Annotated in this window: 48 protein-coding genes and 3 pseudogenes; 28 read left to right on the top strand and 23 right to left on the bottom strand. The window is 73.5% G+C overall.

Annotated elements, in window-relative coordinates:
- Positions 1-9: 9 nt before the first annotated feature.
- A pseudogene (locus tag ACFHW0_RS26155) lies at positions 10-955 on the top strand (IS701 family transposase); the annotation flags it as partial.
- A gap of 217 nt (positions 956-1,172) precedes the next feature.
- On the opposite strand, the gene ACFHW0_RS26150 reads toward ACFHW0_RS26155, so the two are convergent.
- Positions 1,173-2,681: a cellulase family glycosylhydrolase gene (locus ACFHW0_RS26150; RefSeq protein WP_416611731.1), complete on the bottom strand. Its 1,509-nt coding sequence runs from the start codon at positions 2,679-2,681 to the stop codon at positions 1,173-1,175.
- A 181-nt stretch (positions 2,682-2,862) separates the two neighbouring features.
- Between ACFHW0_RS26150 and ACFHW0_RS26145 the strand changes: the two genes are divergently transcribed.
- On the top strand, positions 2,863-4,101 hold the full coding sequence (locus ACFHW0_RS26145) for an ROK family transcriptional regulator (RefSeq protein WP_416611729.1): 1,239 nt from the start codon (positions 2,863-2,865) through the stop codon (positions 4,099-4,101).
- Positions 4,102-4,328: 227 nt separating this feature from the next.
- On the opposite strand, the gene ACFHW0_RS26140 is transcribed toward ACFHW0_RS26145, so the two are convergent.
- Positions 4,329-4,907 (bottom strand): TetR/AcrR family transcriptional regulator, encoded by a 579-nt coding sequence (locus tag ACFHW0_RS26140; RefSeq protein ID WP_416611727.1) that lies wholly within the window; start codon positions 4,905-4,907, stop codon positions 4,329-4,331.
- Positions 4,908-5,007: 100 nt separating this feature from the next.
- Between ACFHW0_RS26140 and ACFHW0_RS26135 the strand changes: the two genes are divergently transcribed.
- On the top strand, positions 5,008-5,646 hold the full coding sequence (locus ACFHW0_RS26135) for a maleylpyruvate isomerase family mycothiol-dependent enzyme (RefSeq protein WP_416611767.1): 639 nt from the start codon (positions 5,008-5,010) through the stop codon (positions 5,644-5,646).
- Positions 5,647-5,705: 59 nt separating this feature from the next.
- Here the strand turns inward: ACFHW0_RS26135 and ACFHW0_RS26130 are convergent, their stop codons facing one another.
- Entirely contained in the window at positions 5,706-5,849 is a 144-nt protein-coding gene (locus tag ACFHW0_RS26130) for a DUF305 domain-containing protein (RefSeq protein WP_416611725.1), read from the bottom strand.
- Between ACFHW0_RS26130 and ACFHW0_RS26125 the strand changes: the two genes are divergently transcribed.
- From ACFHW0_RS26125 to ACFHW0_RS26110, 4 genes are all read left to right on the top strand, one after another.
- Positions 5,824-6,039, top strand: a complete 216-nt coding sequence (locus tag ACFHW0_RS26125; RefSeq protein WP_416611723.1) for a heterodisulfide reductase-related iron-sulfur binding cluster — start codon at positions 5,824-5,826, stop codon at positions 6,037-6,039. The two genes, ACFHW0_RS26130 and ACFHW0_RS26125, sit on opposite strands and share 26 nt — an antisense overlap.
- A gap of 82 nt (positions 6,040-6,121) precedes the next feature.
- Positions 6,122-6,724 (top strand): heterodisulfide reductase-related iron-sulfur binding cluster, encoded by a 603-nt coding sequence (locus ACFHW0_RS26120; RefSeq protein WP_416611721.1) that lies wholly within the window; start codon positions 6,122-6,124, stop codon positions 6,722-6,724.
- On the top strand, positions 6,721-7,299 hold the full coding sequence (locus tag ACFHW0_RS26115) for a LutC/YkgG family protein (RefSeq protein ID WP_416611719.1): 579 nt from the start codon (positions 6,721-6,723) through the stop codon (positions 7,297-7,299). Before ACFHW0_RS26120 ends, ACFHW0_RS26115 begins: the two co-directional genes overlap by 4 nt.
- Positions 7,300-7,719: 420 nt before the next feature.
- A complete protein-coding gene (locus ACFHW0_RS26110) occupies positions 7,720-8,805 on the top strand; it encodes a serine hydrolase domain-containing protein (protein WP_416611765.1) in 1,086 nt (361 codons plus the stop codon).
- Between the two features lie 91 nt (positions 8,806-8,896).
- Here the strand turns inward: ACFHW0_RS26110 and ACFHW0_RS26105 are convergent, their stop codons facing one another.
- On the bottom strand, positions 8,897-9,046 hold the full coding sequence (locus tag ACFHW0_RS26105; RefSeq protein ID WP_416611718.1) for a hypothetical protein: 150 nt from the start codon (positions 9,044-9,046) through the stop codon (positions 8,897-8,899).
- A gap of 3 nt (positions 9,047-9,049) precedes the next feature.
- Between ACFHW0_RS26105 and ACFHW0_RS26100 the strand changes: the two genes are divergently transcribed.
- The 4 genes from ACFHW0_RS26100 to ACFHW0_RS26085 all read left to right on the top strand — a co-directional run bounded on the left by ACFHW0_RS26100 (position 9,050) and on the right by ACFHW0_RS26085 (position 13,627).
- Positions 9,050-9,337 (top strand): hypothetical protein, encoded by a 288-nt coding sequence (locus tag ACFHW0_RS26100; protein WP_416611716.1) that lies wholly within the window; start codon positions 9,050-9,052, stop codon positions 9,335-9,337.
- Between the two features lie 718 nt (positions 9,338-10,055).
- Positions 10,056-10,355, top strand: coding sequence for a hypothetical protein (locus tag ACFHW0_RS26095; RefSeq protein ID WP_416611714.1), 300 nt, complete (start codon positions 10,056-10,058; stop codon positions 10,353-10,355).
- Positions 10,356-10,557: 202 nt separating this feature from the next.
- A complete protein-coding gene (locus tag ACFHW0_RS26090; RefSeq protein WP_416611712.1) occupies positions 10,558-11,430 on the top strand; it encodes a hypothetical protein in 873 nt (290 codons plus the stop codon).
- A gap of 379 nt (positions 11,431-11,809) precedes the next feature.
- On the top strand, positions 11,810-13,627 hold the full coding sequence (locus tag ACFHW0_RS26085; protein WP_416611710.1) for a BTAD domain-containing putative transcriptional regulator: 1,818 nt from the start codon (positions 11,810-11,812) through the stop codon (positions 13,625-13,627).
- Here ACFHW0_RS26085 and ACFHW0_RS26080 read toward each other — a convergent pair.
- On the bottom strand, positions 13,605-14,669 hold the full coding sequence (locus tag ACFHW0_RS26080; protein WP_416611708.1) for an endonuclease/exonuclease/phosphatase family protein: 1,065 nt from the start codon (positions 14,667-14,669) through the stop codon (positions 13,605-13,607). The genes ACFHW0_RS26085 and ACFHW0_RS26080 overlap by 23 nt on opposite strands.
- 174 nt (positions 14,670-14,843) lie before the next feature.
- Between ACFHW0_RS26080 and ACFHW0_RS26075 the strand changes: the two genes are divergently transcribed.
- The 7 genes from ACFHW0_RS26075 (at position 14,844) to ACFHW0_RS26045 (ending at position 23,162) form a co-directional block, all read left to right on the top strand.
- Positions 14,844-16,682, top strand: a complete 1,839-nt coding sequence (locus ACFHW0_RS26075; RefSeq protein WP_416611706.1) for a glycosyltransferase — start codon at positions 14,844-14,846, stop codon at positions 16,680-16,682.
- A gap of 76 nt (positions 16,683-16,758) precedes the next feature.
- Complete coding sequence (locus tag ACFHW0_RS26070; protein ID WP_416611763.1) at positions 16,759-18,069, top strand: aspartate aminotransferase family protein; 1,311 nt, start codon at positions 16,759-16,761, stop codon at positions 18,067-18,069.
- Positions 18,063-19,133 carry an NAD-dependent epimerase/dehydratase family protein gene (locus tag ACFHW0_RS26065; protein WP_416611704.1) on the top strand — a complete coding sequence of 357 codons (1,071 nt, stop codon included), beginning with the start codon at positions 18,063-18,065 and terminating at the stop codon, positions 19,131-19,133. The genes ACFHW0_RS26070 and ACFHW0_RS26065 overlap by 7 nt, the downstream gene beginning before the upstream one ends.
- A gap of 61 nt (positions 19,134-19,194) precedes the next feature.
- Positions 19,195-19,971, top strand: a complete 777-nt coding sequence (locus tag ACFHW0_RS26060; RefSeq protein ID WP_416611702.1) for a UbiA prenyltransferase family protein — start codon at positions 19,195-19,197, stop codon at positions 19,969-19,971.
- On the top strand, positions 19,964-20,983 hold the full coding sequence (locus tag ACFHW0_RS26055) for a glycosyltransferase family 2 protein (protein WP_416611700.1): 1,020 nt from the start codon (positions 19,964-19,966) through the stop codon (positions 20,981-20,983). Before ACFHW0_RS26060 ends, ACFHW0_RS26055 begins: the two co-directional genes overlap by 8 nt.
- Positions 20,980-22,176 carry an endonuclease/exonuclease/phosphatase family protein gene (locus ACFHW0_RS26050; protein ID WP_416611698.1) on the top strand — a complete coding sequence of 399 codons (1,197 nt, stop codon included), beginning with the start codon at positions 20,980-20,982 and terminating at the stop codon, positions 22,174-22,176. The genes ACFHW0_RS26055 and ACFHW0_RS26050 overlap by 4 nt, the downstream gene beginning before the upstream one ends.
- A gap of 353 nt (positions 22,177-22,529) precedes the next feature.
- Positions 22,530-23,162: a hypothetical protein gene (locus ACFHW0_RS26045; protein ID WP_416611696.1), complete on the top strand. Its 633-nt coding sequence runs from the start codon at positions 22,530-22,532 to the stop codon at positions 23,160-23,162.
- A gap of 74 nt (positions 23,163-23,236) precedes the next feature.
- Here ACFHW0_RS26045 and ACFHW0_RS26040 read toward each other — a convergent pair whose 3' ends face one another.
- From ACFHW0_RS26040 to ACFHW0_RS26000, 9 genes and pseudogenes are all read right to left on the bottom strand, one after another.
- Positions 23,237-26,782: an AAA domain-containing protein gene (locus ACFHW0_RS26040; protein ID WP_416611762.1), complete on the bottom strand. Its 3,546-nt coding sequence runs from the start codon at positions 26,780-26,782 to the stop codon at positions 23,237-23,239.
- Positions 26,783-27,003: 221 nt separating this feature from the next.
- Complete coding sequence (locus ACFHW0_RS26035; RefSeq protein ID WP_416611694.1) at positions 27,004-27,468, bottom strand: DUF1801 domain-containing protein; 465 nt, start codon at positions 27,466-27,468, stop codon at positions 27,004-27,006.
- 291 nt (positions 27,469-27,759) lie between these two features.
- Positions 27,760-29,010, bottom strand: a complete 1,251-nt coding sequence (locus ACFHW0_RS26030) for a S8 family serine peptidase (protein ID WP_416611692.1) — start codon at positions 29,008-29,010, stop codon at positions 27,760-27,762.
- A gap of 239 nt (positions 29,011-29,249) precedes the next feature.
- Positions 29,250-29,753, bottom strand: a complete 504-nt coding sequence (locus tag ACFHW0_RS26025) for a sugar O-acetyltransferase (protein ID WP_416611690.1) — start codon at positions 29,751-29,753, stop codon at positions 29,250-29,252.
- A gap of 46 nt (positions 29,754-29,799) precedes the next feature.
- The gene (locus ACFHW0_RS26020; protein ID WP_416611688.1) at positions 29,800-30,102 is read right to left on the bottom strand and encodes a hypothetical protein; all 303 of its coding nucleotides are present in this window, start codon (positions 30,100-30,102) and stop codon (positions 29,800-29,802) included.
- Between the two features lie 354 nt (positions 30,103-30,456).
- A pseudogene (locus ACFHW0_RS26015) lies at positions 30,457-30,905 on the bottom strand (GNAT family N-acetyltransferase); the annotation flags it as partial.
- A 193-nt stretch (positions 30,906-31,098) separates the two neighbouring features.
- Positions 31,099-32,598 carry a hypothetical protein gene (locus ACFHW0_RS26010; RefSeq protein WP_416611686.1) on the bottom strand — a complete coding sequence of 500 codons (1,500 nt, stop codon included), beginning with the start codon at positions 32,596-32,598 and terminating at the stop codon, positions 31,099-31,101.
- A 252-nt stretch (positions 32,599-32,850) separates the two neighbouring features.
- Positions 32,851-33,492 carry a response regulator transcription factor gene (locus ACFHW0_RS26005; protein WP_416611684.1) on the bottom strand — a complete coding sequence of 214 codons (642 nt, stop codon included), beginning with the start codon at positions 33,490-33,492 and terminating at the stop codon, positions 32,851-32,853.
- 14 nt (positions 33,493-33,506) lie between these two features.
- Positions 33,507-34,451, bottom strand: a complete 945-nt coding sequence (locus tag ACFHW0_RS26000) for a helix-turn-helix transcriptional regulator (RefSeq protein WP_416611682.1) — start codon at positions 34,449-34,451, stop codon at positions 33,507-33,509.
- Positions 34,452-34,527: 76 nt separating this feature from the next.
- Here ACFHW0_RS26000 and ACFHW0_RS25995 point away from each other — a divergent pair, with 76 nt between their 5' ends.
- From ACFHW0_RS25995 to ACFHW0_RS25970, 6 genes are read left to right on the top strand one after another with little or no spacing between them, the layout of a single operon-like run.
- Positions 34,528-35,229 (top strand): response regulator transcription factor, encoded by a 702-nt coding sequence (locus tag ACFHW0_RS25995; RefSeq protein ID WP_416611680.1) that lies wholly within the window; start codon positions 34,528-34,530, stop codon positions 35,227-35,229.
- Positions 35,226-36,473, top strand: a complete 1,248-nt coding sequence (locus ACFHW0_RS25990) for a sensor histidine kinase (protein ID WP_416611678.1) — start codon at positions 35,226-35,228, stop codon at positions 36,471-36,473. Before ACFHW0_RS25995 ends, ACFHW0_RS25990 begins: the two co-directional genes overlap by 4 nt.
- Before the next feature lie 38 nt (positions 36,474-36,511).
- Entirely contained in the window at positions 36,512-38,434 is a 1,923-nt protein-coding gene (locus tag ACFHW0_RS25985) for a fibronectin type III domain-containing protein (RefSeq protein WP_416611676.1), read from the top strand.
- Complete coding sequence (locus ACFHW0_RS25980; protein ID WP_416611674.1) at positions 38,431-39,387, top strand: AAA family ATPase; 957 nt, start codon at positions 38,431-38,433, stop codon at positions 39,385-39,387. Before ACFHW0_RS25985 ends, ACFHW0_RS25980 begins: the two co-directional genes overlap by 4 nt.
- A 2-nt stretch (positions 39,388-39,389) precedes the next feature.
- Positions 39,390-40,517 (top strand): DUF58 domain-containing protein, encoded by a 1,128-nt coding sequence (locus ACFHW0_RS25975; protein ID WP_416611672.1) that lies wholly within the window; start codon positions 39,390-39,392, stop codon positions 40,515-40,517.
- Positions 40,514-42,712, top strand: a complete 2,199-nt coding sequence (locus ACFHW0_RS25970; protein ID WP_416611670.1) for a transglutaminase-like domain-containing protein — start codon at positions 40,514-40,516, stop codon at positions 42,710-42,712. The genes ACFHW0_RS25975 and ACFHW0_RS25970 overlap by 4 nt, the downstream gene beginning before the upstream one ends.
- Here ACFHW0_RS25970 and ACFHW0_RS25965 read toward each other — a convergent pair.
- The 7 genes from ACFHW0_RS25965 to ACFHW0_RS25935 all read right to left on the bottom strand — a co-directional run bounded on the left by ACFHW0_RS25965 (position 42,669) and on the right by ACFHW0_RS25935 (position 49,310).
- Positions 42,669-43,964 (bottom strand): protein kinase domain-containing protein, encoded by a 1,296-nt coding sequence (locus ACFHW0_RS25965; RefSeq protein ID WP_416611668.1) that lies wholly within the window; start codon positions 43,962-43,964, stop codon positions 42,669-42,671. The two genes, ACFHW0_RS25970 and ACFHW0_RS25965, sit on opposite strands and share 44 nt — an antisense overlap.
- A gap of 169 nt (positions 43,965-44,133) precedes the next feature.
- Positions 44,134-45,651, bottom strand: a complete 1,518-nt coding sequence (locus ACFHW0_RS25960) for a serine/threonine protein kinase (RefSeq protein WP_416611666.1) — start codon at positions 45,649-45,651, stop codon at positions 44,134-44,136.
- 20 nt (positions 45,652-45,671) lie between these two features.
- Positions 45,672-46,904 (bottom strand): type VII secretion protein EccE, encoded by a 1,233-nt coding sequence (locus ACFHW0_RS25955; protein ID WP_416611664.1) that lies wholly within the window; start codon positions 46,902-46,904, stop codon positions 45,672-45,674.
- Between the two features lie 175 nt (positions 46,905-47,079).
- Positions 47,080-47,550 carry a hypothetical protein gene (locus ACFHW0_RS25950; RefSeq protein WP_416611662.1) on the bottom strand — a complete coding sequence of 157 codons (471 nt, stop codon included), beginning with the start codon at positions 47,548-47,550 and terminating at the stop codon, positions 47,080-47,082.
- Positions 47,547-48,620, bottom strand: a complete 1,074-nt coding sequence (locus ACFHW0_RS25945) for a hypothetical protein (RefSeq protein WP_416611661.1) — start codon at positions 48,618-48,620, stop codon at positions 47,547-47,549. The genes ACFHW0_RS25950 and ACFHW0_RS25945 overlap by 4 nt, the downstream gene beginning before the upstream one ends.
- A 1-nt stretch (position 48,621) precedes the next feature.
- Positions 48,622-48,942, bottom strand: a complete 321-nt coding sequence (locus ACFHW0_RS25940; RefSeq protein ID WP_416611659.1) for a hypothetical protein — start codon at positions 48,940-48,942, stop codon at positions 48,622-48,624.
- Positions 48,939-49,310 (bottom strand): YbaB/EbfC family nucleoid-associated protein, encoded by a 372-nt coding sequence (locus ACFHW0_RS25935; protein ID WP_416611657.1) that lies wholly within the window; start codon positions 49,308-49,310, stop codon positions 48,939-48,941. Before ACFHW0_RS25935 ends, ACFHW0_RS25940 begins: the two co-directional genes overlap by 4 nt.
- Positions 49,311-49,524: 214 nt before the next feature.
- Between ACFHW0_RS25935 and mycP the strand changes: the two genes are divergently transcribed.
- The gene (mycP, locus tag ACFHW0_RS25930) at positions 49,525-50,805 is read left to right on the top strand and encodes a type VII secretion-associated serine protease mycosin (RefSeq protein WP_416611655.1); all 1,281 of its coding nucleotides are present in this window, start codon (positions 49,525-49,527) and stop codon (positions 50,803-50,805) included.
- Positions 50,806-50,929: 124 nt separating this feature from the next.
- Here mycP and ACFHW0_RS25925 read toward each other — a convergent pair whose 3' ends face one another.
- The gene (locus tag ACFHW0_RS25925) at positions 50,930-51,217 is read right to left on the bottom strand and encodes a hypothetical protein (protein WP_416611654.1); all 288 of its coding nucleotides are present in this window, start codon (positions 51,215-51,217) and stop codon (positions 50,930-50,932) included.
- A 65-nt stretch (positions 51,218-51,282) separates the two neighbouring features.
- Complete coding sequence (locus ACFHW0_RS25920; RefSeq protein WP_416611652.1) at positions 51,283-51,627, bottom strand: WXG100 family type VII secretion target; 345 nt, start codon at positions 51,625-51,627, stop codon at positions 51,283-51,285.
- A 192-nt stretch (positions 51,628-51,819) separates the two neighbouring features.
- On the opposite strand from ACFHW0_RS25920, the gene eccCa reads away from it, so the two are divergent.
- The 3 genes and pseudogenes from eccCa to ACFHW0_RS25905 form a co-directional block, all read left to right on the top strand.
- Complete coding sequence (gene eccCa, locus ACFHW0_RS25915; protein ID WP_416611650.1) at positions 51,820-55,791, top strand: type VII secretion protein EccCa; 3,972 nt, start codon at positions 51,820-51,822, stop codon at positions 55,789-55,791.
- Between the two features lie 91 nt (positions 55,792-55,882).
- Positions 55,883-56,191 (top strand): hypothetical protein, encoded by a 309-nt coding sequence (locus ACFHW0_RS25910; RefSeq protein WP_416611648.1) that lies wholly within the window; start codon positions 55,883-55,885, stop codon positions 56,189-56,191.
- 3 nt (positions 56,192-56,194) lie between these two features.
- Positions 56,195-56,959: pseudogene (locus ACFHW0_RS25905) on the top strand (hypothetical protein); the annotation flags it as partial.

The raw sequence follows: 56,959 nt of genomic DNA, 5'->3' as shown, positions 1-56,959 counted from the left end.
GGGGAACTCATGCCGGAGTCCTGGGACGACACGTGTGTGCCCGGTCCGGACGGCAAGCCCGTGAACGCGCACGCCCGTAGGCTGCGCCGCGAGCCGGTCACCCGCGATCAGGCCGGGGCGAAGAAACCCCATGTGCGACAGCAAGTACCGCCTGCCGAGCAGATCGCGCTGATCCGCCGGCGGCGGGCGGCATCCAAGGTCCCCGACACCGAGCGGTACCGGCCGAAGTGGCTGATGGCCCTGGAGATGCTCGACGAGTTGGCCGAGTGGGGACTACGCCCACCACTGCTGACCGCCGACGCCGGCTACGGCCAGGTCGCCGAGTTCCGTCAGGGCCTGACCGAACGCGGCATCGGCTACATCGTGGCAACCACGTCGTCCACCACCGCGCAACCCGGACGCCCAACCCGTCGAGGTGCCCTACGCCGGAGTTGGCCCGCATCCCACACCGCGCTACCCCCACCCGGCCCGCAGCCCGAAAGACCTCGCTCTCGCCCACGGCGCCGACGCCACGACTTTGGTGCGCTGGCGTGCCCGGCTACCCGCACCCGAGCGCACCCCGGACCGGCCCGCCGGTGAGCTGTCCGGACACTTCTTCGCCCTGCGGGTGCGTCCCGCCGGCCGAGTGATCCAACGCGGACCCCACCGCGGCGACGACGGAGTCCTTCCCGAACGCTGGCTGCTCGTGCAATGGCCCCCCGACCAGGACGAACCCAGCGACTACTGACTGTCCGACCAGCCCGCCGACACACCCCTGACCGAGCTGGTCCGCCTGGCCAAGAGCCGCTGGCGCGTCGAGCACGACTACCGCGAACTCAAAACCGCCCTCGGCCTCGACCACTTCGAAGGCCGCTCCTGGATCGGCTGGCACCGCCACGTCACCCTCGCCTCGGCCGCCCAACTGTTCCTCACCCAACTGAGGCTGGCACGCCCAAAAGCAGTGGGGCGAACCTGAGCCTGTACGCCGTCCTCCGCGAACTGCAGTACCTACTCGTGACCTGGCTCGGGTTCTGCCCCCTCTGCCGCCAACTCGTCCCAACCTAACGAAGCACTACTAAGGCAACGCCGGACCGAGCGCCGTCGGGGCGGCACGCGGTCCATCGCGTTCGTAAGCGTCGAGGTGAGGCGGTGACCCCAGCCCTCAGATAGGCCGGGGTCACCGCGGAATCCAGTCAGACGTACGGGCTCTGAGCCAACAGGTGGGCTTTGTAGCCTTCGCCGATGCCGGGTTCCGGGGTGCCGGCCCAGTCCCGGATGAGCACGGCGCCGCTGGTGCAGCCCCATGGGTTCCAGGTCCAGGCCAGGTAGCCCATGTTGTGGGCGTCGGCCCAGTCCACCAGCCGTTGCATGTAGTCGAAGTCGCAGTTGTCCTGGCCGAACTCACCGATGACGACCGGCACCTGCTGAGCGAGGGGGGCGATCTGGGTGTCCCAGCAGGTCTCGCTCGCGCAGGCGTTGAAGCTGTAGGCGTGCCAGGAGGCGGCGATGTTGTTCAGCGGGTCGTTCGGCATGTAAGCCAGCCATTCCCGCATGTCGTTCGTCCACTCCAGACCGCCGACCATGAGCAGGTTGGTGGCGCCGGTGGCACGGACGGCGTCAACGAGGTCCTGCATGCCGGCTGCCTCGTAGGGAAGGCCGGCGCAGGTGCCGCCGTCGCGCAGGCACTGCCAGCCCAGGGTCTTGTCCCATTCGGCGGGCATGTCCGGATACGGCTCGTTGAACAGGTCGAAGACGACGGCGTCGTTGCCTTTGAAGGTGTTGGCGACGCCGGTCCAGAACTGCGGGGCATACCGCGCGTCGGGCATCGGTTTCTGGCAGACCGCGGCTTCGTCCTTGCAGTGCCAGTCCGGGCTGTTGGTGTAGGCGCCCCAGGTCCAGTGCAGGTCGAGGATGACGTTGATGCCGTTGGCGACGAGCAGGTTCACGTAATCCTTGACACCCTGCTGGTAGGTGGCGCCGCTGGGGGTGCCGTTGACGCCCAGCCAGCACTCCTCGTTGAGCGGAATGCGCACGGCGTGAATGTTCCAGGTTTTCATCGCATCCACGGATGCCTGATCGACCGGCCCGCCATCCCACATGCCCTTGCCCTGTACGCAGGCGAACTCGCCGCTGGAACGGCTCACACCAAGCAGCCGGTACGCTCTGCCGTCCGCGGTGACGATCTTGTTGCCGGACACCTTGAGATTGGGTGCCGGACCGCCGGGTGGGGGCGTTGTGGAGGTGGGCGATGGGCTGGCGCTCGTCGGGCTTGCGGTCGGTGTGGTCACCGAGCCGGTGCAGGTGGTGCCGTTGAGTGCGAACGACGCCGGTACCGGGTTGGCGTCGCTCCACGAGCCGACGAACCCGATCGAGGTGGACGCGCCGGTGCTTAGTGACCCGTTCCAGCTAATGCTGGCCGCGGAGACGCGGGCTCCGGACTGTGTCCAGGTCGCGCTCCAGCCCTGCGTGACGCGCTGGTTGGCGATCGGAAAGTCGAACGTGAGAGTCCAGCTCGACATCGGGTCGCCGAGGTTGGTGATGGCGACGTTGGCGGTGAACCCGCTGGACCACTGGCTCTGCACCGTGTACGCGACCGAGCAACCGGATGCGGCCGCCGAGGCGGGAAGGGTTGCCGTTGCGATGCCACCCAGTACCAGCGCGCCGGCGGCACCGGCGGCCAGTAGTGCATGACGGTGTTTCATTGGATCTCCTCGTGGGTCGTGAGGGATCGATGGGAGCGCTGTCGACATCGTTTATTAGTTCACTTACGAAAGTCAATACCTGCAATGGCGAGGCTATGCGCGGCGTGAGAGGCGACCGGAGCGTCCCGGTACGGGAAAAGTAAAGTAGCCTGGAAAAGGTGACGGACTGGAGGAGGAGGCCGTGGCGACCAGCCCGATCTGGGCCAGCCGGCCGAAGACACGCGGTCTTGTCCTGGATTTGATCCGGTCGGCGCGCACGATCACCCGGATCGAGCTCGCCGAGGCGACGGGCCTGACCGGAGCCACGATCTCCGAGGTCGTGCGCGAGCTGATGGGTGACGGCTTGGTCGTCGAGGCTGGCCGAGGTGCGCCGACCGGCGGCAAGCCACGCACGCTGGTCCAGCTCAACCCGCTGGCCCGCTACGGCGTCGGAGTCCAACTCGAGCGCAACACCTGCGTCATCGTCGTGGTCGACCTGGCCGGCCGGCAGGTGGCCCGCACCTCGTTCCAGGGCGTGGCGTTGATGCCACCGGAACGGGCGCTGCCGCTGGTGGCCGCCCAGGTGGACGCGCTGCTGGCCACGGCTGCCGTCGATCGCGAGAAGGTGCTGGGACTCGGCCTGGTCAGTTACGGCCCGCAGGACCGGCGCGTGGGTGTGCTGCTGACGCCGCAGCCCACCGACGAATGGCTCGACTACCCGGTCGCGCGGCGGCTTTCGGAGAGCCTCGGCATGCCCGTCCTGCTCGACAACGACGCCGCGGCGGCGGCCATCGGCGAGTACTGGATGGGCGCGGTGGACCCGCGCAGCACATACGGCTGCATCTACATGGCCACCGGTATTGGCGGTGGGGTCGTGGTCGCTGGTGAGGTCTATCGGGGCAGCTCTTCCAACAGCGTGGAGATCGGCCACATCTCGATCGACGTCAACGGCGACGAGTGCCCGTGTGGCAACGTCGGTTGCCTGGAAAACTACGCCGGCCCGTCGGCTCTGGTCCGGCAGGCTCTGGCGACGCCGGGGCTCGCCCAGCGGCTGGCGCTCGACCCGGCCGAAGCAGATTTCCTCACCGAATTCGCGCGCGTCGCGGCCGCGGCGAACGCCGGCGATCCCGCCGCCCGGGGGCTGGTCGAGCGTTCGGCCCGCTATCTCGGTTCTGCCGCCGTCACCATGGCGAGCCTGTTCGACGTGGACGCGATCGTGCTGGCCGGGCCGAGCTTCGCTGTTGCCGGCTCGATCTACCAGGCGGTGATCCAGCAGGAGGTGGACCGCCGCACGTTCGCCCGGCGGGCCCATCCGGTGCGGGTCGTACCGTCGGTCAACGGGTCCGACGCGGCGGCGATTGGCGGCGCGGTCCTCGTCCTGCAAAATCAGCTGACCCTCGGTCATCCTCGCCAGGACGCACGACCGGTGCCCGCCTCGTGACCTTCACCGGTGCCCGTTCGGCGGGCCGCTGCCCGCCTTGGTTACCTCCTCCGGGGTCGATGTCGGTCGCTCCAGGCGGGCGATGATTCGGGCGATCGCGGACTTGCCTGATCCTGACCCGACGACCAGCGCCACCGTGCGAACATCACCCACCGTCACGTCCGGCAGCAACGACATTGCCCGGACTCACACCGACCCCAACCTCGCGCCCGACACAACCTGGTCCTTCAAGGTCTGTAGCCAGCGGTCCGGCTCTCCAGTTCGCGTTCCATGCCGAGCAGCAACAGGTTGAGCCCGTCGTGGAACAGCCTGTCGCGTAGGAGAGTGTCAGCCACGGAGTCCTCCGAGGCGAGGGCAGACATGGTCCACCGTGCGGCGGCTTCGATCATTCGTTGCGCTGGTTCGCGCGGGACTCCGAGCCGGATGAGAGCTGCCAGCTCCGGTGGCTCGAAGTTGCTGTTCCTGAGCCCTGTGTCCTTCATGCGGGCGTGGTCGACCACGGTACGGGCCAAGCCCGGGTGGAGGCGGTAGAGGTCGCGCAGGAGTACGACATCCCTCCGCAGTGCGGCTACCCATTCGGCCAGCGTCGTGACTTGGTCGTACGCCCCCTCGGGCCGGTTGAGTGATCTGAAGGCCTCGGCGGAGATTAGGTCCAGAAGGGCGGCCTTGCCGTGCACGTGGTGGTAGAGGGTCGGCGCCTGGATGCCGAGTGCGCCGGCAAGGTTACGCATCGAAAGCTTGGCGACGCCGTCGGTGCGAACGATCTCCATTGCGGCGGCGACGACGTCGCTTCGGGTGAGGCCCACCGGCCGCCGGGAAGAACCGTGGGGTGCGGAGGTGGGTGGGCTGTCGCGGGAGGAAGTTCGCACGCCTTCACTCTACCAGTGTTAGAGTGAAGGCGTGGACATGGCACGGGAAGAAATCCAGGACCTGACCATGGTCGAACGCGACCGGCTGGTCGCCGACCTGGGCTCCCTCGCCGACGAGGCGTGGCAGATTGCGAGCCTGTGTGCGGGCTGGACGGTGCGCGACCTGACCGCGCACCTGCTGATGCCCTACGAGATCTCAGCCCTCTCGCTGCTCGGTCGGCTGGCACGCGCGCGGTTCCGCTTCGACCAGGTCGCCGACGAGTGGGCGCGCCGTGACTCGCGGACACCCGACCAACTGCTCACCGCACTGAACTCCATCGACGGCAAGCGCTTCGGCACACCGGGTATCTCCCAGGTCACCGGCTTGAGCCATCTCGTCGCTCACAAGGCGGACCTCTACCGGCCTCTCGGCCTCGACCACGTCGTCGGGCCCACCGTCGGCGTGATCGTTCTCAACGAGCTGGTCGGCCGTGGCCGCGGTAGCCTCGCCGACGGCATCCTCGACGGACGCCGGTTCACCGCTTCGGACCTCGACTGGAGCTATGGCACGGGCGAGCAGGTGGCCGGCCCCGCTTCCGCCCTCATTACCACCTTGCTGGGACGCGATGCAGCCCTCGGAGAGCTGTCCGGGCCCGGCGTCCCAGGCGTCGTCGGCCAGTTGAGGCGCGCGGCTTAGTACTTCGACGTACGGCGGTTGGCCGTAGTGGATTCGGCGCGCACCGGCCGGTTCCGTGGTCAGTACCGGTCGAGAATGTCCTTCACCTGCGCGATCTCTTCCTGCTGCGACTGGACAACCTGGTCGCAGAGTCGCACGATCCCCGGATCGGTGATCTGGGACTCGTGGCACACCAGGATGGCACGGGAATGGTGCGGGATCATGGAGGTGGTCTTTCCCGAGGGGCAGACCTGCTGCGGCCAGATGCACGTCAACACCGGCTACCCCGGACGACGCGCTGCGCCTGGTCCGCCGGCACGTCCGCACGTTCGCACGTTCGCACCGTACGACGTGGTGGTGGCGCCGTCCGGCTCGTGTGTGTGGGTTCGGTGCGGCACCAGCACGCCGTGGTGACCCGCCGGGCGGGTGACGAGAGATCGCCGGCCGCACGTACGAGCTGTCCGAGTTCCTCGTCGACCTGCTGGGGGTCACCGACGTGGGCGCGTACTACCCGCACCGGGTGACCTACCACCCGACCTGCCACTCGTTGCGGATGCTGCGGGTGGCGGACCGGCCGCTGCGGCTGCTGCGCGCGGTGCGCGGGCTGGACCTGGTGGAGCTGCCCCAGGCGGAGCAGTGCTGCGGCTTCGGTGGCACGTTCGCGCTGAAGAACGCGGACACCTCCACGGCGATGCTCGCCGACAAGATGCGTCACGTGCTGGCCACCGGCGCGGAGGTGTGCGCCGCCGGCGACGCGTCCTGCCTGATGCACATCGGCGGCGGCCTGTCGCGGCTGCGCGCCGGCGTGCGCACCGTGCACCTGGCCGAGATCCTGGCCGGCACCGACGCCGACCCGCTCCTGGTTCATCTGCGCGCCCAGGCGCCCCACCCGCGCACCGAGGCGGCGACAATGGCCGCCGCCGCGTACACCATGGACCACCCCGCCCTGTACGCCGCCGCCCAGCGCGCCGCGAAGCTGAGCCGGCTCGCCGGCCGGCCCGGGCGAGGGCTGCCGCCGCCGCTGTCCGGCTGGACCGCCAGCCGCGACCTGCCGGGACCACCGTCGGAGACGTTCCGGCAGTGGTGGGCGTCCCGATGAGCCGCGAGCTGATCCTCGGCCGACTGCGGACCGCCCTCGGCGAGCCCCGGCCGGCACCGGCCGACCTGCCCCGCGACTACCGGGGCGCCGGCGCGGTCGCCGCCGACCCGGACGTGTTCGTGCAGCGGCTCACCGACTACCGGGCCACGGTGCACCGGTGCGGCGACGCCGACGTCGCCCGGGTCGTCGACGGACTGCTCGGCGGCCGGCAGGTCGTGGTGCCGGTCGGCCTGCCCCGACGTTGGCTACCGGCCAGCGTGCGTGCGGTGCCGGACGACGACCTCGCGGCGGTCCGGATCGCCGCCCTGGACGGAGTCGTCACGGCGGTGGCCGTGGCCGAGACCGGCACCGTCGTGCTCGACGCCGGGCCGGACCAGGGCCGGCGGATCATCACGCTGCTGCCCGACCTGCGCGTGTGCGTGGTGCGCGCCGATCAGGTCGTCGCCACCGTGCCGGACGCGCTCACCCGCCTCGACCCGCGCCGGCCGCTGACCTGGATCAGCGGGCCGTCGGCCACCAGCGACATCGAACTCGACCGGGTCGAGAGCGTGCACGGCCCCGCGACCTTCACGTGATCCTCACGGCCTGACGATCGACGCGTCGCCGCCTCGGCACCTGCGTGCCCCGGAGCCGGGTGCCTGCGTCGCATGCGCCGGCGCCGTACCGGCCGTCGGCGTCGGTGCGTACCGTCGCTGGCCGGACGGATCCTCCCGCCTGGGGCGGAGTCCGGGTCATCCCCGGTGGGGAGGCCGACATGGGTCCGCAGACCGACGTTCGCGGTTGGTAGCCGGTGGCACCATGAGCGACAGTCACGTCACACGGGAGGCGACATGCACCTGTCACGCCGCAGTTTCCTGCTGGCCACCACCGGGACGGCACTCGCTTCGCCCCTGCTGGCCGGTGCCGGCCCGGCAGTCGCGGCCGGCCGCCCGCCCGCCGGGTCGCTGCCGGACGCGGCGCTCGCCGCCGACCTGCGGGCGATCACCGAGGCCGGCATGCCCGGGGTGTTCGCCGAGGCGCGCGACGGACGGGACCGGTGGCGGGGCGCCAGCGGAGTGGCCGACGTGGCGACCGGTCGGCCGGTGCTGCCCGGGTTCCAGCACCGGGTCGGCAGCATCACCAAGACCTTCGTGGCCGCGACGCTGCTGCAACTGGTCGGCGAGCGCAGGATCGCGCTGGACGCCCCGATCGGCCGCTACCTTCCGGAGTTCGCGGTCGCCGGGGTGACCGTCCGGACGCTGCTCGACCACACCAGCGGGATCAGCGACTACGACCACGTCATCTTCGCCACCGCAGAGGACATCGAGCGGCACCGGTCCACCACGTTCACGCCGCGGCAACTCGTCCGGGCCGGCCTCTCCCAGCCGCCGACCGGGGCGCCGGGCGCGGCCTACTCCTACTCGAACACCAACTACATCCTGGCCGGGCTGATCATCGAGCGGGTCACCCGCCGGTCCGCCACCGACGAGGTGCACCGGCGGATCCTGCGGCCGCTCGGGCTGCGGCACACGTACTTCCCCGGCGTGCGCCCCCGGATCGCCGGCCCGCACAGCAGGGGCTACGTCCCGTGGTACGAGGGTGAGCTGCGCGATTTCAGCGTCAGCAACATGTCCTGGGCCTGGACGGCCGGGGCGCTCGTGTCGACCATGGCCGACCTGAACACCTTTTTCCGGGCGCTGCTCGGTGGCCGGGTGCTCCGCCCGGCCCAACTGGCCGCGATGAAGACCACCGTGCCGTTCGACCCGGCACAGCCGCAGGCCGGCGGCTACGGGCTCGGCCTCTACCGGATGACCTGGCCCACCGGCGACGTCTGGGGGCACGACGGCCTGGTCTTCGGGCACAGCGCCATCTCGCTGCACACCGCGGACGGTCGGCGGCAGGTGAGCCTCGCCCAGAACGTGACGCACTACGCGCTGCCCGGTACGCCGGACCCGATCGGCGAGGCGGTCGGCGGGTTCCTGAACACGGCACTGGTCGGTGAGAGCGCCGTCGCGGCGCGGACCGCCACCGCCGCCCGGGTGCCGGCGGTCGTCCCGGCACCGGGCGCACCGACCCTGCTCAGGCCACTGCCGCGGCGCTGACGCTGTCGACGGCGCAGCCGCGACCGGACACCGTGCTCCGGTCGCGGCTGCCGCACGGACGCGATCCGCCACCGCCGGGGACCGTGGCCCGTCAGCAGGTCATGTCGATCTCCAGGACCGCGACCTCGTGCCGGTCGGCCAGCAGCACGGTGGTCTGTGGATCCTCCTCGAAGTCCCCGTCGTCGGGTGGCCAGGTCCTCGGCAGCAGGCCGGCGCATCCGATGTGTGCGTCGGCACCCATCCGGTGCAGGACGAGATCGATCAGGTCGTCGTCCAGGAACGTCGCGAGGTGGTCGGCGGGAAGCTCCGGGAACTCGTCGATGCCGTCCCAACCGCCGTCGAACAGCTCGCTGAGGTGCAGGCGTACCAGGTTGCGGAGACCGGCACGCAGGTGGGCGGCCGTTACCGGCCGGAACGCCTCCTCGTCGTGTTCGTCCGCGTCCTCGCGGTTCTCGACCCACCAGCGGGCCGCGGCGGCCCATCGGATCGCCGTCGCCGGGGTCGAGCCGGCCGATGCGGAACCGGAAGGTGACCGGGCTGTTGTTGACCCAGAGCATGTCGCTCAGCAACGTCATGAGGCAGGCCAGCCGGATCCGTAGGGCGGCGTCGGCGCCGTCGGAGTCGGCGACCGGCGGCTGGCGGATCTCCGGAGCCGGTCGCAGCGAGATCCGCAGGGTGCTGCCGTCGAAGTCGCGGTGCAGCAGGTGCAGCGGCTCCGGTCGGCCCGGCTCGGCGGGCCGCTCGCTGTCGGTGGTCAGCGGGAGCAGGTCGGCGTACGGGCCCGCCAGCTCGTCGGCGAGGAACCGCACCAGCACCTCCGCGCGCCGGTCGGGTGTCCCCGTCACGGCCCAGATCAGGCTGACGAGTTCGCTCGCCACCTCCTCGTCGGTGCGCAGTGTCGCGGTCCGCCTGGGGCCGGCGGCGGCACGGCCGGAACTGTCGGTCCGGGCTCCTACGATCACGGCCATGTCGGCTGCCTTCACCGCGCTGTGGACCCAGGACGTCTGCCGGGAGTTGCGCAGGCACCGGATGGGCGAGCGGCCTCCGGTGGCGTTCAGCGGGGTGCGCCAGTCCCTGTCCAGGTGGACCAGCGTCGGGGTCGGCGACTCCGTTCCCGCGCTGCACGTCAACCGTTGCGTGCTGCACATGGTGAGCCGGCTCGGCGTCGTCGACAAGCAGCGGCGCGACTGCTGCGGCGGCGCCCCGACGAACTGGCGGGACCCGGCCCATCCGGGCCACGAGCCTGGGCGATGCTCGGCGCGAACGGGTGCGGAGCGGCCCCGGTGCATGTCGAGGCCACCCCGATCCGCTTCGACGTCACCGTTCCCGGTGCCCTGCTCGGGGCGCTGACCTGGCGCAACCGGCGCGGTGAAGAGCGCACCCTGAAGTACGTCGTCGACGGCCGGCTCGAACGTTCCGTCAGCCTCCAGGGCGTCTACCGCCTGACCGACGAGTCGGCCGCCGCACTGGGCACATGCTCGACTGACTCGACCTCGTCGACCGCAGGCCCGCCGGCGCACCGACGCTGTTTCCGCGGGTCCGATTGGTGACTGCCCGGTCACGCCTCGCGGCAGCCTTGCGTAGCGTCACGGGATGCAGCCGTTCGAGCCATTCTCCGCGCAGATCTCGAGTCCTCCACCGGTATCCGTCAAAACCTCCACCGCGCCGCCCACGCCGGTCCGCCACGGCGAGCCGATCGGCCCGGCGGGGGACACCGCCGCCTCCGCACCGGCCCCGCAACCGGATGAGGCGTTGACCGCGCGGCTGGCGTACTGGTCCGCCGCCGATCAGGTGGTCGCCGACGTGGTGGGCGCCCTCGACACCGCGTGTGGCACGCCGCTGACCGTGGCGCTGCTCGACAGCCCCGTCGGCAGCGACCACCTGGCGGCCACCAACACCATCGTCCTGTCCCGGAAGTACGCCGCGCCGGGGCTCGCCGCCGTCGCCGACAGGCTGATCCTGTACCGGTTGGCCACGGCATTCGAACACCTCGGCGTGAACACGAGAGACGCGGAGGCACTTGATTCGTACAACGGGTGGCAGCAACGGCTGTGGCGGTTGGCGAACCCGCCGCAAGACCCGCCGCCCGCCGACGTGTACCGGTTCTACCACGGCACCAACCGGTGCAACTACTACGGCGGCGGCATCCAGACCACGGGCCTGATGCCGAGCCGGGCGGGCGGCGCCCTCGGCTGCAAGCGCTGGGAGAAACACGACATCGCCAGCGAGAGCAAGGACCAGGGCTGGAACACCGTCACCCTCGACTTCGAGGTCGCGCTGTCCTACGCCCGGCAGCACACCGAGTGGGCCATGGGGATGAAACGCAACGAGCCGGCCCTGCGCGACGTCGCCGACGAGGGCGGACTCGTCCTCACCTTCGACATGTCCAAGGATGCCGTGGACGGCAACGGCCGGTGGCGCCGGGACAACAGCGGCGACCCGAACAACTTCCAGACCGAGGAGGCGATACCGGCGGGACGGATCCGAGTGGCAGAGGCGCTCGGCATTCCCGGGCCCCTGACGGCTGTCGCGCCACCGCCGACCGTCACCAGCGCTCCGAAGCCCAAGGCCGACCCGCCGCCGAGCACCGGCAGGCGCCGCGTCTACCCCCCGACCGGCCTCTGAGGGGCCGCGGACTCCTGATCCAGTGGTCCCTGCCCCGGCTCTGCTCGCCCCCGGATCGAAGCGGTGACCGCGACCGCTCCCACCCTGGCCCCCGGTCAGCCGTCATCGCGGCGGCGCCGGGGGCGCTGCCCGACCCGGCGCCGGTCCCGGCCGTCCGGGAGCGGGCCGGCCGGTACGCCGGGCACGCGCCGGCCGCACCCCTCGGCGTGGCCGAACTCACCGTCGGCAGGCGCTCGAACACGTGTTCTAATATGGGCTCGTCCATCAGGCGGGATGTCCGCAGCCGTTTCATCGATGGGAATCGCTGTCTCGGGGTTTTTTGAGTAAAGTCTCTTTCCAGTCGGAAGCGGAAGGACACTTCCCGGTTTCCGGGCGCGACATGACCGGGGGGAGTCAGGTGTTCATCAACGTGCTGGGGCCCATGGAACTGACCGTGGGGGACGTCGCGGTCCCGATCGGCGGCGCCCGGCAGCGCACCGTGCTCGCCACCCTCGTCATGCACGTCAACCGGGTCGTCTCGACGGACCTGCTGGTGGACACGGTCTGGGGCGACGCGCCGCCGCCCACCGCCCGTAACCAGGTGCAGACCGCGATCTCCATGGTCCGCAGGACACTCGCCCGCCACGACCGGCGGACGATCCTGCGCACCCAGGCGCCGGGCTACCTGCTCCACCTCACCGCCGACGACATCGACGCGGTGCGCTTCGCGCGGCTCTCGGCCGAGGGGCGCGCCCTCGCCGTCGCGGGCCGGCACGCCCAGGCGGCCGGGCGGCTGCGCGCCGCGTTGGCCCTCTGGCGCGGCCCGGCCCTCGCCGGCCTGGCCGGCGGGGCGCTGACCGAGACGGCGGCCCGGCTCGAGGAGCAGCGGCTGGCCGTGCTCGCCGAACGGATCCGCCTCGACCGGCAGCTCGGCCGGCACCACGAGCTGGTGGGCGAGTTGCAGGAGCTGACCCGCCGCTATCCGCTGCGGGAGAACCTGCACGGCGAGCTGATGCTGACGCTGTCCCGCTCCGGGCGCAAGGCCGAGGCGCTGGAGGCGTACCGGCGGGCCAGGTCCGTCCTGGTCGAGGAGCTCGGCCTGGAGCCGGGGGCGGAGCTGCGGCGCATCGAGCAGAGCATCCTGCGCGCGCCGGATGCGTTGCCGCCGCGGCAGCTCCCCACCGACCTGCCGGACTTCACCGGCCGCGCCACCGAGATCGCGCAGGGCACCCGGCTGCTCACCGCCGAGACCGACGGGGTGCCGGTCCTCGCGTTGACCGGGCTCTCCGGGGCCGGCAAGACCGCGCTCGCGGTCCGCGTCGCGCACCGGGTGAGCGCCAGCTTCCCCGACGGCCAGTTGTACGCGAGCCTGCGCGGCGAACCGGGTCGGGCGGTGACCGCCGAGGTCTGCGAGCACTTCCTGCGGGCGCTGGGCGTGCCGCCCGGCGACATTCCCGACGATCCGCAGCGGCGCACCGCCGTCTACCGGTCACGCCTTGCCGGCCGCCGGATCCTGGTGCTGCTCGACAACGTGGCGCAGGAGTCGCAACTCGCCGACCTGCTGCCCGGCTCCGCCGGCTGCGCGGTCGTCGTGACGAGCCGGGCGCGCCTGGGGCTCCTGCCCGCCCGGCACGTCGAGGTCGGCCCGCTCACGGCCGACGAGGCGCTCGCCATGCTGACCCGGATCATCGGCGCCGAACGGGTACGCAGCCAGCCCACCGCCGCACACAGCCTCGTCGCCCTCTCCGGGCAGATGCCGCTGGCGGTGCGCATCATCGGCGCGCGGCTCGCCGTGCACCGGCACTGGCCGTTGTCCCGGATGGTGCGCCGGCTCAGCGAGGAGAGCCGGCGTCTCGACGAGCTGGAACACGCCGGGGTGAGCGTCCGGGCCGGGCTCGCGCTCGGCTACCGGCGACTGCCGGTCACGGCGCGCCGGCTCCTGCGCCGGCTGGCCCTGGTGGAGCTGCCCGACGTGACCGTGCCGCTGTGCGCCGCGTTGCTCGACGTCGGGCCCGACGAGGCCGAGGAGGCGGCCGAGCGGCTGATCGAGGCGGGGCTGGTCGAGGCGTACCTCGCCCCGGACGGCCTGTCGCGTTATCTGCTGCACGACCTGACTCGGGCGTTCGCCGGTGAGCGGCTGCGCGCCGAGGAGGAACCAAGCGAGCGGGACGCGGCGCTGCGGCGGGCGGTCGACATCACCGTGGCGCGGCGAGGGTGATCAGCTGGGCGCGGTGGTCGGACAGCCCGGCGGGGGACCGCAGGTCGTAGCCGCCCACCCGCAGCGGCGCGCTGGTGAACGCCCAGTCCAGCCGCCACAGCGGCAGCCCCGCCGGCCAGGTGGCCGGGTACGGCTCGTCGTTGGCGTCCCGCAGCCGCCGCGGCGCGCCGTCGAGGTCGGCCATCGCCGGGCTGGTGTTGAAGTCCCCGGCCACCACCACCGGCCGGGGGTTGGCGGAGATGTCGGCCCACAGCCCGGTCAGCTGCCGGCGCCGCTGCGGGTCGGCCGTCCTCGGCATCCGCCAGAAGCTCGCCGACACCGGGTTGACCATCTTGAGCTGCACGGCGATGTGGACGTTGTAGAAGGACACCACCGCGCCGCCGACGCGCAGGTCCGTGCGCAGGGTCTTCGCCTCACGGAAGATCGTGTCGAAGTCGGTGGTGGCGTCGCCGGCCGCCGCCGGGTCGGGTGCCACCGGCGGCTGGGCGACCACCGGCAGGCGGGACAGCGTCACGAGTTCGCCCCGCCGCACCACGGTGTGGGCCGGGAACTCCGCGCGCAGCCGGTCCAGGTCGTCGATCGGCCGCTGACCGTCGAACGGCCGCGCCAGGTCCCAGCCGAGATACTCCTGCAACAGGTAGACGTCCGCGTCCTGCTCGTGCAGGTACCGGTAGAACTGGTCCGGATCCTTGTCCTGGGTCCAGAACTCGGTGTTCCACGACAGGACCCGGATGCCCGGTCGCCCGGGCTCGTCCGCGAGCACGGGACGGAGTCCGCCGTACGGGAGCCCGAGCAGCAGGCCGAGCACGGCGAGCGCGGCACCGCGGCGCCGCCCGGTCCGGACCGCCACCGCCGCGACGACCAGCGCCAGCGGCACCACCACGAACAGCAGCGGCGGTAACGCGGCGGGCACCAGCCACGCCCACCAGCGACCGTTCAACGCCCAGTGCGCCAGCACGAACGCCACCCAGAGCGCCGCCGCGGCACGCACCACCCGCGACCCGCGACCCACCCGTGCTGGTGCCGGTGCGGAAGTCTCCATGCCCACCCCCCGTGCCCGTCGTGTCGACCCGCACCCGCACGGGCCGCGCGGTCGCGGCGCGCCCGGTCGAGGCCGCCAGCGGACCCCGCGAGGCTATCGGAACGGCACCGCCGCTATCGCCGGTCGGGCGCGGCCGACAGCGACTCGACATCCGCGCCCGGTCCACTTGCCGCCATGAGCCCCACCGTCTCGGTGATCATTCCGAACCACAACTACGCCCGCACCCTGCGCAGGTGCCTGGAGTCCGTCTACGCGCAGACCCATCCTCCGGACGAGGTGATCGTGGTCGACGACAGCAGCACCGACGACTCGCGCGACATCGCCCGCGGCTTCCCGTGCCGACTGATCGAGAACACCGTCAACGGCGGGGTCTCGGTGTCGCGCAACGCCGGTGCCGCCGCCGCCACCGGCGACGTGCTCTTCTTCCTCGACTCGGACGAGGCGCTGGCCCCGGACGCGCTCGCCAACGCGGTCGACATCCTCGACCGGCACCCCGAGATCGGGTGCGTGCACGGCCTGATCGCCCCCGAGCCGCTGATCGACGACGGTCCGGTCGAGTGGTACCGGACGCTGCACTCGTACTGGTGGCGGCGGCGGGCCGTGGGGCTCGGGCAGACCGCGTTCTTCGCCCAGGCCGCGATCCGGCGGTCCGTCTTCGAGGCCGCCGGCCCGTTCGACGAGTCGCTGCGCGACTCCGAGGACCTGGAGTACAGCGAACGGTTGGCGCCGATCACCCGGATCCTGCTGACCGAGCGCGTCGTCGCCGCGCACGACGAGGTGTCCCGGCTGGGTCCCCTGCTCGCCGAGCAGTTCCGCCGGTCCCAGCTGCTGGCCCGGACCGTCTTCGGCGCGCGGCGCAAGGGCCGGGCGAGCCTCACCGCGAATCGGCCGCTGGGCATCCTCGCCGTCGCCGCCGCCGTCGCGTCGACACCGCTCGCGGTGCTCCGGCCGCCGGTGGCCGCGCTGACCGCGCTGCTGCTGGCCGTCTTCGCGCTCGCGGATCCGGGGCAGCTGCGCCTCGTCGCCCGCTACAAGGGCGTACGCTTCGTGCCGTTCTTCCTCGGGGTCAGCCTGCTCGTGCACCTCGCGCTGCTGGCGGGCGCCGCGGTCGGTGTGCTGCGCACCGTGCTGCGTCGGCGTTGGCTCACCCCGCTGGTCGTCCTCGCCGCGCTGGCCGGGCTCGGCTTCGCGCTGCGCCGCGACGGGCCGGCCGCGCTGGCCGTCCTGGCCCGGCCCGACGCGCTGCCGCTGTGCCTGGCCGCCGTCGCGGCGAACCTGGCCGGCCTGCTGATCGGCATGCTCGCGTGGCGGGTGCTGGTGCCCATCGGCGGGCTCACCGCCGGCCGCATCTTCTTCCTCGGCCAGCTCGGCAAGTATCTGCCCGGCCGGGTGTGGGGCGTGGTCACCCACGTCGACCTGGGTCGCCGCTCGGGGGTGCCGGCCGAGCGGATGGTCACCGCGTATCTGGTCAGCATCGCCCTGACGATCGTCTCCGGCGCGCTGGTGGGACTGCTCGCCGCGCCGGGCCGGTGGATCGCGGTGCCCGTCGCCGGCCTCGCCGTCTGCCTGATCCGACCGCAGCTGCTCAACCGGGTGATCGCCCGCGTCGCGCGGCTGGCGAAGCGGTCGGTCACCCCCGTGCCGCCCGGCCGGATGCGGCTCGCGGTCAGTCTCGCCCTGCTGTCCTGGCTGGTCTCCGGCCTGCACCTGTGGGCCGTGGCGGTGCTCCTCGGCGCCGACCCCCGCTCCTCGGCGGCCGTGTCGATCGGGGCGTTCGCCCTGGCGACCGTCGCCGGCAGCCTCTCGATCATCGCACCCGACGGCTGGGGCGTACGCGAGGTCGCCATCAGCACCGCCCTCGCCACCGTGCTGCCCTGGTCGGCCGCCGGGATGGCGGCGGTGGCCAGCCGGCTGATCTGCGTCCTGGTCGAAGTCACCGTCTCGCTGCTCGTCGTCGCCCTGTCCCGCACCGTCCACCCAGGAGACAACCATGTCCAGGCTGTTCACCCTTGACGAGGCCGAGGGCCTCGACACCGGCCGGGTCCACGACCTCTACCGCCGCCACGTCAACAAGAGCCAGGTCACGCTGATGACCTCGTTCGGGTTCGGCCGCGAACTCGTCGCACGTGCCGAGGGGGCCTACCTCTGGCAGCGCGACGGCCGCCGGATCCTCGACCTGACCGGCGGGGTGGGCGTGCTCAACCACGGGCACAACCACCCGCGCATCCTCGAGGTGCGTCGCCGCTTCGCCGAGCGGCGCAGCATGGAGGTCCACAAGACGTACTTCTCGCCATACCTCGCGGCGCTGTCGCACAACCTCGCCGAGGTGCTCCCCGACGACCTGAGCATGTCGTTCCTGCCGAACTCCGGCGCCGAGGCGGTCGAGGGCGCGGTGAAGCTGGCCTACAAGTACCACCGGGGCCGGCGCGGCACGGTGCTGCGGGCCGACAGCAGCTTCCACGGCAAGCTGCTCGGCTCGGGCGGCCTGACGGGGCAGAGCCACTACCCGTTCCCCACCATTCCCGGCATCGACACGTTCCGGTACGGCGACCTCGACTCCGTCCGGGCCGCGGTGCAACGGCACCCCGACGACGTGTACGCCATCCTGATCGAGCCGTTCAGCGCCTCCACCCTGCGCAGCTGCTCCGAGGAGTTCCTGCGCGGCCTGCGCGAGCTGTGCACCCGGCACCGGATCGTGCTCGTCTTCGACGAGATCTACACCGGCTGGGGCAAGACCGGCACCCTCTTCTACTTCATGCGCTATCCGGACCTGATTCCCGACGTCCTCACCACCTCCAAGTCGTTCGGTGGCGGCAAGTCGTCCATCTCCGCGTTCGTGGCACGCGAGTCCATCTACCGCCGGGCCTACGACAACCTCGACGACGCGGTGCTCCAGAGCACCAGCACCACCTACTACGGCTTCGGCGAGGAGTGCGCCACCGCCCTCGAAGCGATCAACATCGCCGTCGAGGACGACTACCCGGCGCGGGCCCGCCACCTGGAGGCGGTCCTCGCCCCCGGGCTGCGGCGGCTCGCCAAACAACACCCGGACGCGATCGGCGAGGTGACCGGCGCCGGCGCGCTATGGGGCGTCTTCCTCGACGGCGGACCCCGGCTGCTGGACCTGCTGGCCAAGGTGGCCCCGGTCGGCATGGCCCGCGACCCGCAGTTCAAGACCAAGGTCGTCACCTGCGCCGTCGTCAACGCGCTCTACGAGGACCACGACATCTACTCGTACTACACGCTCAACGGCCGCAACCCGCTGGTGCTCGCCCCGAGCCTGGTGACCGATCCGGCGGACGTCGAACGCGCGATCGACGCCCTCGATAAGACCCTGCACCGGGGACTCGGCCGGCTGACCGTCCGCTTCCTCAAGGAGAAGGTGAGTTCCCTGTGGTGAACCGGACGGTCGTGGTCACCGGCGCCGCCGGGATGCTCGGCTCGCACCTCGCCCGCCGGCTGCGCGCCGACGGCGACCTGGTACGCGCCGTGGACCTGCGCCCCGGTCCCGACATCGCCTTCGCCGGCGACGTGCGGGACGCGACCCTGATGCGCCGGGCACTGGCGGGCGCCGACGCCGTCGTGCACTGCGCCTCGGCGCTGCCGAGCTATCCGGCGGCGCAGATCAGGTCGATCGTGGTGGACGGCACCCGTACGGTGCTCGGCACCGCGGTGCGGGCGGGGGTGCCGCGCGTCGTGCACATCTCCTCGACCGCCGTCTACGGTCTGCCGAGCGTCGTGCCGACCACCGAGGAACACCCCCGCGAGCCGGTCGACACGTACAGCGCGGCCAAGGCGGCGGCCGAGGAGATCGCCGACGAGCTGCGCGCGGGCGGGGCGTGCCTGCCGGTCCTGCGCCCCAAGACGTTCCTCGGTCCGGGCCGGATGGGCCTGTTCGCCATGCTGTTCGAGTGGGCCGAGGAGGGCCGGCACTTCCCGGTGCTGGGCCGCGGTGACGTACGCATCCAGATGCTCGCCCTGGCCGACCTCGTCGCGGCGGTCCGCGCGGTGCTGGACGCGCCGCCGGAGGTCGCCAACGACACCTACAACATCGCCGCCGCCGAGTTCGGCACGCTGCGGGAGGACTTCCAGGCGGTGCTCGACGCGGCCGGCCACGGCCGGCGGGTCGTCCCGCTGCCCGGGCGCCCCGCGCTCGCCGCGCTGCGCACGCTGGAGCGCCTGCGCCTGTCCCCGGTCTACGGCCGGCTGCTGAGCAAGCTGACCGCCGATTCGTACGTGAGCATCGACAAGGCCCGCGACCGGCTCGGCTTCCAACCCCTGCAGTCCAACCAGGACGCCATTCTCGACACGTACGCCTGGTGGCGCGAGCAGCGCCGCCTCGGCGACCGGCCGGAGCGCGAGGAGTCGCACGATGCTGCCCACCAGGACGGACCCACCACCGGACGCACCAGCCGCGACCCCTGGAAGCAGGGCGTCCTCGCAGCTGCCAAGATTTTCTTCTAGGCCCTTCGGGGATTTCGTCCAGCTCCTGCGGCCCGGCCAGTGGCCCAAGAACCTCGTGGCGGTGCTGCCCCTGCTCGACGCCGACCTGTGGAGCTGGCCCCACCTGCGCTCGGTCGCCGCGGCAGTGCTCGGCTTCACGCTCGCGTCGGCCCTGGTGTACGTCCTCAACGACATCGCCGACCGCGAACGCGACCGAGCCCACGACCGCAAGCGGCTGCGCCCGATCGCCTCCGGACGCGTCACGCCCTGGCAGGCCGGGGCGCTCGCGCTGCTCCTGCTCGCCGGGCTGGCCCTGCTGGTCTCGGCGGACGTCCGGTCGTGGTGGCCGCTGCTGACCTACCTGGTCGTCAACGTGGCCTACAGCTTCTTCCTCAAGCACGTGCCGCTGCTGGACCTGTTCGCGGTCGCGGTCGGGTTCGTGCTGCGCCTCGTGCAGGGCTACACCGCGGTCGACGCGCCGCCGTCGGGCTGGCTCACGCTCTGCGTGCTGTCGGTCTGCCTGCTGCTGATCCTGGGCAAGCGGCGTCACGAGCTGCGGGTCGCCGGCGCCGTCCACCGGCCGGCCCTGGTCGGCTACACCGAGCACCTGCTCGACCAGTTGCTCGGCCTGACCGCCGCCAGCGCGCTCATCACCTACCAGCTGCACGCGTCGTCGGTCAGCCGCACCGCGCTGCTCACCGCTCCGTTCGCGCTCTTCGCGCTGTTCCGTTACCTCCAGGTCGTCCTGGTGCACTCCGGCGGCGGCAGCCCCGTCCGGGTGCTGCTGCGCGACGGCGTGATGCTCGCCAACGCCGGGCTCTGGCTGCTCGTCCTCGAAGGGGGAGTTCTGTATGGCTGAGACGCCTTCCGGCGACCGCGTCACGGTGTCGGTCGTCGTGCCGATGTTCAACGACAGCCGCACCATCGACCTCTGCCTCGCCTCGGTGCACGCCCAGTCGATGCCGGCACACGAGGTCATCGTGGTCGATGACGCCAGCACCGACACCAGCGCCGCCCTCGCCGCCCGGCATCCGTGCCTGCTGGTCCGCGCGGACGCCAACGGCGGCCCCGGGGCGTCCCGCAACCTGGGCGTACGGCACGCGACGGGTGAGGTCATCTTCTTCCTCGACGCGGACGTGACCATGCATCCCGACGCAATCCGCAACGCGGTCCGGCTGCTGCGCGGCGGCGAGGGTTACGGCGCGGTCTTCGGCGTGCCCGACAAGGAGCCGCTGTTCGCCGAGGGACTCGTCGGGCAGTACCGCATCCTGCAGTACCACTACTGGCGCAAGAGCGCGGAAGGGCTGGTCAGCGGAGGGTTCTACGCCCTCGGCGCGGTGACGCGCGAGGCGTTCGACCGGGCCGGCTGGTTCAATCCCGCGCTGCGGCAGACCGAGGAGATCGATCACGCGGAACGGCTGTCGCGGTCGTACCCGATGCTGTTGACCTCGCAGATCCGCGGCCGGTTGTCCGACGAGAGCCGGATGGTCCCCATCCTGCGCAAGGCGTTCCGGCGCAGCCGGCTGCGGGTGCCGTTCTACCTTCGGCGCGGCCGGGCCATGCAGGGCATGGAGACCGGCGGCCGGGCCGCCGCCGCGGTCCTGGCGGCAGCGACCCTGCTGAGCGTGCCGGCCGCGGTCCTGTCCCCGCCGCTCGCCCTGCTGACCGCCGTCCTGCTCGGCGGCTTCGTGGCGAGCGACCTCGGCCAGTACGCCTTCGTGCGGCGCGAGCGCGGCTGGGGCTTCGTGGTCTTCTTCACGGCCGCGCACCTGCTGATGAACACCGCAGTCGTCGCCGGCCTCGCCACCGGGCTGCTCGAATGGCTCCTGCGCCCCCGCTTCCGCAGCCTCTACCAGGAGGTCGGTCCATGACCACCACCCACGATCCGGAGGTCGCCGCGGCGACCCCGACGCCGCCGCTGCCGGTGTCGCGCGGGCGGCGGGTCGCCCGCGCGACACGCCTCGGCTACGGCTGGGCCGTCGTCGTCGCCGCCGCGCTCTTCCTGGCCTTCACCGTGACCCGCCGGGCGGCGACCGGGCGATGGCACTGGTCGATCCTGCTGGACTCGGCCCCGCCGCTGCTCCTGGTGCTGACGCCGCTGCTGCTGGCCGCGGCCGCAGCCGCCGCCTGCGGTCGTCGCCGGCACTGGGCCGTGGCGCTCGCCATGGCGGGCCTGCTCCCCGGCGTCGACCAGCTCGGCGTCTACCCGGCCGCGCTGCTGCGCGACACGCGGCCGGTGCCGGCCGGCGCGGTCCACCTGTTCACCTGGAACACGAACTACTGGGGGATGAGCAACAAGGACCCCGAGGCGCAGTTCGCGTTCCTGCGTCGACAGAACGCCGACATCTACCTGTTGCAGGAGCACGTCATCTGGGTGCCCGGCAGTGCCGAGGCCGGCTACCTCCCGGTGGACGACGACGACAAGCTCCGCGCCGAGTTCCCCGGCTACCACATCGCGCGCCGCAGCGAGCTGGTCACGATCTCCCGGTTCCCGATCGCGGCGCAGCCGCTGTTCGGTCCGGCGGCCCGGCAACCCGCCGACACCCCCTTCGCCGAGGTCTTCGCCCGGGACAAGGTGCTGCGGACCGACCTGCGCATCGGCGAGCGGACCGTCTCGGTCTACAACGTGCACGTCACCGTGCCGACCGCGATCGACCTCGACTTCCTGAACCCGCAGGTCGACCTCGACGACTACTACCGGCGCAAGTTCACCTGGCGGCAGGAGGAGGTCGCGGCGGTCACCGAGGACGTACGGCGCAACCCGTACCCGTCGATCGTCTCCGGCGACTTCAACGCCACCTCGGCGATGGGCACCCTCGACGGACTGCGCGCCGTCACCCGCGACGCGTCCGACGAGGGGACCCAGGTGCTGCCCCTGAGCTGGCGCTTCGACGCGCCGATGAACTTCAGTTGGGACAGCCCGCTCGCCGGCCTGCCGCTGCCGTTCTGGCGCATCGACTGGACGTTCACCCGGGGAACGGTCGACGTGCACCGCTACCGGTTGGTCTCCGCCGAGCGGCTCTCCGACCACCGCCCGCAGGACCTGTGGTTCTCGGTGCGCTGACGGCTCGTCCGGCCCGGTGGACCACCGCCGGGCCGGACGCACGCCCCTGCTGCCGGACATCAACCGGCCTCCGCATAGTGGCCAGATAGGGAACGGGTAGCGCCGTTCGCGAGGCTGGCCTTCCGTGCCCCCCTGACAGCAGGAGCGCTAGCATGTCCCTCGACCAGAACGCGCCAGGACAGTCCCTGGAAGAGAGCTTCATCGCCTCGACGACCTGGAGCTTCCCGACATCGACCTCGAGAGCTTCGAGGAGGTCGCTGGCGGCACCGGCGCGAGCAGCCTCTGCAACACCACCCGCACCTGCGGTGCCACCCCCGTCATCTGCTGGATGAACCGTCGTCGACGGGATCTCGGTGCGGGAGGGCCTGGCGGCGGCGTACGGGTCGCTGAGCCCGGCCGCCGCCCAGGTGCTGGGTGCGCTGGCCGTGCTGCCGACGCCGACGATGCCGGACCACGTGCCGTTGACCTGCGCCGGTCTCCGTCCCCGCGAGGCGGTCGGCGCCCTGGACGAGCTGGTCAGTTGCCACCTGCTCACGCTCGTGGCGCGGACGACGCCGGGACCGAACCGGTACCGGGTGCACCGGTTGGTCGCCGCGTTGGTGCTCGACGGCGACGACAGCGAGGTGGTGCCCGCAGAGGCGGTGATCCGCGCCGCGCACAGCTGGGGCATGTTGGCCGCCGAGACGCTGCGGCGGATCGACGCGCCGCAGGCCCGGCGCGACGGCTCACCGGTGGACCTGCCCGACCGGGCACTCGCCGACCCGGGCCGGTGGCTGCGCGAGGAGCGGGCGAACCTCGCCGCAGTGCTGGCTCTCGGCCGGGCTCGTGGCCGGCCGGAGCTGGCCGCGCGGATCGCTGCCGCCCTGACCTGGGAGAGCGGCTACCCGGACCGGCCCGGTGAGCACGTCGACGGCGAGCAGTCCTGCCTCGGCCACGGTGCTCCGCCGCTGTCGGCCGCCGCCGAGCGGTCCGGAAGGGCCCGGTAGGGCGGCGCCCGCCGCCGGTAGCCTGGCCGAGGCCGACCGGGCGACGCCCGGCGCCAGGCGGGGCGGATCCGTCGTCATCCGTCCGCACTCGATGCCGGCAGGTCGACGTGCCTGCCCGCGCGATGACGGTGGCCGTCGCCGTCGGTGTGCCGTTCGGCGGCAGCCTGTGGTCGCACCGGGTCCTGATTCGGTAACTCGGCCGCCAGGACCTCGAAGTAGCGCAACGTCGACCATGCCTGCCGGTCGCCGATGACATAGAGCCGGCGCTTGGCCCGGCTCACCGCGACGTTGAGCAGATTGGGCTTGCTCGACGCCCAACGCCGGGCGCCCACCCGGTCCGGCGCACCGCCCAGTACCAGCACGACGATGTCGGCCTGTTTGCCCTGTGCCGTGTGGACGGTGCCGGCGACCAGGCCGGGGTACCGCCGGGCTCGCTGGCTGACCTCGCGGGCGACGTCGCGGAACGGGCCGATCACCATGACTTCGGACATGTCGAAGTCCAGCGCGGCGAGCGTGCCGAGGATCCGGTCGAGCTGCCGACCCTGGTCGGGGATCCAGTGGCCCTGCGCGCCGGTGCCCGGGACGTCGATCCACTTCGACGGGGGCAGCGTCGGGTAGGCGAGGCGGAAGCGTTCACCTGCCCCGGCGCCGGTACCAGGGATCATCAGGCCGCCGTAGGCGACCTGGTTCACGACGTCGAACATCGGTTTGTCGCAGCGTCGGTGCACGGTCAGCGGTACACCCACCCAGGTCGGGTCGCTGTCGCCGGCACCGGTCAGCCAGGTGCCCAGCGGCGTGAGTCGGTCGGCGAGGCGCTGGACCGAGGTGCGGCTGGTCAGCCACTGCTCGTCCACTGCCAGTTCGGTCCGAATCGCCTGCTCGGTGCGGAACGGCAGGGTGGTGATCGGCTCGAGTTGCAGCGGGTCGCCGACGACCACTGCCCGCCGGGTTCGCCAGAGCGCCCCGACGGCGTTCTGTGGCGTCGCCTGGCCAGCCTCGTCGATGAGCAGCCAACCGAGCGCCTCCTGGCCGAGATGACCGAACACCCGGTCGTACGAGGCGAATGTGGTGGAGACCACCGGGACCACGAAGAAGAGGCTCTGCCAGGCTGCCAACGCCGCATCGGCTGGCAGGTCGGCGGGCGCGTCGCCGCCGACGAGATCCATCGCGGCCTGTAGGTTGCGCCGTATCCGGGTGGCGTTGTGACGCAGGAACGCCTTGTGTAGCGCCAGGGCCGCCAGGAGCAGCTCACTGCGTGCCCGGTTCCACTCCGTGTCGGTCCAGAGCGCCGTCAACTCCCGGCGCCGGCGGTCGGTGTGCCATCCGGCGTCGGGAAAGTGCTGACCGAGTGCGCCGGCCGCCCGCCCCAGCCGAGCGTCCAGGGCGCAAAGATCGGCCTCGGCCGCCCGTATCGCGTTCTCAGCCGCACGGAGGGTCTGACCGGTCGTCGAGATCTCGCGTACCGCCGTCGCCACGGTACGGCGGGCCGCGGTCAGCGGTGCGTGGTCGACCAGCGGCCTCGGTATGCCCGCGGCCAGCGTGCGCCGGATCTCGTCCGCCTGCCTCCGGGCGGCGTCCACCGCCCGCTGTACGGCGTCGATCTCCAGTTGTACGGCTCCCCGCTCCGCGCGGGCTGCGTCCAGCGCGCCCTGGGCGCCGCGGACCTCGGCCAGCAGCCGCCCGTCGTCCTGCGACCAGCGCCGGTGCGCCGCGCCGAGGGTACGCAACCACTCCCACAGGCCGGGCCGCGAGCGTTGGTGGTCGGCGTGCGCGGTCAACCGCCGACCCAGCTCGGCTTCGCACGACCACACGGCCCGCTCGGCGGTGGCGCTGCGGCCGCTGACCAGGTGCTCGATCTGACGCTCGGCCGTCACGAGGGTCTGGTTGGCGGCCGCCTCGCGACGGCGGGCATCCCGCTCGGCCTCGGCCTGGCGGGCCAGTGCGATCCGGTCGGCCTCAGCCGTCTGCTCACGCTCGGTGTCCAACGCCGCCCGGTGCCGGAGCCGTGCCGACTCGACCGCGTCCACCGCCGCCTTCAGCGCGTGCCGCAGGTCGGCGAGGTCACCTTCGAGGTGCGCCCTGCGCTCGACGTCGTGGTACACCTCGGATCGCTTCGTGCGGATTGCCTCGACCCGTGCCTCGACGGCGCGGAACCGCGACACCGCCGTCGACCACGGGACGTCGGGGCCTGCCTGCTCGTACCCCTTGAGCACCGCCAGCAGGCCCGACCAGGTGTGGCCTCCGCTGGACTCCCGGATGGGTTCGTCGGGGGTGTGGTACCAGAACGTGTTGACGAACCGGCTCCGGTTGGACTTGTTTCCGAGCCGTGCCGCGACCAGTGCCCAGGCACGTTCGACGACCTGCGGCTGCTCGGCGTCCGCCTCACCGGCCAGCAGCGCCGTGGCGATGTCGGGGAAGTAGTCCACCGCCGCCGCCCGTTCCCGCCACGACTCGTCGATCGCGTCGGCGGCGGGGATCTCGTCGGTGACGTTCTGCACGGCACCGTTGTTGGCCGAGGCGACGACGATCTCGAAGCCCGTGAGCTCGGGCTGCCAGACGTCGATCACCCGTGTTCGTTGCCCGGTGCTCCAACGCAGCTGCCGACCGGTGAACGCCCTACCCGGGTCGGTCAGCGCGGCCAGTCGCCGGGCCCGCTCGACGACGAGCGCCGCGACGAGGTCACGCAGCATGGTGGTCTTGCCGGTGCCCGGCGGGCCGTTGACGCCGAGAATTCCGGCGGTGGTCATGCCCAGCGCGGTGCTGACCGCCAGCTGCTGGTTGAGCGCGAGCGCGTGCTCCGGGTGGCTGAGCCACCGCCCTGCCGGTACCGCCTGCGGTGCCGTCGCCGCCGACACGGCGTCGAGCCGGTCACGAACGTCCACCCGGTCAGCGGTGGCGAGGTCGTCCTCGGGCCGCAGATAGTCGCTCAGCGCGCCGCCGATAGCGCCCTTGGCGATCCGTCCCGCGACCAGGTCCAGGTCGTTCATGATGAAGCTGTTGAGAAACTCGTGGCCGGCGGTGCTGTCCGCGGTGCGGCGGGCCACGATCTGGCTCTTGATCCGAATGTCGGCACAGGACAACGCCTCGCCGACCCCGGTCACCCGCACGGCCAGAGCCAGACATTCGGAGAGCAGGCGGTGGTCGACCGTTCGCGGGATCCACTGCGGCGCGTCGTCTTCCGCGCCGCTGATCTCCATCGCGATCAGCTCCTGCATCGCCTCGCCGACGTCCGCAGTGGCGGTCTGGAAGCGGGACAGCCAGTCGGGCCTGGCGCGCCCGTCGCGCAGCACCTGGCCGGTGGCCCAGGCGCAGCTGGAGAGCACTGTGGAGTCGGGCAGTACCTGCCCGTCCTCGTCGACCACGAAGGCGACGACAGCGCTCTCTCCCGCTGGCCGCTCGTCATAGCTGTCCCGGTCCGGCTCGAACACCCGGCACAGCACCTCGAACAGCTCGTCGAGGCGGTAGATGCCCAGGTAGACGACGTGCCGCCAGGCCTGGTTCGGGCGCAGCTTTCGTCGCGAAAGCTCATGACCCTTCTCCCACGGTAGCGGCTGCCCCGGATGAACCGCGTAGACCTGCCGGTCCCGGCTGACCCTCTCGACGCTCTGCGGACTGAACATCTCCACAGTTCGCCAGAACCTGACAACCTCAGCCTGCGCGGCCTGCGCGCTCCGTCCCAACACCACTCCGATCGTCGATCAGACCGTGCCCGAGCGGAGGATCCTATCGGCCGCCGACCGCCGACCGCCGACCGCCGACCGCCGACCGGCGCCCGCGCCGCAACAGCCGAGATGGCCGACAGCGACCAATGTTGTAGGGCGGCTTCGACGTACGGCCGCGCTCACGACTGCTGCGGTCCCGCTGCGCGCCGTACGATGTCGCCGAGCTGCTCCCACGCCTTCTCTGTCGGTTCGGTCAGCGCGTACGAGGTCGGCCATAACCCGCCCTCTTCGTCCAGGGCCGCCTGCGTGCTCACCCCGAATGTCGAGTAGCGCTCCTTGTCCATCTGCCCGCTGCGGAAGAAGACCACGACCTTCCCGTCCCTGGCGTACCCGGGCTGGCCGTAGTACAGCTTGGGGGCGAGGTCCGGCGCGACGGTCGTGACGATCGCGTGCACACGCTCCGCCATCTCCCGATCTCCGTCGGGCATCCGCGCGATCTTCGCGAGCACCTCTGCTTCTTCGGCAGCGGCCTTCTTCGCACCCTTCGTGCGCTTGGCCTCAGCTTTCAACTCCGCCGCCCGCTCCTTCAGCGCGGCCCGCTCCTGCGTGGAGAAGCCTCCTGCGGCGACGTCCTTCTTCGTCATCGTCGTTCCTCCTCGACGTCGTATGGCGCGTGTGCCGTCCACGCTAAGGTCGGTGCGTCCGACGTCACTTCTCGAATCCTGATCAGTCACGCCAGCTCTTCTCCCGCAGGCTCTCCGGCAGCATGAGGACAGGTATGCGCAGAGCTGATCGCAGGTGGCGGACCGCTTCGGTCTGGCATCGGCGGACACCGCGTGGGGGCGGTACCGACGCCGACTGCCGAAACTGATGCTGGCGGCGGAGACGCCGGTCACGGCCGCGATCGCTGGTGTCGTGCTGGGACGGCTGGTCCGTCAGAGCGTCGGGGACAGGTGCAGGAGACGGTTGGGCGAGCCGGCCCCCGGGTTGATCACGACCGGGCTGGCGGCGCTGAACAGGTAGCTGGCCACCTGGGCCGGTGTCCAGGTCGGGTTGTTGCTGAGCACCCGAGCGGCGACGCCGGCGACGAGCGGCGCGGCATGTGAGGTGCCGCTGATCGTCTGGGTTGCGGTGATCGAGTTCCACCAGGCCGACGTGATGCGCTCGCCGGGAGCGAAGATGTCCAGGCAGGGGCCGAAGTTCGACCAGCTTGCCCGGCTGTCGTTCATCGCCGTCGCGCCCACGGTCAGCGCGGTCGGCACCGATGCGGGGGAGACGGTGCAGGCGCTCGCGTTCGAGTTGCCGGCCGGGACCGTCACGGTGATGCCGTCGGCGACCGCGTTCGTCACTGCGGTGTTGAGCGCGACGGTGGGGCTGGTCAGCACGCCGATGTTCGCCACGGCCGGCTGCCCGGGAAGGTGGTTGGCGACCATCCAGTTGATCCCGTTGATCAACATCGACAGCGTGCTCGGCAGGGCGCAGTCGAACACCTTGACCGCGACCAGTACGACGTTCTTGGCCGCCCCGTAGGTCGTCCCGCCGACGGTGCCGGCGGCGTGGGTGCCATGCCCGCTGCAGTCGTTGGCCGGGAGCGTGCCGTCGACGGCGTCGTAGCCGTACACCGCCTGGCCGCCGAAGTCGACATGGCTGATCTGGATCCCGCTGTCCACGATGTACGCCCGGACGCCGGTCCCGACACTGGTGAAGTTGTAGGTGCCGCTGAGTCCCAGCGGCGCGTCGATCCGGTCGAGGTTCCACGGCGCGTTCGTCTGGGTGGTGGCCAGGCTGGTCAACCGGTCCTGCTCCACGACCGCTACCGCCGGGTCGGCGGCCAGCCGGCGGGCCACCAGCTCGGAGGTCCGCACGGAGAAGCCGTTCAGCGCCTCGCGCCAGACCCGGTCCGGGCGGAAGCCGTACCGGTCGGCGAGGCGGGACACGCCAGCCTGCCGGTCGCCGGCCGTACCGCCGCTGTCCTTGAGGGTGACCACGTAACTGCCGGGCACGGCGGTGGCGTTGCCGGCGCCGAGGATCTCGCCGGCCGTGCCGGACCGCGCCTCGGTGGCGGGTGTCGCAGTGGCCGGTCCGGCAGCCACGGTGAGGAGCATGACCGTGCTGGCGAGCGCGGCCATGGCGGCCGTTCCGGCTCGACGCTCGCGGGCGAAGATCGTGTGGCGGTGGAGTCTCATCTCCCAGCCTCCCTTGTCCCGGCCATTCCGGCGGACGTACGACGCGCCGATTGAATGGTCCGAACGGATTTGCCGGATCGTACCGCCGGTATGTGGACCGATTCCAACGTGGAAATCGTGAATACGATCGGCGGAGGTCTTTTTCGGCGTGGGGTGAGAAGAGTTCCGGCTCGATGTATCAGGGCCGCTCCCGGAGCCTCGGCGGTGGCTGTCGCGGTCCGCGCAGCCGCGGGTCGCCGCTAACCGATCCGCCGAAGTGCCGCTGCCGGTACGCCGGTCACCAGGGTCGCCGCCGGTACGTCGCGGGTGACCACGGCTCCGGCCGCCACGATCGCGTCCGCGCCGACGGTCACGCCCTGCAGGACCATCGCGCCTGCGCCGATCCAGACGTTTCGCTCGATGCGGATCGGCGCCGAGGTGATGCCGGTACGGCGCCGCGCCGGGTCCACCGGGTGGCCCGACGTGATCAGGCTGACGCTGGGACCGATCATCACGTCGTCACCGATCTCGATTCCGCCGATGTCGTTGAATCGGCAGCCCTGGTTGACGAAGACGTTGCGGCCGATCCGGATGTTGACGCCGTGGTCGGAGTAGACCGGCGGGATGAGATGGAACGTCTCGTCGACGTGTTGGCCGGTGAGCTCGCTCCAGCCCTCCCGGATCGCCTCCTGCTCGGCGTACCGAAGCATGTTGAGCTCCTCGGTCAGTCGGATCGCGCGCTGCACCCTCTCGATGAAGTTCATGTCACCCTCTCGTCGAACGGCCCGGCACGTGGGCGGGTAAAGAAGATCAGCCGAGGGTGTCGTCGGACAAACAACCGCGACGGCGTCGAGCCACAACCGGTGGTTGTCTTGCTAGGTCGGCGGCGTGGACCTGGGGGCGGTGCGGACGTTTCTGGCCGTCGCCGAGTGGGGGTAGTTCCAGGCCGTCGCCGAGCTCGACGTCGTCACCCTCCCGGACGCCGACGTCACCCCGGCCGTGGCCGCGGTGGAGCAGGGCCGCGTCGATGCCACCTTCCGGGCCGTCGGCGCGCCACGCGAACAGATCCACCCGCCGGTACGCGCCGTCCGGGTCATCGACGACCGTCACCAACTCCTCGCCGGACCGGGGCACCCGCTGGCAGACGCCGCCGCTCTCACGCTCGCAGACCTGGGTCCACCACCAGGACCCGACGTGTCACCGGTGGTCTCCGCGCGCGCCTGTCCGATCGACCGTGTTCCCCGCCATCGGGCCAGCGTATCCACCGGCCGGTGGACGCCGGCGGCGGCGGAATCCCGGGCACGGCGGCGTTCTGGGGCGTCGGCGCCGTCTGGGACCCGGCTGCGGAGAGCAGGGCACTCATCGAACGCGTCGGCTGAGACCTCGACGAGAAGCGCGGGAACCGCCGATCCCTCGGCTGGTGGGCGTGGCGGTTCGGGGCGGACCAGCCGCGATCGGCAATCAGGGCCTGATGCCGACCTTCTCGAGGATGCGCACCGAGGCGGGGCTGCCCGCGAAGCAGCCGGCGGTGATTCTCCGGATGCCCAGTCGGTCGAACGCGTGCGCCACCATCGCGGTGACCGCCTCGGTGGCGTAGCCGTTTCGTGAGCCGGGTCGAAGACGTAGCCGAGCTGGGCCTCGGTCCATGGTGGCATGCCGGGTTGGCCCATGCCGTCGACGACGTCGAGCGAGACGGTTCCGATCACCACGCCGTCGAGCGTGGCCGCCATGCTGTGATCCTGGGGATCTTCGGCCGCGCGTCGCCACGCGGCGCGGAAGGACGCGGGGTCGACCTGCGTGCGGAGCAGCCAGCGGGTGACCTGCGGCAGGTTGCGGTACTCCAGGATCCGGTCGACGTCCTCGTCGCGCACCGGGCGGAGCGCGAGGCGTTCGGTGCGGAGGATGGGGTTCTCCATGAGGCGGACGCCAGTGGACGCGCCCCGGCCGGGCGCCCGAATATCGGCCGCCCGGCCCGACCTGCCGCCCTGCGGCTTGCCGCCCGCCGCCCGCCGCGCCGTCGTAGATGTGGGTGCCCTCGTGCCGCGATGGCCGGGCGTGCCCCCGCGACGGGTGCGGCAGCGGCGGCGTCATGGGCGGCGGAGCTGCCGGCTACCTGAACAGCGGTCCGAAGGCGGCGCGTACGTCCGAGGTCGACGGGGTCACGTACACCTCCGAGGGCGGGCCCAGGCTGGACAGGCCGGCGAGCGTCTCGTACCGCAACACGCGGGGGCAGCTGGCGCCGCGGACCTGCGCCCGCACACTCTTGACGAGTCGTCCGGTCCGCACCTCGTAGACGCGCACGGGAACGATCACCTTGCGAAACGTCACGAAGCTGTATCCGCCGGCGAGAAAGTCGTTCTCGTAGGGACAGCTCTCAACCCGGGCGCCGAAGGTGGTCTCGCCCGCGCAGATCACCAGGGTGGCCCGGCTGACGTCCGTGGTCAGCCAGGCGGCCGGCAGCCTGCTCCGGTAGCTGTAGCTGTTGTGGTCCGTGCCCAGCCGCGGTCCGTACAGCAGCGCCCGGTTCACGCTGCCGCGCCGGTAGGGGGCGGCGCCGCTGTACGGGGCGGGCTTGGCGCAGTAGCTGGGCAGGATGTCGCGGTAGGAGTCGCGCAGCAGGCCGCGTACGGTCGCCAGCTCGATCGCCAGGGTGGCCTGCCGGGCCTTCAGCGCGGCGGTGGCGGCGAACTGGTGGTCGGGATACTGGTCGAGCAGTTGCTGGTAGCCGGCTCGTGCCCGCTGCCAGTCGTCGACGGGGGCCTGCTCCTCGGGCACGGCGAGCGCCCGGTCCAGGAAGTCGTCGGCGCAGCCGACGATCGCGGCCGGGGCGACCCGGGCGACGGCCTCGACGGTCGGCTGCGACGCGTCGCCGCCGAGTCGTCGTTGGCTGCCGAGCCAGTCGGTGACCGCCTTCGTCCGGCAGGCGTCCCCGGTGGGCAGCGCGGCGAGAAACCGGTCCAGGGTCCGCTCGACGAGCTTCTCGTGCCCGGGTAGCTCGGTGCGGACGGTGGCGAGTGCGCCGAAGCCGGCGTCCAGTGCCGCGACGTCGCCGGTCAGCCCGGCGTCGAGGTACGCGGCCGCGCGGCGGGACAGGTCGCAGGCCCGGATCGTGTCGTCGCCGCGGTCGGTCAAATGGGCGGCGACGCGATGGCTGGCCGAGAGCTTCCGCAGCGCGGCCAGAGCCCGGGGGCAGTCTCCGCCGAGGCGGGCCTCGGCCGTGTCGCGCTTGATCTGCCCCGCGTCGACGCGGAGGAGGCAGACGGCGAGCAGCACCGGAAGCGCGCCGGCGAGGGCGGCGAGCCGCTGCTGCCGCGTCCGGCTCCGCCGGGCCGGTCGCGGATCGCCGGCCGCCAGATGCCAGCCGTGTCCGACGACCGCCGCCCACCACAGGAGTACGGCGAGCACGTACCACGCCGACGGCGGGGCCGAGGCGAGGACGGCGACGAGGACGACCGTGACGGCCACGGTGCCGAGGGCGAGCCGCCACCGCCGCAGCAGCACGTAGCCGGCGCCGAGCAGGGCGGCGTTGGCGAGCGCGACGGCCAGCGGGTCGGGGCGCTCGGCCATGAGGTCGGGTGCCGGCCCGGCCTGCGTCGATCGGTTCGTCATGGCTCGTCTCCTCCCGGGCAGGCGGAGTCGCCGCCGCCGCGGAGTGCCGGCATGTCGTGTCCGGCTCACCAATGCTGGCAGCGATCGGGGGCCGTGCCCGGGCGTGTCAGCAAGAGGACAGGCGTCGTGCGGCACCCGGCGTGCCGGCGGCGACCGGCCGGGCCCGCGACGCCCGGATCCGTCGCTGCGACCGGAGTGGGAGCCGGTCCGGCGGCGCCGTCCCGGTGCCTCCGGGCGGGGCGCCGGGACGGTTCAGCGCAGCAGGTAGCCGACGCCGCGGACGGTGTGCAACACCGCGGGGCCGCCGAGCTTGCGGCGGAGCTGGGCGACGAGCACGTCCAACACGTTGGAGACGGGAGGCATTACCTCGTCCCAGGCGGCGGCGATCAGTTCCGCGCGCCGCACCGGCTCGCCCTGCGCCCGGATCAACCGTTCCAGAACGGCGAACTCCTTCGCGGTCAGCGCCAGCGGACGACCGTCCCGCCGGGCCTCGTACCGGCCGGGGTCCAGCACGATGCCCCCCTGGCGCAGCGACGACGACGTGTCGAGGCCGCCGCGCCGGCACAGGCTGCGTACCCGGAGCACCAGCTCCGCGACGGCGAACGGCTTGCCCAGGTAGTCGTCGGCCCAGTCGAGACCGCGTACGCGCTCCTCGGCCGCGTTCCGGCCGGTCAGGAAGAGCACCGGAGTGTCCCAACCGGCGCGGCGGCGGTGCGCCACGTACCGCAGCGCGTCACCCGCCGGCAGCATCCGGTCGAAGACCGTGCAGTCGTAGCCGTTGACGCTCAACGCCTCGTCGGCCTCGGGCAGGTCCGCCGCGGTGTCCACGGCGAAGCCTGCGCCGCGCAGCGAGGCGTCGACCGCGCGGCGCAGATCGTCGTCGTCTTCAGCCACCAGGACCCGCACAGCTACCCACGGTAGTCCGGTCGGTGTCGTGGTGCGGTCAGCAGGCCGCGGTGGGCCGCCTCGAGACCGGCCTGGAACCGGCTGCGGGCGCCGAGGCGGTCCATGATGGTCGCCATCATCCGGCGGACCGTGCGGACGGAGACGCCGAGTCGTGCCGCCGACGACTCGTCCGTGCAACCGGCGGAGAGCAACGCCAGCAACTCCCGCTCCCGGCAGTTCAGCTCCGCCGGCCAGGCGTGCAGCGGAGCGGCCGCCGGCCAGAGCCGTTCGAAGAGCGCCGCCGCGGTGGCGACCACGCTCGGCAGCCGGAACATCGCCAGCTCCGCCGCGCCCGCGGCGCCCGGCGCGACCGGGAGCAGCGCCGCGTCGCCGTCGATGACGGTGAGGTCGACCGGCAGGTTCGCCAGCGTACGGACCTCGGCGTGGCCGCCGGCGAGCTGGCCCAGGCGCAGGGCGAGCGTGGGTAGGTCGCGTACCCGCTCGTCGAGGAGTATCCGGTAGCGCACCCCACGGGCGATGTTGTCCAGGTCGACCCGGCGCAGCGGATTGCCCCACGGCTGCGGCAAGGTGCTGGCGAGCAGCACGTGGCTGCTGGCGGCGGCCAGCGCGGCGTCGATGCCGGCGCAGGTGGAGAGCACGACCAGCGGGGTCGTCGGCGGGCGGTTCGCGGCCGTGGTCAGCGTCGGTGCGGTCATGGCAGGTGACGCCGCACGGGCAGCGCGGTGGCCGGGACCGGAGGGCGGTGGCGGGACGGCCGGGCGGTACGCGGGCCCGGGTGGCGCCGCCGGTGCGGCGGGCCGGCGGCGGCAGGTGGCGGTGCCGACGGTGGTGCCCGGGCCACCCGGGGCGGCGGCGGTGGACGACCGTCGCACGGCGGTCTTGTCGGGGGCCCGGATAGGGGTCGGGATCCCGGCGGCGACGACCTGGGTCACGCGTCGATCGATCATCGGCGGCACCTTCCTGTCATGCTCACGCGGAGCGTCGTGCTGGTCCCTACGATCGGGGCGGGCAGATGAGATTCCGATGACACGTCGGTGGGGAGGTGACCCGGTGCGGGTGATGGTGGTCGAGGACGACGAGAACCTGCGCCTGGCGATCACCGCCGAGTTCACCCGGGTCGGGCTGAGCACGCAGCGGGCGGCGGACCTGGCGAGCGCCGACGCGGTCCTGTCCACCGGCTCGTTCGACTGCGTGGTGTTCGACCGGATGCTGCCCGACGGCGACGCCGCCGACTACGTGTACCGGCGGCGGCGGGCCGGGTGGGCCGTACCGGTGCTGTTCCTGACCGCCCGGGACGGCCTCGCGGACATCGTCGCCGGCTTCGAGCACGGCGGCGACGACTACCTGGTCAAGCCGTTCGGGATGGCCGAGTTGACCGCCCGCGTGACGGCGCTGGGGCGGCGGGCGCGCAGCGGTCGTCCCTCCGTGCTGCGCCTGGCGGACCTGGAGGTGGACTGCGCGCGCCGGCAGGTCCGCCGTGGTGGTGTGCTGCTCTGCCTGACCGACAAGGAGTTCGCGGTCCTGGAGCACCTGCTGAGCCGGGCCGGGCAGGCAGTCAGCCGCACGGAGCTGATCGAACACTGCTGGGACAGCAGCACCGAGCCGATGTCCAACGTGGTCGACGCGGTGGTCCGGCGCCTGCGCGGCAAGCTCGGCGCGCCGGAGGTGCTGCACACCGTACGCGGACGGGGCTACCGGTTGTCCGACGCGGCGGACCCGTCGTGACCGGATCGGCGCTGGACCGCCTGCGCGGGCTGCCGCGCTGGATCGCCGGCTGGCTCTGCCTGATCACCGCCGGGGTCGCGGTGGTCCTCGGGGCGCTGCTGATCCGCGCCGACGAGCACGCCCGCGTGCTGGAGATGGACGGCGAGATGCGCGGGGTCGCCACCGGCGTGACCCGGCTCGTGAAGGAGGGCGACACCGTCGTCACCCGGTACGTCGGCGACGACGAGCTGAACACCGCCTGCCCGCAGTTCGCCGTCCTGCCCGGCGAGAGCGGCCGCTTTCCGGGCCATTTCAGTCAGCAGGAGTGCGTACCGGTGGCCCGCGTGCGCCTGGAGCAGTTGGCCGTCGAGGCGGTGCGGGGCGGGCAGCGCCTCACCGGCTACCTCGCCGGCGACGACGGGCAGCGGTGGCGGGTCTACGTCGAGCCGTTCCGCACGAGCAACGGCCAGTTCGTCGGCGCGGTGGTGGTGGTCAAGGACGCCGGGCCGGCGCTCGCCGCGCACGACCGGTTGGTGTGGCTGGTCGTCGGTGGCGGCCTGCTGGCGGTGGCGGCGGCGGGCCTGGCCGGACACCGCATCGCGCTGCGCGCTCTGCGGCCCGCCGCGACCGCCCTGCAACAGCAGGAGGTGCTGCTCGCCGACACGGCGCACGATCTGCGTACCCCGGTGGCGGCGCTGCGGGCACTGGCCGAGACGGTCGTGCGCGATCCGGAGCAGCGCACCGACCTGCTGCCGCGTACGGTCGACCTGGCGCAGCGGATGGGCGACATCATCGACGGGGTGCTGATGCGGGCCCGGCTCGCCGCCGGGGTGGAGCAGCTGGACATCCAGCCGATCTGGCTCGACCAACTGGTGTCGGCCATCGTGGAGCAGACACCGGCGCAGGACGCGCGGATCACCGTGACCACGTCGCCGACCCGGGTCGACGCGGACCCCGCGCTGGTCCGCCGGGCGATCGCGAACCTGCTGGACAACGCGGTCCGACACGGCCGGCAGCCGGGCAGCGGAGCCACCGTGCACATCACCGTGGCCGGCGGCCGGGTCATCGTCTCTGATCACGGGCCCGGCATCGATCCGGCGGTCGCCCGGCAGCAGTTCGACCGGTTCACCAGCGGCGGTGGCTCGAGCGGGCTCGGACTGGCCATCGTGCGTTGGGTGGCCGAGGCGCACAGCGGAACGTTACGGGTCTACAACGCCGAGGACGGCGGGGCCATCTTCGAGTTGTCTCTGCCGTACGCGGAGTAAGCTGTCCGATCAGCCGGGGGTATGAGGACGTGTGGCGGATGAACGAGAACGCGGCTGTCGCAGCTCGTCGGATCCATCGACTGGTGCCGGCGGGGGTGTCCAAGGTGCTGCGTCGCCTCGATCCGCGACGGCGCGGACGCCTGCCGTTGGTGGCACTGGTCGCGGGCAGCCTGGTGGCCGCGACCGTCGCCATCTCCGGCGCGTCCGGTGAGCCGCCCGGCGTGTGGTTCGCGCAGGCCGGGCACTGGGTCGCCAACCCCTCGCTCGACCGGGTCTTCCACGTCAACGGTCTGGCCCGCTCGGTGGACGCCGAGGCCCGCATCGAGGGGCTCGAACCCGGCAGCCAGGTCGTCGAGAGCCCGGCCAGCGGTTATGTGATCGGGCGTACCCGGATCATCGAGTTCGGCAAGTCGAGCCTCGCCGTCGAGCGCACCATCACGCCGCCGACCGGCGAGCGTCCGGTGGCGGTCGAGACCAGAGGCGGCCCCTACCTGGTCTACCGTCAGGCCGGAACGGTGGTCCGACTGGGCGCCCGGGCGGCGACGATCCCGGTCGGCGAGGCGCTCGGCGAGCCGGTCGCGGCCACCGACGGCACGCTGTGGTTGCTGCGACGCGGCTCCAATGTGATCTGTCACCTGCGCCCGGGCGCCGGCGAGGTGTCCTGCCCGACGGCGGCGCCGAGCGGGCACACCGGTGCGCTGACCATGGTCGACGACCGTCCCGCGTTCGTCGACACCGACACCGACACGGTCAGCCGGGTCGAGGCCGACCGGCTCGGTGCGCCCGTGCGCATCGGTGTGGACGTGCCGCCGACCGCGCTGGTGGCCGACGCCGCCCTGAACGGTCGGGTGGCCGTGCTCGATCCGCAGGGGCATCGGCTGCACCTGGTGGACGTGGCCGCCGTCGGCCGCGGTCGAACCGCCGCCGCGCCGGTCACCGCCGAGCTGCCGGCGGGCACCTACTCGGCGCCGGTCGCCGGCCGGGGCTCGGTCGTCCTGCTGGACCTGCGACGCAACGCCGTGCTCACCTACGACACCGCCGGCCGGGCGCAACGGGTGACCCCGGTGCCGGCGGAGGCCGGCGAGCCACGGCTGAGCCGGGGCGAGGACCGCCGGGTGTACGTCGACGGCGGCGAGGGCCGGCACGTGCTGGTCGTCGGCGACGACGGCAGCGCGGGCGACGTCCCGTTGGTCCCCACCGGGCCGACGGCCACCTCGGCGTCCGCGCCCCCCACGGGCGCGCCGGTCCCGACCCGACCGGTCCCGCCCCGGCCACGCCCCGGCCGACCGGACTCGCCGGCACCGGAGCCGAGCCGCCCCGGCGGGCAGGATCCGAGCCGCCCGGATCCGGTCCGGCCGACCCCGCCGAGGGCGGTGCCCGCCAGCCCGCCGTCGATGCCGCCGGGCCTGCGGGTCAGCGCCAGCGGCACCAGCATCCAGGTCCGGTGGGGCGCGGCGGCGGCCAACGGCGCCACGGTGAGCGGCTACCAGGTGACGTGGGCCCGGGTCTCCGGCGGCGGCGGTGGCTCCGCCGCCCGGGCCGGCAGCTCGCGGAGCATGACCATCACCGGACTGACGCGCGGGACGGCCTACCGGGTCACCGTGTCGGCGCGCAACGCGGCCGGCACCGGCTCACCGGCCAGCGCCCGGGTGACCGTACCGGCCGCGGCCGGCCCCTCGGTCACCGTCTCGCGCGGCGCGGAGACCAGCTACGGCGGCTGCAAGCCCCCCGACTGCCACTTCGTCAGGGTGGTGCTGACCGGCTTCGCGCCCAACACCTCCTACAAGATCGACATTTTCGCGTCCGAATGGGGCAACTTCAACCCCGGCGCCCGGCTCAGCACCGACAGCAAGGGCTCGTTGGTCGTCTCCGACCGGTTCCCGTTCCACGGCGTCGGGCAGCGGGTCTGGGTCACCGCCGGCGGCCGGGAGTCCAACCACTACCTCTGGCCCGAGGGATGACCGGCGTGGGGGTCGCGCGGATCGCGGCGGCGATCGAGGAGAACGTGCAGCGGGTCATCCTCGGCAAGCCGGAGCTGGTGCGCCTGGCGGTGGCCGGCCTGCTCGCCGAGGGCCACCTGCTGGTCGAGGACGTGCCCGGCCTGGGCAAGACCACCCTGGCCCGTTGCCTGGCGCGCAGCATCGGCGGGCGGTGGAGCCGCATCCAGTTCACCCCCGACCTGCTGCCCGGCGACGTCACCGGGGTGAGCGTCTACCACCAGCGTGAGGAGCGCTTCGCCTTCCACCCGGGGGCGGTGTTCGCCAACGTGGTGGTCGCGGACGAGATCAACCGGGGCACGCCGAAGACCCAGTCGGCGCTGCTGGAGGTGATGGCCGAGCGCCACGTCACGATCGACGCCGAGACGCACCCGGTACCCCGGCCGTTCATGGTCGTCGCCACCCAGAACCCGATCGAGTTGGAGGGCACCTACCGGCTGCCGGAGGCGCAACTCGACCGGTTCCTCATACGACTGTCGGTCGGCTACCCGGACCTGGAGTCCGAGGTCCGCGTGGTGCTCGACGAGGCGGCCGGCGACACCGCCGACGACCTCGCCGCGGTGGTCGACGTCGACACGCTGCGGGCCGCGATCGAGCAGGTGCGCCGCTCGCACGTCGACAAGGTCGTCGCCGAGTACGCGGTCAGGCTGGCCGCGGCCACCCGGGAACACGCCCACGTGCGCTTCGGGGCCAGCGTCCGGGGCAGCATCGCGCTGATCCGGACCGCCCGCGCCCTGGCCGCCACCGCCGGTCGGGACTTCGTCACGCCGGACGACGTCAAGGACGTCGCCGTACCCGTGCTGGCGCACCGGCTGGTCCTCACCCCGCAGGCCGAGCTGGCCCCGGGCGGCGCCGCCGCGGTGGTCGCCGACGTGCTCGCCACCACCGCCGTGCCCGCGGGCCCCACCGGCCACTGAGCATGCGGCTGACCCGGCGCGGTGCCGCCGTCTCGATCACCGCTGTCGTGCTGCTGCTGGTCGGGCCGGCTGGCAACTATCCGCTGTTCACGATGCTCGGCGCGGTCGCGCTCACGGTGCTGCTGACCGCCGTCGTGACCAGCCGGGGGAGCATGCGGCTCGACGTGCGGCGGGCGGTGCACCCGCAGCGGGTGGAGCGGGGCCGCCCGGCGCTGGCCCGGCTGCGGGTGCGGCACACCGGTCGGCGCCGCCACCCGGGCTTCCTGGCCACCGACTCGCTCGGCGGCGTGACCCGTACCGTCCGGGTCCGGGCCCTGCTGCCCGGTGCGGAGGTGACCCACCACTACGAGCTGCCCACCGCCCGTCGGGGCGTGTGCGTCGTCGGGCCGCTGGTGCTGCACCGCCGCGACGCGTTCGGGCTCGTCGACAACCGGCTGGCCACCGGCGGGACGGCGACGCTGCGGGTGCATCCCCGGCAGCTGCCGGCGCGGGTGAGGGTGGGCGGATATCCCCGGCACCACCACGAGGGGCCGGTGCCGGACCGTTCCCTGCGTGGCTCGGTCGAGTTGCAGGACGTCCGCGAGTACGTGCCCGGGGACGAGATCCGCCACCTGCACTGGAAGGCGACGGCCCGGTCCGGTCGACTGATGGTGCGGGACCTGGCCGACCCGCGCCGCAGCCGGCTCACCGTGCTGCTCGACGACCGCTCGCACGCGCTGCCCGCCGCCGTCTTCGAGGAGGCGGTCGACCTGACCGCGTCGCTGCTCTGCGCCGCCGCGCGAGGCGGGCAGCTCGCCCGACTGGTCACCGCGTCCGGCCGGGAGCTGACCGTCGGCGGCGCGGCGGAGCAGCTCGTCGACCTGCTCGACCTGCTCTGCGAGCTCGGCCAGGACGCTCCGCCCCCGACGACCCTGCTGCCCGGGACGTCGGGCGGTGGCGGTGGTGCGCTGGTGGTCGTCACCGCCGGGGGCACCGACCTCGACCCGGTCGCCCGGCTGCGACGACGCTTCGATCCGATCACCGTGGTCGCCCTGACCGGCGCCGACGTGGCGGTGCCGGCGCCGCTGCGGCTGCTGCGGGCCCGCGACGCGGAGCAGGCGGTGCGGTTGTGGAACGAGGAGCAGCGGTGAGCGGAACCGACCGGGCGGTGCCGCGACGGGAAGCGCGGGTGAGCGGACGGGACCGGGCCACCGCCGGCACGGTCCTGGCGGCCGGGGTGGCGGGGATGGCCTTCACTCCGGTCTTCGGCTTCCGGGCGCTGCTGCTGCCGGTCTGGCTGCCGGCGGTGGCGGTGCTGGCGACGGTGCTGGCGGCGACCCGGCTGCCGGCGCTGCGCGACTGGCGCGCACCGCTGGCCGCGCTCGCCGGGCTCGCGGTCGTCGTCGAGGTGCTGCTCTGGCCGACCACCCTCGCCGGGATACCCACCGGTCGTACCCTGAGCGCACTGGCGGCCGGGCTCACCGAATCGTGGCGACTGACCCTGCAGTCCACCTGGCCGGCGCGACCGGACCCGGCCCAGGTGCTGTTCGTCCCGCTGCTCGTGGTGCTGGCAGCGGTGTTCGGCGCCGAGATCGTGCACCGGCTGACCGCTCGCCTCCCGGCACTGCTGCCCAGCCTCGGGGTCCTCGTGCTCGCCCAGCTCTACGCGGCGCTGGCGCCCGGCCCCGCCGCCCTCACCGCCCTCGCCTACGCCGTGGCCGGCGGCGCCGTGCTGGCGGAGACCCGGCGAGGGCCGGCCCTCGCCGCCGTCACCGCAGGTGTGGTGGTGACCGTGGTGGCGACCCTGGTACCGGACGCCCCGCCCCGGTTCACGCTGCGGCAGGCACACAGCGCGCCGGCGCCACCGGCCCAGTTGACCAACCCGCTGGACGAGGTCGCCTACCGGCTCGGGCACCCCGGCACGCCGGTGTTCCGGGTCCGCAGCGCGACCTGGGTGGACCGGTGGAACCTGGTGGTGCTCGACGAGTTCGACGGCGTCAACTGGAGCCAGTCCGGCCGGTACCGCAGGCTCGGCAGCGAACTGCCGCCGGGAGCCGGGGTGACCGTGGACGTGGCGCGGCGCTCCGCCGAGATCGACGTCTCGGGCACCGGACCGTGGCTGCCCAGCCAGCCGCTACCCGCCCGGGTCGCCGGCGCCGCCCCGCTGGTGGCCGAGCGCTCCGGCACCCTGCTGCTGCCCGACAGCAACGGTCCGCTGCGGTACGACCTGGACTGGTGGCAGCCGCAGACCAGCGCCGGCTTCCTCGCCGGGGCCGCCGTCGACGGCACCGCCACCGGCGGCCTCGGCGGTCTCGGCGACACGCCGGAGGCGATGACGCTGCTGGCCGCGCAGGCGGTACGCGGGCTGCGCCCCTCGATGCGCGCCGCGCTGGTGCTGGAGGACTGGTTCCGGCGCAACTACCGGCTGGCCGTGGGGCAGAGCCTGCCGACCGGCGGCGCCTGGCCCCAGTTGGCCGACTTCCTGCTGACCAGCCGGCGCGGCACCAGCGAGCAGTTCGCCGCCGCCTACGTGGCGCTGGCCCGGATCCAGGGCATCCCGGCGCGCCTGGCGGTGGGATACCGCTCGCCGGTCGACGCCGACCCCGACGGCTGGCGTACCGTCCGCAACGGCGACGTCCTGGCGTGGCCGGAGGTGGCGGTGCGGGGCGTCGGCTGGGTCCCGCTCGATCCGGCCGGCGCCGCGATGCGCTCCGGTGGCGCCGCGACCGACCTGGCCGCCCGGACGGAGCAGGCCCGGGGCCAGCTGCCCGCCCCTGAGGATCTGCGCGATCCGCCCGTCGCCCCGCCCGCCGCCGGATCCGCGCCGCGACGCGGTGGTGACGGCCGGGCGCCGGCACGGGTGCCGTGGCCGGTCCTGCTGGCGGTGCCGGCGCTGCCGCTGCTGGCCTGGCCGGTGCTCGTGCCGGCGGCCTGGACGGTGCGGGCCTGGGGTCGGCGGCGCCGGGGCGGCCGGGCGGCGGTGACGGGCGCCGTCGCCGAGGTCCGCGACCGGCTGCGGGCCCACGGCGTCGCGGTCTCGCCGGGCATGACCGTGCGGGACCTGGGCACCGCGGCGGGCGCGGTGGCGGACCGGTCCACGGTGGCGGCGATCGGCCAGCTCGGCACCATCGTGGACACCGCGCTGTGGTCGGGCGTGCGGGACGACGGGGCGCCGGAGCGGGCCTGGGCCGCCGTCCGCGCCGTCCGTGCCGGCCTGGCCCGGCGGGGGACCGGCACCCGGCTGCGCGCCGCACTCGACCTCACCGGCCTGCGACCACCGGGGGCCGGCCGCGCCGCGCGGCTCAGCGGCCGCAGGTGGCGCCGCGGATCGCCGCCGGGGCGCTGAGGAAGATCTGGGGACCGTTCGTCCCCTGGATCTCGAAGCAGTACCCGCGCACCGGGTCGATCCGCACCCGGTGACTGGTGCGGCGCTGCACGAGGATGGTGCGTACCGGTCCGCCCTCCTCGGCGACGACGACCGCGTAGTCGAGCGTCTCGTCGCCGCGCCAGGTCAGCTCGGCCACGTCCCCCCGGTCGACGACCCCGGTCAGCTCGATCGAGGCCGCCCCGGGCGCAGGCGCCGCAGAGGTGGACGCCGCGGTCGACGGCGGTGCGGGCGCGGCGTCGATCGTCTCGTGCCGGCGCGACAGCGTCAGCCCGACCGCGACCGCGAGCAGCGCCGCCACCGCCGCCGCGGCCAGCAGCGTCGGCCGGGTGATTCGGCCCGATCGGGTGCGCGGGCCGAACTCCACGACCGGGGCGCCGTTCGGCACCGGGGTCGGCGGGGCGGCACCGGTGCGGTCGGGTGTGGCCCAGCCGGCCCGGTCGAGGCGGCGCAGCACCGCCGCGGCCGTCGGGCGGCGCGCCGGATCGGCGGAGAGCAGCTCGGTCACCAGGGCGGCGAGATCGTCGGGCAGGTCCGCGCGGGCGAGGGTCGGCACCGGCGCGGTGAGTGTCCGCAGCATCCGGTCCTCCGGTCGCTCGCCGGGCGGGCCGTGGTGCGGTGCCAGGCCGGTCAGCGCGAGGTGCAGCAGGGCGCCCAGGCCGTACATGTCGGATCGTTCGTCGACGGTCGCGTCCCGGATCGTCTCCGGCGCCAGGAAGCCGACGCCGGCCGCCGGGTCGCGGGGAAACGTCTGACGTAGGGCGGGCCCGGCGTCGGCGAGCACCGCCGCGCCGTCCGGACGGAAGAGCACGTTACCGGGGGTCAGTGCGCCGTGCGCGATGCCGAGCGCGTGCAGGGCCGCCAGCGCCCGGGCGAGTGCGGCGCCCAGGGCCCCGGCGTCCGGCACGGACAGCGGGCCGAACGCGTCGAGCAGGTCGGTCAGGGACTGACTGCACAGCTCCATCCGCAGCGCCCAGCGGCCGGGCTGATACTCCTCCAACCGGTCGGCGACCAGGACCGGTGCCCGGTCGCGCAGTGGGGCCAGCCGGGCCAGTTCGTGCTTCAGCCGGGCCCGGGTGCGCCGGTCGGGCACGTCGGGCAGGACCTTGAGCGCGTACGCGTGACCGGTCCGGGCGTCGATCGCGGCCAGCACCGTCGCGCGGGGACCGTCCGCCACCGGGACCAGGTCGCGGTACCGCTGCTCGGTGGTCATCGTCCGGCTCGTCCCTGTCCTCGCGGGCTCCCCAGGTGGCTTTGGTGAGTGTGTCACCCCACCGCCGCTGGGAGGCTCCCGTGATGCTGCCACGGTGGCGAGGGCGGCCACGGTCGGGGTGCCCGGTCGCCGCCGGCGCAGTGGCGGCGGGGCGGTGCCCGTACGGCCGTCAGGTGCGGCAGTTCGCTCCGCGGATCGGCCTGGCCGCGCTCTCCACCACCCGGGCGCCGTCGCTGCCCTGCACCCGGAAGCAGTACCTGCGCACCGGGTCGACCGGGACCCGGTAGCTGGTGTCGCGTCGGGCGAGCAGGACGCGGGCCTGCTCACCCTCGACCGCGACGACCACCGCGAAGTCCATCGGTGCGCTGCTTCGCCAGGTCAGTTCCACGACGTTGCCCCGGTCGGTCGCCGCGGCGAGCTCGAGCCGTGCCGCCAGGGGCGTGGGGGAGAACCGGCCGCTGGCCGCCGGCTGTCCCGGAGGCGTCGGCACGGTCAGCTCGTCCGGCTGGCCCGCCAGCAGCGTCGCCGCCGTCACCAGCGCCGCGACCCCCGTCGCGCCGCCCACCAGCGCGACGCGGCGGGTACGCCTGGGCGCCGGTTCCGAGCCGAGGACGAGGATCGGCTCTCCGCGTGGGAGCCGGATGTCGGGCGCCGTCGGCGACGCGAAGTCGTCGAACGCCACGTCGGCGGTCTCCGGCGGCCGGTCGCCTTCCGGCGGCGCGTCCCGCTCGTCGGGCGGCGCGGTGTCCGGCGCGGGGGGCGCGGCGTCGCGTTCGTGGGCCGGTGCGGGGCTCCGGGGTTCGGCGTCCGGGCCGGACGGTGGCGCCTGCGCGGCGGACGGAACCGGGGCGGTTTTCGCCGGGCCGACCTGCCGGCGCAGCGCGTCGAGGCGTACGGCCACCGTCGCCGCGTCGACCGGACGGTCGGCCGGCTCCTTGGCCAGCAACTCGCCGACCAGGGCGAGGAGCTCTGGCGGCGCGTCCACCCGATCCGGCGGCGGGACCGGGGTGCCGAGTACGCGCAGCAGGCGCTCGCCGGGGTCCGCGCCGGGCGGCCCGTGGTGCGGCGCCCGGCCGCAGAGGGCGAGGTGCAGCACCACGCCCAGGCCGTAGAGGTCGGTGCGCTCGTCGACCGAGCCGTCCCGGACGGTCTCCGGGGCGGTCAGTTCCGCGCTCGGCAGCGGATCGCGGGGGAACGCGTGGCGCAGTGTCGCTCCGACGTCGGACAGCAGTGGCTCGCCGGAGGAGCGGAACAACACGTTGGCGGCGGTGACGCCGCCGTGCACCACCCCGGCGCGGTGCACGGCGGCCAGCGCCGTCGCGAGCACCGTACCCAGCACGAGGGTGTCCGGCACCGACAGCGGTCCGGACGACGCGAGCAGCCCCGACAGCGACTGCGCGCAGAGCTCCGTGCGCAGGGCGCAGCGCCCGTCGGGCAGGCTCTCGATCCGGTCGGCGAGCAGGATCGCGGCCGTCGGGCGTACGGTGGCGAGCCGGTCGCGCTCGGCGTCGAGCGCCGCGCGGGTCCGGCGGTCGAGCGGGCCGGGAAAGACCTTCAACGCGAACGGCTCGCCGGTGGTGGCGTCCACGCCGGTGAGTACGGTCGCCACCGGGCCGTCGCCCAGCGCGACCAGTGCACCGCCGGCGGCACCGGTCGTCGTACCGCCGTTCCCGCGCCTCGCTCTCATGCCCCGCAGGACGGGTCCGCTCACGGGAGGAACACTCCGATCGGTAGTGAGGCGGCCACCCCTCGGGCGTGCGCGCCGTCGAGCCGGACGAGCCGGACGCCGTACGGGGCGGCGCGGGTCGAGGCCGCGACCACCGCCGCCTCGACCGCGCCCCCCGTGGTCGCGGCGAGCCGCAGGACCCCCTCGCCCCACGGACCGTCGCGACCCGACCGGACGGCCACCGTCACCGTGACGGTGGCGCCGACGTCGACCGTCAGCAGGTCGACCGCCAACTGCCGGGCGTGCTGGTCGGTGAGCCGGTGCCAGCCCCGCAACCGGAAGGTGGCCTGGCGCACGGCCCCGGCCCGCCAGCACCGCCAGTCCTCGCGCACCTCGCCGCGACCACCGGTGACGTGCGCCAGGCCGGCGATCACCGCGAGAGCGGCCTCCTCGGCCAGGACCGCGCTCGACACGCCCGCCCGGTCCAGTGCCCGCCGGACCCGACGCAACCCGTTGCGCAGCGCCGGGGTCAGCTCCTCGTCGCCGGGCGCCTCGACGCCGCGGGCGGCGTGCACGGCCAACCACATCCGGGCCGGCTCGGCGCGCCGTACGCCGGCATGGCAGACCAGCTGCACGCCGAACGGGTGCGGCCAGCCCTCGACGACCGGCAGCAGCCCCGGGAGCGGGGGCACCCGGTCGAGCAGTTCGGCGGCCGCGCCGTCCAGGCGCAGCAGGGCGGTCAGGCCGCCGCGATGGCTCGCCGTCATGGCCGGTCCCCGAGCGGTCTCGGTGCACCGCACGGTGCAGCCGGGCACCAGCAGGTCCAGCAGCGCAGGCGTCCCGCCGTGCACCGGCAGGTCGCGGCGGCGGGCCCGGGACAGGTGTTCGACGCCCAGCACGGCGAGTTCGTACAGCCAGCGACCGTCGACCCGGACGCCGGTCAGCGCGACCAGCACCGCCGCGCCGATCGAGGCGCAGACGAGCGCCGGGAGCGGCTGCCGCAGCGCCAGCACCACCGTCACCACCGCGACCTGCCAGCAGACGACCTGGATCGGGCCGGGGCGCGCGACGACGCCCGGCAGTGCGCGCCCGCGTGGCGCGGGGGCCGGGGACGCGCCGGCCGGCACCGGGTGTGGTCGCGGCGGCGACCCGGGCGGCGTACGGGGCACGACGGCCTGCGGCACGAGCGTGGTCGTGCGGGGCGTGCGCCGGTCGACCGGTGCCGCCCGACCGGTCGCGGCGGCGGCCACGACCAGGACCGGAGCGGCGGACACGGTGGGCGCCGCGACGGCGGCTCCGTCCGGTACGGCGCCCGCCGGCGCCGCCGGGACCGGACCACGTTGTTCACCGGCGTTCACGACCCACCTCCCGCCACCGGGCCGCCCCAACGCCGCGTCCACGACCCGAGTTCTCGACGACGACCACGCACGTTCCTCCCACCGTCCGGACTCACGATCCGGAGAACGAGACGGTTCTCAGGATCTCGTCGAACAGGTCGGCGTACTCCGGACGTCGCCGGGTGTCGCGGACGCCCAGCGTGAAGGTCACCGCCTGACCGGTCGCCGGGTGGATGGCCACGGCGTGCTCCTGGACGACGTCGACGGGGGCCGCTGCGGCCGGCGCCGCCGCGACCCGGGCGTACTCGACGCAGGCCACCGCGCGTCCACAGGGCAGCTCGACCGAGCGGGCCCCGGCGTCCGGATCGGCGGCGAGGCAGCCGGCCAGCGCGTCGAGGTCCGGCGGCGGGCCGGCGGGCTCGGTGATCACGAAGTAGCCGGCCCGCTCCGGCGGCAGGACGAACACGGCCGCGTAGCAGGCGCCGGCGGCCAGGAGTTCCCGGGCGTACGTCTCGTCGCGGGCGGCGAGGTCGACCGGGACGAATCCGGCCGGCACCCGGCAGCGCACGGCAGCCGCGCTCACCGCACCCTGCCCAGGGAGTCGAGGACCTCGAAGGCGCGACTGCCGCCGTACACGCCGGTGCTCGCGGAACCGGCGTCCTGGAGTTCGCCCTGGCCACCGGGCGTGCTCAGGTCGATCACCGTCGGCACCTGGGGGAGGAGATTCGTCGCGGCCTGCAGGCCGGCGCCGGCCTCGGCGGCATACTGGCCGGCGCCGAGGCCCGTCGCCACGTCCACCCAGCCCGGCGCGGTGGAACCGACCGCGTCGGTGAGCCCGGCGACGCCTCTGGTGAGCCCGCCGACACCGGGCACGATCGAGGCGACGTCCCCGACCGCGGTCGCCGTGTTGCCCCAGGACGGGTCGGCGAGCGCCTCGGACGTGTGCTGGGCGGCCGTGTAGCTGCCGGTGACGAGGGCGAGGCCGCCCAGGACGAGGGCGGCGGGCGGAAAGACGGCCCCGGCGCCCAGGGCGGCCACGCCCAGGGTCGCCGACGCGACGCCGGCCCAGTCGGCGGCCTCCTCGGCGCCGAAGCCGTCCAGGTCGTCCGGGTCGACGTCCACCGCAGGCCGGCCTGCCTGCGCGGTCACTCCGATCGGACGGCCGGCGATCAGAGCGGCCATCTCGTCGAGGAACGTGTTGATCGCCCGTGCGATCTCCGACACGAACGCCTCCCGCAGGCCGGCGTCGGCTCCGGCGGGCGCGGTGACCAGGGTGGCGTACGCCTCGAGGTTGTCCTCGATCGTCTGGACGATCGCCTGCTTGGCGTAACGCACGTCGTCCGCGAACGCCGTGACGTGCCCGCCGATCGCCCGCAGCTGGCCGTCCTGGGTCTCCAGGTCGGCGCCGAGCGTCAGTCGTCGCGTCGTCCAGTCGAAGCCGGCCTGGTCGGGCCAGTCCTCGACCTCGACCGGGCCGACGAAGCCGGCGGGTCGGCCGCCGCGTGACAGCGCGTCGCTGAACACCGGGCCGGCCCTGGTCCACAGCTCGCCCAGCTCGCCGACGGCGTCCTCGTCGGTGGCTATCCAGCCGCCGATCCGGCCGCTGACCGCCGGCCAGAGGCCGAAGTCCGATCGTGGCTGCGGGATCGGCATCTCACCCTCCCACCTGGTCGATCACGGCCGCGGCAGTGCCGTTGGCGTCGGTGTAGGCGCCGGCGGAGATGGAACCGGCGCGGGCGAGGTCCGCGAGCCGGGGCGGGAAGGTGTCCGCGTTGGCCTGGACCTGCCGGCCGGCGGGATCGTAGGTGCGCCGGAAGGCGGCGGCGAGCCGGCCGGTGCCGATGCTGGCGTCAGCCCCGGCTATCGCGGCCTTGGCCGCGTTCCAGTCGGCCGCGAGCTGCTCGCCGGTCTGGCCGAGCCGGCGCGAGGCCGCGTCGACGCTACCGGTCTCCATGGCCAGCAGACCGCCGTTCACCAGGTGGCCCTCTCGTCGCGCCGGGACGCCGGGGCCAGGGTCGGATCGAACCACGGGTCCGACGTGTCCGGATCCGGGTCGGCCAGCGTCCACCGGGTGAGCGCGTACAGCCGTCGGTGGACCTGCCCGGCGGCCCGGTGCGTCGTGCGCGTGATCGCGTCGGCGAGGGCCGTCGAGTCCGGGTCGCGGAAGACGCGCGGGTCGATGCGCAGGTCCAGCAGCTCGTTCTTGGCGCCCAGGGTCACCGAGATCAGACCGTCGTCGGATTCGGCGGTCTCCGCCACCTCCGCCAGCCGATCCCGCAGGGACAGCAGCTCCGAGCGGAGCCGCGCGTGGTCGATGACCGGGCCGAGGCGTGGTCGCGTCACGTTCACTGGCTTCTCCCGTACGTCAGGTGAGATCCCCGACTCTGCCCGCCGGCCGGGGACGGGAGCGACAGCTGACAGGTTGCTGCCAGGCGGGGGCCGGTGCGGCGGCGGCCCGGCCCGGGCGGTGCCGCGACGCCGGCCGGCGGAGGCCGCGTTGACCGCTTCCGGTCACGCCCGCGCGGGATCGACCGGTCCGGCTGAACCATGGCCTCCCATGAGAGGACCCGTTGCCGTTCTTCCCGCCGTCGCGATCGTCGTGGTGGGCTGGGCCGCGCCGGTGGCCGCCGCACCGCCCCGGGGTGCCTGCCGTGATCCACAGCCGGCCCGCCCGGTCGTCGCCGACCACCCGTGGCCGCAGCGGCTGCTGGACCTACGCCGTACGTGGGCGCACAGCACCGGTGCCGGCGTCGTCGTCGCGGTGGTCGACTCCGGCGTGGACGGCGACCATCCGCAGCTACGCGGCAGGGTGCTGCGCGGGCGGGACTTCTTCCTCGCCGGTGCACTGCCGGGCAACTACGACTGCGTCTCGCACGGCACCGCCGTCGGCTCCATCGTCGCCGCCGGTGCGGCGCCGGGCGTCGGTTTCCGGGGCGTCGCGCCCGACGCGCGGATCCTGCCGGTGCGGGTCACCGACCGCGAACTCGGCGACACCGGTGAACCAGCCCCGATCGATCCCCGGGTGGTCGCCCGGGGCATCCGGTACGCCGCCGACCGGGGCGCCCGCGTGATCAACCTGTCGCTCTCCGGCTACGGCGACTTCCCGGCCGTACGGGACGCGGTCGCCTACGCCCAGTCCCGCGACGCGCTGCTGGTGGCCGCGGTGGGCAACCGGCAGGACCGGGGCGCCGCCCCGTCGTTCCCGGCGGCGTACGACGGGGTGCTCGGTGTCGGCGCCATCGACGTCACCGGCGCCCGGTCCCCGGGATCCCAGGTCGGCGGGTACGTCGATCTGGTGGCCCCGGGCACGGGCGTGCTCGGCGCCACCAGGGCGGGCGGGCACGCCTACTGGGACGGTACGAGCGTGGCGGCCCCGTTCGTCGCCGCCACCGCGGCCCTGGTACGCGCGGCCTGGCCCCGGCTCACCGCGCCGCAGGTGGCCCGGCGGATCGTGGCCACCGCGGCGCCGGCGCGCGGCGGCAGGGGCAGCCGGGAGTACGGCGCCGGAGTGGTGGACCCGTACCGCGCCGTGACCGAGGGGCTGGCCGACCGGGGGCCGGCGGCGCTGCCGGACGTGTCGGGCGCCCGGCCGGATCCCGAGGCGCTCCGCGAGGCCGCCGACCGGCGGCGGACGGACACCGGCGCGAAGCTGCTGGCGGGTGTCGTGGCGCTGGCCGTGGCGCTCGTCGCGGTGCTGGCCTGGGCGCTGCCGAGGGGGCGGCGCCGACGCTGGTGGCCGCGGCGGGCCGCCGCGCTGCCGGCGGCGCCGTCCCGCGACGACCCACCGAACGAGATCTTCCTCTTCCCCGCGCCCCCGGTCGAGCGCTCCGGCACCTGACGGGACCACCGCACGGTCGACGCCGACTACGAGACGCTGCTGGCCGGGCACGTGGGGCCGCGCGGCGCCGCGTACCGCGGCCCCGGGCGGGATCCGCCCGGGGCCGCGCCTGGTGTCCGCCGGGCTAGCCGTTGACGGCCCGCGACGCCGTGTTCAGTGCGGCCTGCAGGGCCTCGTTCGCCTTCCCGGTGGCCGCCCCGAGCATCTGCAGGAACTCGCCGTTGACCCTGCCGAAGGTGTCCGCCGCCGCGCTGAAGCTCTGCAGGTCCAGACCGGCGTCGTCCGGCCAGGCGTCGATGAGCTGGTTCGTCTGCGTCCGCCAGGTCTCCTGCTCACCCTCGACGCCGGTCCTGGTCGCCAGGACCGACTGCTGGAGATCCCCGAGCTGGGCGAAGTTTCCGCTGACCCACATGTTGACCTAACCCTCCTGGTGCTCGTTGTCTGCCGGGTCGTGCCGGCTCTCGGGCCGCGGCCGGGTCAAACGCTGACCGGGCCGCCGAGGCTGCCGCCGTAGGGGGCGCCGGAGTGCGCCGCGTTGATCGCGGCGGCTCCCTCGTCGTTGGCGGCCAGGTAGGCCGCGCTCGACACCCGGGTCGCGTTGGCGAGGCGGGTCAACTCGGTGGTGAACCGGTCGATGGCCTCCTGCCATTCCTGGTGCTTGGCCACGAAGAGGGGCTGGGCGGTACCCCGCCAGTGTGCTCGTGACTCCTCCACCAACGGTGCCAGCCTGGCCCGATGGGCGAGGATCTGCTCGACCACGGCGTCGGCGACGTTGGCCGAGCCCTCCATCTTCGGTGTCTCGCCGGAAAGCAGACCGGGCATGCGCTACTCCTCTCGCTGGTGTCGCCCGGGCCACCGAGCGGGGTGACCCGTGCCGCGGGTCGGGCGGCCGGTACCGACGCTAGGACCGGCGCGCGGCACGGCGCCCGCGCCGGCACCTTCCTGCCATCGCCGGCCCGTGCGGGCCCGGCGGCGGCGACGATGCCCGCACCCGGGCGGACGAGGGAGGTCGCGGTGGCGACGATGGTGGTGCGGCGGCCCCGGCGGCGGCCCGCGCCGGAGATGCCCTCCGGCGAGCTGTTGCTGGAGGCCCCGCCGGAGATCCCGCAGCCGGCGGGCCGGGCGTGGACGCAGCTGCTGACGGTCCTGCCGATGATCGCGATGATGGCCGCCATGATCCTGCTGTTCACCTCCGGTGGTGGCGTCGGCACGCTGCGCTACGTGGTCTTCGGCCTGTTCGGGGTGGGGATGCTGGCCATGGTGGCGGCGGCGCTGCTCAACAGCGGCGGCCCCGGCAGACGGCAGATGGGTCAGCTCCGCCGGCGCTATCTGCGTGGGCTGGCCCAGCACCGGATCCGCGTCGGCCGCACCGTCACCCGCCAGCGGGCCGCCCTGTGGTATTTGCACCCCGACCCGGAGACGCTCTGGTCGCTCGTGCCGAGCCACCGGTTGTGGGAACGGCGGCGCGACGACCCGGACTTCGGCGTCGCCCGCATCGGCCTCGGTCCGCAGAGCCTGGCCACCACGTTGGTTCCTCCGGAGACCAGACCGATGGAGCAGCTGGAGCCGCTCTGCGCGCTCGCGCTGCGGCGCTTCATCACCACCTACTCGACGATCCCGGACCTGCCCCTGGCGTTGGCGGTCGACGGGTTCAGTCGCATCCACGTGCGCGGTGACCGCGAGCGGGCCACGGGGCTGGTCCGGGCGGTCCTGGCCCAGCTGGCCACCCTGCACCCGCCGGACGACCTGCGGATCGCGGTCTGCGCCCAGGCGCGGTACCGGCCGGAGTGGGAGTGGCTGAAATGGCTGCCACACGCGTCGCACCCGGAGCGCGTCGACGCGCTCGGCCCGGTGCGGCTGGTCGCCACCACGGTCACCGCCCTCGAGGCGATGCTGGAGGACCTGCTGGGCGAGCGGCCCCGCTTCGATCCGGACGCCGTCGCCGCCCGGGCGCCCGGACCGCACCTGGTGGTGGTGCTCGACGGCGGCGTGGTCGCCGGCTCGGACCACCTGATGACCGGCGGTGGCGTCGAGGGGGTCACCCTGGTCGACCTGACCGGCGGGCCACCGCGGGCACTGGAACGCTCCAGCGTGGTCCTGGACGTCGCCGACGACGGCACGCTCGCCAGCCTGGGCAGCGACGGTGCGACCGAGCTGGGCCGCGCCGACATCCTTCCGGCGGCCAGCGCCGAGGCGCTGGCGCGTCAGCTCGCGCCGCTGCGGCTGACCGAGGGCAGCCGGGGCGAGCATCCGCTCGGCGCCGGACTGGGCCTGGAGGACCTGCTCGACCTCGGCGACCCGTACGCCTTCGACCCGGCCGACACCTGGGTGCCGCGACCCAGCCGGGACCGGCTGCGGGTGCGCTTCGGCATCCGGCCGGACGGCACCCCGATCGAGCTCGACCTCAAGGAGTCGGCACAGAACGGGATGGGTCCGCACGGGCTGCTGATCGGCGCCACCGGCTCCGGCAAGAGCGAGCTGCTGCGCACCCTGGTGCTCGCGCTGGCGGTGACCCACCCACCGAACCTGCTGAACTTCGCCCTGATCGACTTCAAGGGCGGCGCCACGTTCGCCAGGCTGGACCGGCTGCCGCACACGAGCGCCGTGATCACCAACCTCGCCGACGAGCTGCCGCTGGTCGACCGGATGGCGGACGCGATCAGCGGCGAGCTGATCCGGCGGCAGGAGCTGCTGCGCGCGGCGGGGAACTTCGCCTCGCTGCGCGACTACGACCGGGCCCGGGCGGCCGGCGCCCCGCTGACCGAGGTGCCGACCCTCGTCGTGGTCTGCGACGAGTTCAGCGAGCTGCTGTCGGCGCGACCGGACTTCATCGACATCTTCGTGCAGATCGGCCGGGTCGGCCGCGCGCTCGGCGTACACCTGCTGCTGGCCAGCCAGCGCCTGGAGGAGGGCCGGCTGCGCGGCCTGGACACCCACCTGTCCTACCGGATCGGCCTGCGCACGTTCTCCGAGATGGACAGCCGTGCGGTGCTCGGCGTGACCGACGCGTTCTCCCTGCCCCGCGCGCCCGGCTACGGCTATCTGGCGTTCGGCACCGAGCCGCTGGCGAGGTTCCGCTCGGCGTACGTCTCCGGCGTGCACGCTCCGGCCGTCGTCGGTGCCGGCGGGCCGGCGCGGCCGGATCGACTCGAGCTGATCGAGTACTCGACCACTTACCACGCAGCGGAGACCGTGGACTCCGACGAGCCGGACGACGCCACCGGGGACCCGGACGACGCGGTCGGCGAGAGCCTGCTGGACATCCTGGTGGAGCGCTTCGCGGGCCGGGGGACCCCGGCGCACCGGGTGTGGCTGCCGCCGCTGGAGGAACCGGCGACCCTCGACGAACTGCTCGGCGGGGTGCTCGTCGACCCGGTACGCGGGCTGCGGGCCGGCGACGCCGGAGCCGGTGGGTCGTTGTCGGCCGTGGTCGGGCTGGTCGACCGGCCGCTGGACCAGCGGCGGGATCGGCTGGTGCTGGAGCTGTCGGGCGGGGCCGGGCACGCCGTGGTGACCGGCGGTCCCCGGTCGGGCAAGAGCACCGCGCTGCGTACCGTCATCGCCAGCCTCGCGCTCACCCACACCCCGCGCGAGGTGCAGTTCTACTGCCTGGACTTCGGGGGTGGCGCGCTCGGCGCGGTCCGTGGGCTGCCGCACGTGGGCGGGGTCGCCGGTCGGCAGAACGTCGGCGCCGTACGCCGCACCGTCGCCGAGGTCGCCACCGTGCTCGCCGACCGGGAACGCCGCTTCGCGCAGCGGGACGTCGACGGGATGGCCGGCTACCGCCAGCTGCTGGCTGCCGGCACGGTCACCGAGGACCCGTACGGCGACGTCTTCCTGGTGATCGACGGTTGGTCGACGCTGCGCAAGGAGTTCGAGGACCTCGAGGAGGTGGTCGTCGGCATCGCCACCCGAGGGCTGGCCTACGGGGTGCACCTGCTGGTCGCCTGCTCGCGCTGGCTCGACCTGCGGCCCACCGCCCGGGATCTCTTCGGCAGCCGGGTCGAGCTGCGGCTGGGCGACCCCGTCGACACGATGATCGACCGGGCGGCGGCGCTGCGGGTGCCGGAGAACGCGCCCGGCCGGGGCGTCTGCGTGAGCCGGCACCAGATCCTGATGGCGCTGCCGCGCGTCGACGGTAGGCGGTCGGCCGGCGACCTGACCGCCGGTCTGGCCGCGCTGGTCGACGGGGTGGCCGCAGGCTGGCGCGGCGATCGGGCACCTGCGGTGCGGATGCTGCCCGGTCGCCTTCCCTACCAGGCCCTGCCGCCGGCCGTCGACCCGTCGACCCACCGACTCGCGGTCGGCATCGCCGAGCAGGATCTCGCGCCGGTGCACCTGGACTTCGCCACGGAGTCGCACCTGCTGCTCCTCGGCGACGCCGAGTCCGGCAAGACCGGTTTCCTGCGTACGCTCGCCCGCCGGATCGTGGACACGTACCAGCCGGGCCAGGCTCGGCTGATCCTGGTGGACCACCGTCGCGGGCTGCTCGGCGAGGTGGGCTCGGAGCACCTGCTCGGCTTCGGTGGCGACCTCGCCACGACCACCCACCTGATCGCGGAGGCGGCCCGGGGCATGGCCGACCGGCTGCCCGGGCCCGCTGTCACCGCCGAGCAGTTGCGCAGGCGGGCCTGGTGGCAGGGGCCGGAGCTGTTCGTCCTGGTCGACGACTACGACCTGGTGGCCACCTCGCTGCGCAACCCCCTGTCGCCCCTGCTGGACTACCTGGCGCAGGGCCGGGACATCGGCCTGCACGTGGTGCTCACGCGGCGCACCGGCGGTGCCGCCCGGGCGCTGTACGACCCGTTCGTCTCCCGGATGCGGGACGTCGGCAGCACGGGTGTGCTTCTGTCCGGCGACCGGAGTGAGGGGCCGTTGCTGGGTGGACTCAAGGCCGAACCGATGCCCCCCGGGCGGGGCCGGCTGATCACCCGGGCGGAGGCGCCGAGGCTGGTGCAGCTCGCCTGGTTGCCACCGACGCGGTGAAGGTGGCCGCTTGCTGTCGCCGGCCGCCGCCGGCGTAGACCCGGTGGTGAGCTGGACCGACCAGCAGCGTCGACGTCTGTCAGGAGGAGGCATGCCCCGAGCAGTGGGTGGGTTCATCAGTGGCGACCCGGAAGCGATGACGCGCTTCTCGGCGACCGGCCCCGATCCGGGAGTTCTCGGCGAGCAGCCGGCGTTCACCCGGGTGGGCATGCCGGAGAGCGCGGTGTTCGCCGCCGTGGACGCCGTCGCGACCACGGAGTTGATGCGGTTCGTCACCGAGGCGAACCAGGGTTTCCAGAGCTACACGACGGCGGCGCGGGCCAGTGGCGGCGCCTACCTCGACGCCGAGGCGGCGGGCGAGGCGGCGATCGTCGGCGTCGACGCCGGCTACCGGGGGTGAGTCGTGGGCTACCAGGACATGCCGTTGCCGCAGCAGTTGCTCCTCGTCGAGCAGGAGCTGCGTAACATCGACCCGCTCCGTTCCCGGGCGTTGCTGTGGGACAGGGCGCTCGTCGAGTTGCGGCAGGCGAGCAGGTCCCTGCGCACGGCCGTCGCCGATCTCGACAGGGACTGGACCGACGGGGTCGGCGACTCGTTCGCGGGTCATGCCGACACCAGCCGGTCCAGGCTGGAGGGCCGGGCCGCCGTCATCGACCGCCACCGGCCGCAGGCCAGGATCGACGAGGTGGCCGGCTCGATCAGGCCCACCTACGACCTCGTCCGGACGAACCTTGAGAAGGCGAGGGCGCTGGAGGCAAGCCTCAACCGGCAGGCGAACAGCCTGGACCCGCCCGGCCCGGCCGCGTACGTGATGGTGGAGAACCAGGTCAGGCAGTTGCAGGTGCAGGCCGGCGCGCAGCTGGACGAACTCGCCAGGCGCTACCGGGTCGCCTGGGAGGCGGTGCGGGCCACCACCGACGGCCCGGACTGGTCCGGGCTGCCGTCGGGGGCCGGCGTCACGCCGGGCGCGGCGGCCGCCCCGGCCGGCGGCGGCACTGGCACGGCCGCCGGGGGCAGTCCCGTCCTGACGGGCGCCGGTGCCGCGACGCTGCCACCCGGCGGCGCCGATCCGGTGGGGCCCGCGCCACCGGCCGGGGCCATGCCCGGCGCCGCGACCGTACCGGCCGGCGCCGCGCTCGCCGGTGGCGCCGGCTCCGCCGCGCCGGCG

It is taken from the genome of Micromonospora sp. LOL_025, assembly GCF_048060285.1.
In the GTDB taxonomy this organism is placed as follows: Bacteria; Actinomycetota; Actinomycetes; order Mycobacteriales; family Micromonosporaceae; genus Micromonospora.
Note: the sequence above shows the minus strand (reverse complement) of the source record. Positions and strands in the feature narration are given on the sequence as shown.

Bases quoted from the DNA above. Each gene is read 5' to 3' on its own strand.
- ACFHW0_RS26025 (WP_416611690.1), bottom strand. From the start codon at position 29,753: ATGAACTTCATCGAGAGGGTGCAGCGCGCGATCCGACTGACCGAGGAG.
- ACFHW0_RS26000 (WP_416611682.1), bottom strand. From the start codon at position 34,451: ATGATCGATCGACGCGTGACCCAGGTCGTCGCCGCCGGGATCCCGACC.
- mycP (WP_416611655.1), top strand. From the start codon at position 49,525: ATGAGAGGACCCGTTGCCGTTCTTCCCGCCGTCGCGATCGTCGTGGTG.
- ACFHW0_RS26130 (WP_416611725.1), bottom strand. From the start codon at position 5,849: ATGATCCCGCACCATTCCCGTGCCATCCTGGTGTGCCACGAGTCCCAG.
- ACFHW0_RS25985 (WP_416611676.1), top strand. From the start codon at position 36,512: ATGAACGAGAACGCGGCTGTCGCAGCTCGTCGGATCCATCGACTGGTG.
- ACFHW0_RS25965 (WP_416611668.1), bottom strand. From the start codon at position 43,964: ATGACCACCGAGCAGCGGTACCGCGACCTGGTCCCGGTGGCGGACGGT.
- ACFHW0_RS26040 (WP_416611762.1), bottom strand. From the start codon at position 26,782: ATGTTCAGTCCGCAGAGCGTCGAGAGGGTCAGCCGGGACCGGCAGGTC.
- ACFHW0_RS26150 (WP_416611731.1), bottom strand. From the start codon at position 2,681: ATGAAACACCGTCATGCACTACTGGCCGCCGGTGCCGCCGGCGCGCTG.
- ACFHW0_RS26115 (WP_416611719.1), top strand. From the start codon at position 6,721: ATGAGCCGCGAGCTGATCCTCGGCCGACTGCGGACCGCCCTCGGCGAG.
- ACFHW0_RS26055 (WP_416611700.1), top strand. From the start codon at position 19,964: ATGGCTGAGACGCCTTCCGGCGACCGCGTCACGGTGTCGGTCGTCGTG.
- ACFHW0_RS25960 (WP_416611666.1), bottom strand. From the start codon at position 45,651: ATGAGAGCGAGGCGCGGGAACGGCGGTACGACGACCGGTGCCGCCGGC.
- ACFHW0_RS26110 (WP_416611765.1), top strand. From the start codon at position 7,720: ATGCCCGGGGTGTTCGCCGAGGCGCGCGACGGACGGGACCGGTGGCGG.
- ACFHW0_RS25945 (WP_416611661.1), bottom strand. From the start codon at position 48,620: ATGCCGATCCCGCAGCCACGATCGGACTTCGGCCTCTGGCCGGCGGTC.
- ACFHW0_RS26050 (WP_416611698.1), top strand. From the start codon at position 20,980: ATGACCACCACCCACGATCCGGAGGTCGCCGCGGCGACCCCGACGCCG.
- ACFHW0_RS26080 (WP_416611708.1), bottom strand. From the start codon at position 14,669: ATGGAGACTTCCGCACCGGCACCAGCACGGGTGGGTCGCGGGTCGCGG.
- ACFHW0_RS25980 (WP_416611674.1), top strand. From the start codon at position 38,431: ATGACCGGCGTGGGGGTCGCGCGGATCGCGGCGGCGATCGAGGAGAAC.
- ACFHW0_RS26075 (WP_416611706.1), top strand. From the start codon at position 14,844: ATGAGCCCCACCGTCTCGGTGATCATTCCGAACCACAACTACGCCCGC.
- ACFHW0_RS25910 (WP_416611648.1), top strand. From the start codon at position 55,883: ATGCCCCGAGCAGTGGGTGGGTTCATCAGTGGCGACCCGGAAGCGATG.
- ACFHW0_RS25925 (WP_416611654.1), bottom strand. From the start codon at position 51,217: ATGTGGGTCAGCGGAAACTTCGCCCAGCTCGGGGATCTCCAGCAGTCG.
- ACFHW0_RS26010 (WP_416611686.1), bottom strand. From the start codon at position 32,598: ATGACGAACCGATCGACGCAGGCCGGGCCGGCACCCGACCTCATGGCC.
- ACFHW0_RS26095 (WP_416611714.1), top strand. From the start codon at position 10,056: ATGCTCGGCGCGAACGGGTGCGGAGCGGCCCCGGTGCATGTCGAGGCC.
- ACFHW0_RS26135 (WP_416611767.1), top strand. From the start codon at position 5,008: ATGGCACGGGAAGAAATCCAGGACCTGACCATGGTCGAACGCGACCGG.
- ACFHW0_RS26030 (WP_416611692.1), bottom strand. From the start codon at position 29,010: ATGAGACTCCACCGCCACACGATCTTCGCCCGCGAGCGTCGAGCCGGA.
- ACFHW0_RS26125 (WP_416611723.1), top strand. From the start codon at position 5,824: ATGGCACGGGAATGGTGCGGGATCATGGAGGTGGTCTTTCCCGAGGGG.
- ACFHW0_RS26105 (WP_416611718.1), bottom strand. From the start codon at position 9,046: ATGGGTGCCGACGCACACATCGGATGCGCCGGCCTGCTGCCGAGGACC.
- ACFHW0_RS25920 (WP_416611652.1), bottom strand. From the start codon at position 51,627: ATGCCCGGTCTGCTTTCCGGCGAGACACCGAAGATGGAGGGCTCGGCC.
- ACFHW0_RS25995 (WP_416611680.1), top strand. From the start codon at position 34,528: ATGACACGTCGGTGGGGAGGTGACCCGGTGCGGGTGATGGTGGTCGAG.
- ACFHW0_RS26085 (WP_416611710.1), top strand. From the start codon at position 11,810: ATGACCGGGGGGAGTCAGGTGTTCATCAACGTGCTGGGGCCCATGGAA.
- ACFHW0_RS26070 (WP_416611763.1), top strand. From the start codon at position 16,759: ATGACCTCGTTCGGGTTCGGCCGCGAACTCGTCGCACGTGCCGAGGGG.
- ACFHW0_RS26035 (WP_416611694.1), bottom strand. From the start codon at position 27,468: ATGACGAAGAAGGACGTCGCCGCAGGAGGCTTCTCCACGCAGGAGCGG.
- ACFHW0_RS25975 (WP_416611672.1), top strand. From the start codon at position 39,390: ATGCGGCTGACCCGGCGCGGTGCCGCCGTCTCGATCACCGCTGTCGTG.